65 protein-coding genes and 1 pseudogene (1 of these 66 cut by a window edge) are annotated in these 53,329 nt (G+C 58.2%); 10 read left to right on the top strand and 56 right to left on the bottom strand.

Going from position 1 to position 53,329, the window contains the following annotated elements; genetic code table 11:
- Together ACIQ39_RS01080 and petA are read right to left on the bottom strand one after the other, a co-directional pair.
- On the bottom strand, positions 1-252 hold the start of the coding sequence (locus ACIQ39_RS01080) for a cytochrome bc complex cytochrome b subunit (RefSeq protein ID WP_396432753.1). The gene continues 1,182 nt to the left of window position 1, outside the view; the window shows 252 of its 1,434 coding nt (coding positions 1-252); the start codon lies at positions 250-252; its stop codon lies off the left edge, out of view.
- A gap of 11 nt (positions 253-263) precedes the next feature.
- Entirely contained in the window at positions 264-860 is a 597-nt protein-coding gene (gene petA, locus ACIQ39_RS01075) for a ubiquinol-cytochrome c reductase iron-sulfur subunit (protein ID WP_396432752.1), read from the bottom strand.
- A 136-nt stretch (positions 861-996) separates the two neighbouring features.
- Here petA and mscL point away from each other — a divergent pair, with 136 nt between their 5' ends.
- A complete protein-coding gene (gene mscL, locus ACIQ39_RS01070) occupies positions 997-1,428 on the top strand; it encodes a large conductance mechanosensitive channel protein MscL (RefSeq protein WP_396432751.1) in 432 nt (143 codons plus the stop codon).
- A gap of 16 nt (positions 1,429-1,444) precedes the next feature.
- Here mscL and pdxA read toward each other — a convergent pair whose 3' ends face one another.
- Both pdxA and ACIQ39_RS01060 read right to left on the bottom strand, forming a co-directional pair.
- Positions 1,445-2,494: a 4-hydroxythreonine-4-phosphate dehydrogenase PdxA gene (gene pdxA, locus ACIQ39_RS01065; protein ID WP_396432750.1), complete on the bottom strand. Its 1,050-nt coding sequence runs from the start codon at positions 2,492-2,494 to the stop codon at positions 1,445-1,447.
- A gap of 18 nt (positions 2,495-2,512) precedes the next feature.
- Complete coding sequence (locus tag ACIQ39_RS01060) at positions 2,513-3,265, bottom strand: Nif3-like dinuclear metal center hexameric protein (RefSeq protein ID WP_396432749.1); 753 nt, start codon at positions 3,263-3,265, stop codon at positions 2,513-2,515.
- A gap of 147 nt (positions 3,266-3,412) precedes the next feature.
- Between ACIQ39_RS01060 and ACIQ39_RS01055 the strand changes: the two genes are divergently transcribed.
- Entirely contained in the window at positions 3,413-4,573 is a 1,161-nt protein-coding gene (locus tag ACIQ39_RS01055; protein WP_396432748.1) for a S1C family serine protease, read from the top strand.
- 189 nt (positions 4,574-4,762) lie between these two features.
- Here the strand turns inward: ACIQ39_RS01055 and tatC are convergent, their stop codons facing one another.
- The 12 genes from tatC to ACIQ39_RS00995 form a co-directional block, all read right to left on the bottom strand.
- A complete protein-coding gene (gene tatC / locus ACIQ39_RS01050) occupies positions 4,763-5,551 on the bottom strand; it encodes a twin-arginine translocase subunit TatC (protein ID WP_396432747.1) in 789 nt (262 codons plus the stop codon).
- A gap of 42 nt (positions 5,552-5,593) precedes the next feature.
- A complete protein-coding gene (gene tatB / locus ACIQ39_RS01045) occupies positions 5,594-6,061 on the bottom strand; it encodes a Sec-independent protein translocase protein TatB (protein ID WP_396432746.1) in 468 nt (155 codons plus the stop codon).
- Between the two features lie 27 nt (positions 6,062-6,088).
- Complete coding sequence (tatA, locus tag ACIQ39_RS01040) at positions 6,089-6,331, bottom strand: Sec-independent protein translocase subunit TatA (protein WP_396432745.1); 243 nt, start codon at positions 6,329-6,331, stop codon at positions 6,089-6,091.
- A 107-nt stretch (positions 6,332-6,438) separates the two neighbouring features.
- Complete coding sequence (locus tag ACIQ39_RS01035; RefSeq protein WP_396432744.1) at positions 6,439-6,795, bottom strand: histidine triad nucleotide-binding protein; 357 nt, start codon at positions 6,793-6,795, stop codon at positions 6,439-6,441.
- Between the two features lie 26 nt (positions 6,796-6,821).
- Complete coding sequence (locus ACIQ39_RS01030) at positions 6,822-7,184, bottom strand: DUF4870 family protein (protein WP_396432743.1); 363 nt, start codon at positions 7,182-7,184, stop codon at positions 6,822-6,824.
- A gap of 45 nt (positions 7,185-7,229) precedes the next feature.
- Positions 7,230-7,622 carry a phosphoribosyl-ATP diphosphatase gene (locus ACIQ39_RS01025; protein WP_396432742.1) on the bottom strand — a complete coding sequence of 131 codons (393 nt, stop codon included), beginning with the start codon at positions 7,620-7,622 and terminating at the stop codon, positions 7,230-7,232.
- A 5-nt stretch (positions 7,623-7,627) separates the two neighbouring features.
- Positions 7,628-8,017, bottom strand: a complete 390-nt coding sequence (hisI, locus tag ACIQ39_RS01020) for a phosphoribosyl-AMP cyclohydrolase (RefSeq protein WP_396432741.1) — start codon at positions 8,015-8,017, stop codon at positions 7,628-7,630.
- 53 nt (positions 8,018-8,070) lie between these two features.
- Entirely contained in the window at positions 8,071-8,397 is a 327-nt protein-coding gene (locus tag ACIQ39_RS01015) for a type II toxin-antitoxin system RelE/ParE family toxin (protein WP_396432740.1), read from the bottom strand.
- Entirely contained in the window at positions 8,394-8,663 is a 270-nt protein-coding gene (locus ACIQ39_RS01010) for a type II toxin-antitoxin system ParD family antitoxin (RefSeq protein WP_396432739.1), read from the bottom strand. The genes ACIQ39_RS01015 and ACIQ39_RS01010 overlap by 4 nt, the downstream gene beginning before the upstream one ends.
- 188 nt (positions 8,664-8,851) lie before the next feature.
- Positions 8,852-9,103 carry a DUF2442 domain-containing protein gene (locus ACIQ39_RS01005; RefSeq protein WP_396432738.1) on the bottom strand — a complete coding sequence of 84 codons (252 nt, stop codon included), beginning with the start codon at positions 9,101-9,103 and terminating at the stop codon, positions 8,852-8,854.
- On the bottom strand, positions 9,075-9,203 hold the full coding sequence (locus ACIQ39_RS01000; RefSeq protein ID WP_396432769.1) for a hypothetical protein: 129 nt from the start codon (positions 9,201-9,203) through the stop codon (positions 9,075-9,077). The genes ACIQ39_RS01005 and ACIQ39_RS01000 overlap by 29 nt, the downstream gene beginning before the upstream one ends.
- A 189-nt stretch (positions 9,204-9,392) precedes the next feature.
- Positions 9,393-9,605 carry a Txe/YoeB family addiction module toxin gene (locus ACIQ39_RS00995; protein ID WP_396432768.1) on the bottom strand — a complete coding sequence of 71 codons (213 nt, stop codon included), beginning with the start codon at positions 9,603-9,605 and terminating at the stop codon, positions 9,393-9,395.
- A 211-nt stretch (positions 9,606-9,816) separates the two neighbouring features.
- On the opposite strand from ACIQ39_RS00995, the gene ACIQ39_RS00990 reads away from it, so the two are divergent.
- The gene (locus ACIQ39_RS00990; protein WP_396432737.1) at positions 9,817-10,008 is read left to right on the top strand and encodes a hypothetical protein; all 192 of its coding nucleotides are present in this window, start codon (positions 9,817-9,819) and stop codon (positions 10,006-10,008) included.
- A gap of 159 nt (positions 10,009-10,167) precedes the next feature.
- Here ACIQ39_RS00990 and ACIQ39_RS00985 read toward each other — a convergent pair whose 3' ends face one another.
- The gene (locus tag ACIQ39_RS00985; RefSeq protein WP_396432736.1) at positions 10,168-10,662 is read right to left on the bottom strand and encodes a GNAT family N-acetyltransferase; all 495 of its coding nucleotides are present in this window, start codon (positions 10,660-10,662) and stop codon (positions 10,168-10,170) included.
- Complete coding sequence (locus ACIQ39_RS00980) at positions 10,659-10,931, bottom strand: DUF1778 domain-containing protein (RefSeq protein ID WP_396432735.1); 273 nt, start codon at positions 10,929-10,931, stop codon at positions 10,659-10,661. Before ACIQ39_RS00980 ends, ACIQ39_RS00985 begins: the two co-directional genes overlap by 4 nt.
- Positions 10,932-11,040: 109 nt before the next feature.
- Between ACIQ39_RS00980 and ACIQ39_RS00975 the strand changes: the two genes are divergently transcribed.
- Positions 11,041-11,268, top strand: coding sequence for a hypothetical protein (locus tag ACIQ39_RS00975; protein ID WP_396432734.1), 228 nt, complete (start codon positions 11,041-11,043; stop codon positions 11,266-11,268).
- Here the strand turns inward: ACIQ39_RS00975 and ACIQ39_RS00970 are convergent.
- The 4 genes from ACIQ39_RS00970 to ACIQ39_RS00955 form a co-directional block, all read right to left on the bottom strand.
- On the bottom strand, positions 11,247-11,642 hold the full coding sequence (locus tag ACIQ39_RS00970) for a hypothetical protein (protein ID WP_396432733.1): 396 nt from the start codon (positions 11,640-11,642) through the stop codon (positions 11,247-11,249). The two genes, ACIQ39_RS00975 and ACIQ39_RS00970, sit on opposite strands and share 22 nt — an antisense overlap.
- Before the next feature lie 960 nt (positions 11,643-12,602).
- The gene (locus ACIQ39_RS00965) at positions 12,603-12,989 is read right to left on the bottom strand and encodes a nuclear transport factor 2 family protein (protein WP_396432732.1); all 387 of its coding nucleotides are present in this window, start codon (positions 12,987-12,989) and stop codon (positions 12,603-12,605) included.
- Positions 12,990-13,087: 98 nt separating this feature from the next.
- Positions 13,088-13,402: a BrnA antitoxin family protein gene (locus ACIQ39_RS00960; RefSeq protein WP_396432731.1), complete on the bottom strand. Its 315-nt coding sequence runs from the start codon at positions 13,400-13,402 to the stop codon at positions 13,088-13,090.
- Positions 13,326-13,601, bottom strand: a complete 276-nt coding sequence (locus ACIQ39_RS00955) for a BrnT family toxin (RefSeq protein ID WP_396432730.1) — start codon at positions 13,599-13,601, stop codon at positions 13,326-13,328. The genes ACIQ39_RS00960 and ACIQ39_RS00955 overlap by 77 nt, the downstream gene beginning before the upstream one ends.
- A 201-nt stretch (positions 13,602-13,802) precedes the next feature.
- Between ACIQ39_RS00955 and ACIQ39_RS00950 the strand changes: the two are divergent.
- Positions 13,803-14,270: pseudogene (locus tag ACIQ39_RS00950) on the top strand (transposase); the annotation flags it as partial.
- Positions 14,271-14,539: 269 nt separating this feature from the next.
- Here the strand turns inward: ACIQ39_RS00950 and ACIQ39_RS00945 are convergent.
- Positions 14,540-15,046, bottom strand: a complete 507-nt coding sequence (locus tag ACIQ39_RS00945) for a DUF2846 domain-containing protein (protein ID WP_396432729.1) — start codon at positions 15,044-15,046, stop codon at positions 14,540-14,542.
- Between the two features lie 166 nt (positions 15,047-15,212).
- Between ACIQ39_RS00945 and ACIQ39_RS00940 the strand changes: the two genes are divergently transcribed.
- The gene (locus tag ACIQ39_RS00940; protein WP_396432728.1) at positions 15,213-16,220 is read left to right on the top strand and encodes an integron integrase; all 1,008 of its coding nucleotides are present in this window, start codon (positions 15,213-15,215) and stop codon (positions 16,218-16,220) included.
- Positions 16,221-16,237: 17 nt separating this feature from the next.
- On the opposite strand, the gene hisF is transcribed toward ACIQ39_RS00940, so the two are convergent.
- The 22 genes from hisF to ACIQ39_RS00830 all read right to left on the bottom strand — a co-directional run bounded on the left by hisF (position 16,238) and on the right by ACIQ39_RS00830 (position 37,656).
- Positions 16,238-17,038 (bottom strand): imidazole glycerol phosphate synthase subunit HisF, encoded by an 801-nt coding sequence (gene hisF / locus ACIQ39_RS00935; RefSeq protein ID WP_396432727.1) that lies wholly within the window; start codon positions 17,036-17,038, stop codon positions 16,238-16,240.
- Positions 17,039-17,041: 3 nt separating this feature from the next.
- Positions 17,042-17,251: a hypothetical protein gene (locus ACIQ39_RS00930; protein ID WP_396432726.1), complete on the bottom strand. Its 210-nt coding sequence runs from the start codon at positions 17,249-17,251 to the stop codon at positions 17,042-17,044.
- 40 nt (positions 17,252-17,291) lie between these two features.
- Complete coding sequence (locus ACIQ39_RS00925; protein WP_396432725.1) at positions 17,292-18,146, bottom strand: D-hexose-6-phosphate mutarotase; 855 nt, start codon at positions 18,144-18,146, stop codon at positions 17,292-17,294.
- 23 nt (positions 18,147-18,169) lie between these two features.
- Positions 18,170-18,910 carry a 1-(5-phosphoribosyl)-5-[(5-phosphoribosylamino)methylideneamino]imidazole-4-carboxamide isomerase gene (gene hisA, locus ACIQ39_RS00920; RefSeq protein ID WP_053172214.1) on the bottom strand — a complete coding sequence of 247 codons (741 nt, stop codon included), beginning with the start codon at positions 18,908-18,910 and terminating at the stop codon, positions 18,170-18,172.
- Positions 18,911-18,957: 47 nt separating this feature from the next.
- Positions 18,958-19,614 (bottom strand): imidazole glycerol phosphate synthase subunit HisH, encoded by a 657-nt coding sequence (hisH, locus tag ACIQ39_RS00915; protein WP_396432724.1) that lies wholly within the window; start codon positions 19,612-19,614, stop codon positions 18,958-18,960.
- Between the two features lies 1 nt (position 19,615).
- Positions 19,616-20,218 carry an imidazoleglycerol-phosphate dehydratase HisB gene (gene hisB, locus ACIQ39_RS00910; protein WP_396432723.1) on the bottom strand — a complete coding sequence of 201 codons (603 nt, stop codon included), beginning with the start codon at positions 20,216-20,218 and terminating at the stop codon, positions 19,616-19,618.
- Complete coding sequence (gene hisC, locus ACIQ39_RS00905; protein ID WP_396432722.1) at positions 20,215-21,300, bottom strand: histidinol-phosphate transaminase; 1,086 nt, start codon at positions 21,298-21,300, stop codon at positions 20,215-20,217. The genes hisB and hisC overlap by 4 nt, the downstream gene beginning before the upstream one ends.
- Positions 21,297-22,649 (bottom strand): histidinol dehydrogenase, encoded by a 1,353-nt coding sequence (gene hisD / locus ACIQ39_RS00900; protein WP_396432721.1) that lies wholly within the window; start codon positions 22,647-22,649, stop codon positions 21,297-21,299. Before hisD ends, hisC begins: the two co-directional genes overlap by 4 nt.
- A gap of 5 nt (positions 22,650-22,654) precedes the next feature.
- Positions 22,655-23,296, bottom strand: a complete 642-nt coding sequence (gene hisG, locus ACIQ39_RS00895; RefSeq protein WP_396432720.1) for an ATP phosphoribosyltransferase — start codon at positions 23,294-23,296, stop codon at positions 22,655-22,657.
- Between the two features lie 6 nt (positions 23,297-23,302).
- Positions 23,303-24,568 carry a UDP-N-acetylglucosamine 1-carboxyvinyltransferase gene (gene murA, locus ACIQ39_RS00890; protein WP_396432719.1) on the bottom strand — a complete coding sequence of 422 codons (1,266 nt, stop codon included), beginning with the start codon at positions 24,566-24,568 and terminating at the stop codon, positions 23,303-23,305.
- Between the two features lie 38 nt (positions 24,569-24,606).
- Positions 24,607-24,849 carry a BolA family protein gene (locus ACIQ39_RS00885; protein ID WP_396432718.1) on the bottom strand — a complete coding sequence of 81 codons (243 nt, stop codon included), beginning with the start codon at positions 24,847-24,849 and terminating at the stop codon, positions 24,607-24,609.
- 10 nt (positions 24,850-24,859) lie between these two features.
- Entirely contained in the window at positions 24,860-25,615 is a 756-nt protein-coding gene (locus ACIQ39_RS00880) for an ABC transporter permease (RefSeq protein ID WP_396432717.1), read from the bottom strand.
- The gene (locus ACIQ39_RS00875) at positions 25,612-26,547 is read right to left on the bottom strand and encodes an ABC transporter ATP-binding protein (protein ID WP_396432716.1); all 936 of its coding nucleotides are present in this window, start codon (positions 26,545-26,547) and stop codon (positions 25,612-25,614) included. Before ACIQ39_RS00875 ends, ACIQ39_RS00880 begins: the two co-directional genes overlap by 4 nt.
- Positions 26,548-26,631: 84 nt before the next feature.
- Complete coding sequence (locus ACIQ39_RS00870) at positions 26,632-26,907, bottom strand: lipid asymmetry maintenance protein MlaB (protein WP_396432715.1); 276 nt, start codon at positions 26,905-26,907, stop codon at positions 26,632-26,634.
- 11 nt (positions 26,908-26,918) lie between these two features.
- A complete protein-coding gene (locus ACIQ39_RS00865; protein ID WP_396432714.1) occupies positions 26,919-27,575 on the bottom strand; it encodes a phospholipid-binding protein MlaC in 657 nt (218 codons plus the stop codon).
- A gap of 52 nt (positions 27,576-27,627) precedes the next feature.
- Positions 27,628-28,365: a VacJ family lipoprotein gene (locus tag ACIQ39_RS00860; protein WP_396432713.1), complete on the bottom strand. Its 738-nt coding sequence runs from the start codon at positions 28,363-28,365 to the stop codon at positions 27,628-27,630.
- Entirely contained in the window at positions 28,362-28,841 is a 480-nt protein-coding gene (mlaD, locus tag ACIQ39_RS00855; protein WP_396432712.1) for an outer membrane lipid asymmetry maintenance protein MlaD, read from the bottom strand. Before mlaD ends, ACIQ39_RS00860 begins: the two co-directional genes overlap by 4 nt.
- 10 nt (positions 28,842-28,851) lie before the next feature.
- Positions 28,852-29,634 carry a lipid asymmetry maintenance ABC transporter permease subunit MlaE gene (gene mlaE, locus ACIQ39_RS00850; RefSeq protein ID WP_396432711.1) on the bottom strand — a complete coding sequence of 261 codons (783 nt, stop codon included), beginning with the start codon at positions 29,632-29,634 and terminating at the stop codon, positions 28,852-28,854.
- Positions 29,631-30,449, bottom strand: coding sequence for an ABC transporter ATP-binding protein (locus tag ACIQ39_RS00845; RefSeq protein ID WP_396432710.1), 819 nt, complete (start codon positions 30,447-30,449; stop codon positions 29,631-29,633). The genes mlaE and ACIQ39_RS00845 overlap by 4 nt, the downstream gene beginning before the upstream one ends.
- Positions 30,450-30,567: 118 nt before the next feature.
- Positions 30,568-32,064 carry a glutamate synthase subunit beta gene (locus ACIQ39_RS00840; protein ID WP_396432709.1) on the bottom strand — a complete coding sequence of 499 codons (1,497 nt, stop codon included), beginning with the start codon at positions 32,062-32,064 and terminating at the stop codon, positions 30,568-30,570.
- A gap of 30 nt (positions 32,065-32,094) precedes the next feature.
- Positions 32,095-36,828, bottom strand: a complete 4,734-nt coding sequence (locus ACIQ39_RS00835) for a glutamate synthase-related protein (RefSeq protein ID WP_396432708.1) — start codon at positions 36,826-36,828, stop codon at positions 32,095-32,097.
- 132 nt (positions 36,829-36,960) lie between these two features.
- Positions 36,961-37,656 carry a transposase gene (locus ACIQ39_RS00830; protein WP_396432707.1) on the bottom strand — a complete coding sequence of 232 codons (696 nt, stop codon included), beginning with the start codon at positions 37,654-37,656 and terminating at the stop codon, positions 36,961-36,963.
- 308 nt (positions 37,657-37,964) lie between these two features.
- Here ACIQ39_RS00830 and ACIQ39_RS00825 point away from each other — a divergent pair, with 308 nt between their 5' ends.
- The 4 genes from ACIQ39_RS00825 (at position 37,965) to ACIQ39_RS00810 (ending at position 42,203) form a co-directional block, all read left to right on the top strand.
- Positions 37,965-38,279, top strand: coding sequence for a hypothetical protein (locus ACIQ39_RS00825; RefSeq protein ID WP_396432706.1), 315 nt, complete (start codon positions 37,965-37,967; stop codon positions 38,277-38,279).
- Complete coding sequence (locus ACIQ39_RS00820) at positions 38,276-38,668, top strand: hypothetical protein (protein WP_396432705.1); 393 nt, start codon at positions 38,276-38,278, stop codon at positions 38,666-38,668. Before ACIQ39_RS00825 ends, ACIQ39_RS00820 begins: the two co-directional genes overlap by 4 nt.
- On the top strand, positions 38,661-39,488 hold the full coding sequence (locus tag ACIQ39_RS00815) for a substrate-binding periplasmic protein (protein WP_396432704.1): 828 nt from the start codon (positions 38,661-38,663) through the stop codon (positions 39,486-39,488). The genes ACIQ39_RS00820 and ACIQ39_RS00815 overlap by 8 nt, the downstream gene beginning before the upstream one ends.
- Before the next feature lie 141 nt (positions 39,489-39,629).
- Positions 39,630-42,203, top strand: coding sequence for a TonB-dependent receptor plug domain-containing protein (locus ACIQ39_RS00810; RefSeq protein ID WP_396432703.1), 2,574 nt, complete (start codon positions 39,630-39,632; stop codon positions 42,201-42,203).
- On the opposite strand, the gene ACIQ39_RS00805 is transcribed toward ACIQ39_RS00810, so the two are convergent.
- From ACIQ39_RS00805 to ACIQ39_RS00755, 11 genes are all read right to left on the bottom strand, one after another.
- Positions 42,200-43,105, bottom strand: a complete 906-nt coding sequence (locus tag ACIQ39_RS00805; RefSeq protein WP_396432702.1) for a class I SAM-dependent methyltransferase — start codon at positions 43,103-43,105, stop codon at positions 42,200-42,202. The two genes, ACIQ39_RS00810 and ACIQ39_RS00805, sit on opposite strands and share 4 nt — an antisense overlap.
- On the bottom strand, positions 43,098-44,291 hold the full coding sequence (locus tag ACIQ39_RS00800) for an ATP-binding protein (protein WP_396432701.1): 1,194 nt from the start codon (positions 44,289-44,291) through the stop codon (positions 43,098-43,100). The genes ACIQ39_RS00805 and ACIQ39_RS00800 overlap by 8 nt, the downstream gene beginning before the upstream one ends.
- Before the next feature lie 94 nt (positions 44,292-44,385).
- Positions 44,386-44,937, bottom strand: coding sequence for a DUF1415 domain-containing protein (locus ACIQ39_RS00795; RefSeq protein WP_396432700.1), 552 nt, complete (start codon positions 44,935-44,937; stop codon positions 44,386-44,388).
- Between the two features lie 35 nt (positions 44,938-44,972).
- A complete protein-coding gene (gene rhuM, locus ACIQ39_RS00790; protein WP_396432767.1) occupies positions 44,973-45,251 on the bottom strand; it encodes a RhuM family protein in 279 nt (92 codons plus the stop codon).
- A complete protein-coding gene (rhuM, locus tag ACIQ39_RS00785) occupies positions 45,194-45,394 on the bottom strand; it encodes a RhuM family protein (RefSeq protein ID WP_396432699.1) in 201 nt (66 codons plus the stop codon). The genes rhuM (ACIQ39_RS00790) and rhuM (ACIQ39_RS00785) overlap by 58 nt, the downstream gene beginning before the upstream one ends.
- Entirely contained in the window at positions 45,306-45,767 is a 462-nt protein-coding gene (locus ACIQ39_RS00780; protein WP_396432772.1) for a hypothetical protein, read from the bottom strand. The genes rhuM (ACIQ39_RS00785) and ACIQ39_RS00780 overlap by 89 nt, the downstream gene beginning before the upstream one ends.
- A complete protein-coding gene (locus tag ACIQ39_RS00775; RefSeq protein ID WP_396432698.1) occupies positions 45,764-46,858 on the bottom strand; it encodes a YhcG family protein in 1,095 nt (364 codons plus the stop codon). The genes ACIQ39_RS00780 and ACIQ39_RS00775 overlap by 4 nt, the downstream gene beginning before the upstream one ends.
- 10 nt (positions 46,859-46,868) lie before the next feature.
- Complete coding sequence (locus ACIQ39_RS00770; protein ID WP_396432697.1) at positions 46,869-48,161, bottom strand: restriction endonuclease subunit S; 1,293 nt, start codon at positions 48,159-48,161, stop codon at positions 46,869-46,871.
- Positions 48,155-49,576 (bottom strand): RNA-binding domain-containing protein, encoded by a 1,422-nt coding sequence (locus ACIQ39_RS00765; RefSeq protein WP_396432696.1) that lies wholly within the window; start codon positions 49,574-49,576, stop codon positions 48,155-48,157. The genes ACIQ39_RS00770 and ACIQ39_RS00765 overlap by 7 nt, the downstream gene beginning before the upstream one ends.
- Positions 49,569-51,203 (bottom strand): class I SAM-dependent DNA methyltransferase, encoded by a 1,635-nt coding sequence (locus ACIQ39_RS00760; RefSeq protein ID WP_396432695.1) that lies wholly within the window; start codon positions 51,201-51,203, stop codon positions 49,569-49,571. Before ACIQ39_RS00760 ends, ACIQ39_RS00765 begins: the two co-directional genes overlap by 8 nt.
- Positions 51,197-53,329: UvrB domain 3-containing protein (locus ACIQ39_RS00755; protein WP_396432694.1), on the bottom strand; the 2,133-nt coding region annotated here is incomplete at its 5' end. The genes ACIQ39_RS00760 and ACIQ39_RS00755, both read right to left, overlap by 7 nt.

Genomic DNA, 53,329 nt, shown 5'->3' with positions numbered 1-53,329 from the left:
CTCAACCGAGGCGAAAGCCAAATCGGCATCCGGCTTGTAGTGCATGGTCAAGAAAATGCCGGTCACAATCTGAATGACCAAAACCAACAGCGAGAGTGCGCCGAAAACATACCAAAAATTCAGATTTTTGGAAGCGTAATACTCAGAAAGGTGGTCTTTGTAGAGCTTGGATGCAGGAAAGCGGTTGTCTACCCAGTTGAGCAGCTTCTCGCCTGCAGGCGCGTTTGGAGAAATTTCTTTGAATTCAGCCATGTTGTTCTCCATCAGGCCTTTTTGTCTTCGCCAATGAGCAGCTTGGTATCCGACAGGTACATGTGAGGCGGCACTTCGAGGTTGTCGGGTGCTGGCTTGTTTTTGAACACGCGTCCAGCAAAGTCAAATGTAGACCCGTGGCATGCGCACAAAAAGCCTCCGTTCCAGTCGTCTGGCAGCGAAGGCTGAGGGCCGGGCGCAAACTTGTCAGCGGGCGAGCAACCCAAATGCGTACAAATGCCCACGGCCACCAAGATTTCGGGCTTGATCGAGCGATGGCTGTTCTTGGCGTATTCAGGCGTGGGGTAAGCGGTACGGTCCGAGGCTGGATCGGCCAGTTGTGCCTCGACTTTTTGGAGGGATTCGAGCTGCTCTGGCGAGCGCTTCATGATCCAAACGGGTTTGCCGCGCCATTCGACGGTGAGTTTTTCACCCGGGTTGAGGGCGGAGATGTCTACCTCAACAGCCGCACCCGCCGCTTTGGCACGTTCGGAAGGTTGAAAGCTGCTGACGAAGGGCACGGCCACAAAGCCAGCGCCTACAGCACCAGCGCAAGTGGAGGCGATAAGCCAAGTCCGCTTGCTGTTATCGACTGGGGTGTCACTCATGGGATTCCTCTAGCGAGACGTTATCAGGGTCAACCCGGGATTGTAGCGGAGTGAGTGAAGTCAAAGACTTACAAAACAATAAGCGTGGATTGGAATAGGTCACAATAGACATCTCTTTTATTAATGAGGCTCTAAGATGTCTTTTTCTCAAGAATTCAAATCTTTTGCACTGAAGGGCAATGTCATCGACTTGGCCGTGGGTGTGATCATTGGCGCGGCATTTGGCAAAATTGTCAGCTCATTGGTCGATGACCTCATCATGCCCGTGGTCAGTTTGGTCTTTGGTGGTCTTGATTTCGCCAACTATTACTGGGCTTTGTCAGGGCAAGCAGCGGGCTTGCCTTTGCTTGAGGCCAAAAAGCTGGGGGCAGTTTTTGCCTACGGCAACTTCATCACCGTGGCGATCAACTTCTTCATCTTGGCCTTCATGATTTTCATCATGGTGCGCCAAATCAACCGCCTCAAATCTGAACAAGTTGCCACACCGCCCGTTGAGGCCCCGGTGGTGACCCCTGAAGATGTGTTGCTGCTGCGCGAAATCCGCGACAGCCTCAAACCCAAGGCCTAAACTGGTCGAGCCAGCGCTAGGCGAGCATCTGGCGCGCCATGCGAATGGCTTGGATCATGCTGCTGGCGTCTGCTTGACCTTTGCCCGCCAAATCCATGGCGGTGCCATGGTCCGGGCTGGTCCTGACCAGCGGCAAACCCAAAGTGACATTCACGCCTTGCTCCACGCCAAGATACTTCACGGGAATCAAGCCTTGGTCGTGGTACATGGCGATCACCACATCAAACTCGCGCTCGCCATTGGCTCGCCTGCGCGCCCGCATGAACACGGTATCGGGTGCCAAAGGACCGTGGACATCAAGCCCCTCTTGACGCGCCACGGCCAAACACGGTTGCAACACATCGATTTCTTCGCGGCCAAACAGCCCCCCCTCACCTGCATGGGGGTTGACACCCGCCACAGCCATGCGCGGCCTGCGGCCCAACAGGCTTGACAACGCAGCATCGGTGATGCGCAATGTTTGCAACACGGCATCGAAGGTGATGGCATTCAAAGCGTCACGCAAAGACACATGGATGCTCACCAACACCGTGCGCAACTCGTCGTTGGCCAGCATCATGCGAACAGGCATGCGCTCGATCGGCACGCCAAGGTGCAGGGCTGCCTCGGCTTGTAACAACTCGGTATGTCCTGGGTATTGGTCATAGGGTGCGCCTGCAGCATGCAGCGCTTCCTTGTGTAACGGGGCCGTAACCAAAGCGGCCACCTCGCCACGCAAGGCCGCTCGAGTGGCCCACAGCACGGCCTCACCGGCCAAGCGCCCCGCGCGCGCGTCCACCTGCCCCCAAGGCAACACAGGTGCCACAGCCAGCACTTGAAGCACGGGTAAGCACCTGGGCGGCACACCAAGGGCTTGTGCTGGCGTGTCAATTTCACACACCGGAAAGCGTGGCCCAGACGACAACAAACCCATGGCACGGCGCATCACGCCCACATCGCCCGCGACAAAACAGCCCTGGCTTATTTCGGGGGCATCGCGCCATGCCCGGGCGATGATTTCTGGCCCAATCCCGCAGGGGTCGCCTAGCGTGATGGCGATGGGCAGATTCGTTGGCAGCTTATTCATCTTGGCACATCCACCCAGTCAAGCCGGGTTGTCGATTTCAATGAAACGGTGCGCAATACCCAAGGCCTTTGCAATGTGGCCCGCCACCGCTGGGGCGCCATAACGCTCTGAGGCGTGGTGCCCACAAGCCAAAAAGGCCACCCCTGTTTCACGTGCCAGATGGGCTTGGGGTTCCGAAATTTCACCCGTGATGAACACATCGGCACCGGCGGCAATGGCCGATTCGAAATAACTTTGCGCCCCACCCGTGCACCATGCCACCCGCCGCACCGGGCCCGGGGCCTGGGCAACGCATGTCACCGAGCGGCCCAGCACCCGGGCCACATGGTCGGCCAAAAACTGAGGGCTGGCCCAACTTTGCGCACCCGCACCGATAAAGCCCAAGTCCTGTTCGCCAAAGCGTCCGTCGGCGCGCAGCCCCAACAACCGGGCCAACTGGGCGTTGTTGCCCAGTTCGGGGTGCGCGTCCAAAGGCAGGTGGTACGCGAACAAATGCACGCCATGCGTTAACAGCAAGCGAATGCGCTCACGCATCCAGCCCGTGATGCGGCCATCTTGTCCACGCCAAAACAAACCGTGGTGCACAAAAATGGCATCGGCTTGGGCTTCAATGGCCGCTTCTATCAAAGCACGGCTGGCCGTGACACCGCTGACCAGCAACTTCACGGCACGATCACCCTCGACTTGCAGCCCATTGGGGCCGTAGTCACGAAATTTTTGGGGCTCAAGCAAGGCATCAAAGGCCTCGCCCAAGGTTTTGCCATCGGTCATGTTGCATCTCAAATGTGTTGGTCTGTCGATTGTGGCGCAGGTTGAAAATGGCCACGGGCATCTCGTCCCATGCACCTTGCCTCCAAATTGGGGCAATCCAATTCAAACGGCCATGCCTGGCTGCTGAATGGAGGACAATCAGACTCCATGAAACGTTATTGGCTTTTATTTTCTCAGTGGGTCACCGTGCTTTTCGCCGTGTGGTTTGTTGTGGCCACTTTGCAGCCCGAATGGTTGCGCGGCGCACAGCAACAAGCCAAGGGCATGACTTTGCTGCAAGCGCCTGCCGCCAACCATGGTGACCGTTCTGCTGGCAGCTTGAGCGCGCCCGCCCAAAGGGCCTCGCCAGCGGTGGTCAGCATCAACACCAGCAAAGGCACAGGCCGCAGGCCGCACGACCAAGACCCTTGGTTCCGTTTCTTTTACGGTGAGCAAGAAGAGCAAAACCCAGCAGGCTTAGGCAGCGGTGTGATTGTCAGCCCAGAGGGGCACATCCTGACCAATAACCACGTGATCGAAGACGCCGACGACATTGAGGTGGTGCTCAGCGATGGCCGCAAAGCATTGGCCAAAGTGATCGGGACCGACCCGGACACCGATCTGGCCCTGCTGCAAGTGCCTTTTGACAAACTGCCTGCAATCGTCTTGGGCCAATTGAACGACCTGCAAGTGGGCGATGTGGTTTTGGCCATTGGCAACCCTTTTGGCGTGGGTCAAACCGTGACATCAGGCATCGTCAGTGCTTTAGGCCGAAGCCAATTGGGCATCAACACATTTGAAAACTTCATCCAAACCGACGCCGCCATCAACCCTGGCAACTCTGGAGGCGCACTGGTTGACGTGAACGGGCACCTGATGGGCATCAACACCGCCATTTTTTCGCGCTCGGGCGGCAGCATGGGCATTGGGTTTGCTATCCCAATTTCGACAGCCCAACAAGTGATGCAAGATTTGCTTGAAAAAGGCAAGGTTGTTCGAGGTTGGATCGGGGTGGAACCCCAAAACCTTTCAGCCGAGTTGGCCGAGACCTTTCAACTCAAGCCGATAGGCAACGATATCAAAGCCTCTGGCGTGGTGATCACCGGTGTCTTACAAAATGGACCGGCGGCCAGAGCGGGCATTCGACCGGGGGATGTGATCACCCAGGTCGCCAAACAGCCGGTTGGCAATGTCTCCGATCTGCTCAACGAGGTGGCCAAGCTCAAACCCGGTCAACCAGCCGATGTGATGGTTTGGCGTCAGCAGGCTGAGTTGTCTTTGAGGTTGACCCCCGATGAAAGACCATTGCCTAAAAACAGGCAACGCTGACGCTCGCATCAAAGATTTGGCCCGCTGATGATGAAAAGTGAAAGCAGCACCCGCTGAAGTGGGCCGACGGCTGCAGCTGCAAACCTCGCGGGCTCAGGCCCGTCAATGGCTACACAAGCTGTTTTTCAAGCGTCTCTAAAGCTCGGTTCAGCGAGTTGCTGGTGTCAAGCACTTCATTGCAGCGCTCGATCAAGTGGTTTCAGACTCGGATTTTGGAGCTTGCGTGTTTTTGATGAAGATTTGCGCGGCCCAGATGCCCAATTCGTAGAGCAAGCACATGGGAATGGCCAAGGCCAACTGAGAAACCACATCGGGCGGCGTGACAATGGCGGCGATGACAAAAGCCAACACCACAAAATAGCCCCTGAAGTCTTTCAGCTTTTGAATGCTGACCACACCCATGCGGGCCAGCACCACCACGGCCACCGGCACCTCAAACGCCAGACCAAAAGCCAAAAACATGGACAAAACAAAGCTCAAATAGGCTTCGATGTCAGGCGCTGCGGTGATGCTTTTGGGTGCAAAGCTCTGAATGAAACTGAAAACTTGGCCAAACACAAAGAAATAACAAAAAGCCACGCCCACAAAAAACAGCAAGGTGCTGGACACCACCAAGGGCATGACCAATTTTTTCTCATGGTTGTACAGGCCTGGCGCAATGAAGGCCCACACTTGGTACAACACCACTGGCAGTGCGATAAGAAAGGCGCTCATCAACAAAATTTTGAGCGGCACCATGAAAGGCGAGATGACCGAGGTGGCGATCAAAGTGGCCCCTTTGGGCAAATGCACCACCAAGGGGGCCGCCAAAATGTCATACAAGTTGCCAGGCCCGGGGTAAATGGCCAAGGCCACAGCAGCCAGGGCCACTGCGGCAACGGCCCAAATCAATCGGTCACGCAACTCGATCAAATGCGCCACAAATGGCTGCTCTGAACCTTTGAGTTCGTCGTCGGGTTGGGAAGGGGTATCGGACATTTGGAGGTCGGTTGGACGGTGCGCACTGCAGGTGCGCCATCGTCACACAGAATTGAAGGGCTTGGGCCGGTAACGGGCCACGCGTGCGGCACCCGAAAGCGCTTTGGTGCGCACCCCGGAGCGGGCCTTGTACCACTGGGGCATGGCACCCCGCTTCAAACGCCAATTCTTCTCAGGATGTTTGTATACCGGAGCCAAAGGCTCGATGGAGGGCAGATCGCCCGTCAAACCCGCTGTGGTTTCTGCCCAGTCTTTTTCAAAATCAGAAGCCGTGGTTTGCACCGACTGCTCGACATCGCGCGCCGCCGACTCCATGGTTTCTTTCATTTTTTTGAGCTCTTCCAAGTCCATAGACCGATTGACCTCGGCCTTGACATCTGACACATAACGCTGCGCCTTGCCAAGCAAAGCACCCAGGGTTCGGGCCACCTTGGGCAGCTTCTCAGGGCCGATGACGATCAACGCCACCACCCCAATCAGGGCCATTTTTGAAAAACTCAGATCCAGCACGGTGTTGCGTTCAGTGGCTCGAAAAAATCAAGACTTGGTCTTGGCTTCGACGTCGATGGTGGTCTTCTCGGCCTGGACCGATGATGCGACCTGAGCCGCAGCCACAGGGGTCTCATCTTCGGCTTTGTTTGCGCCTTCTTTCATGCCATCCTTGAAACCTTTGACGGCACCGCCCAAGTCAGAACCCATGTTTTTGAGTTTTTTGGTGCCAAACACCATGACCACAATCAAAAGCACGATCAACCAATGCCAAATTGATAAAGCACCCATGAAAATCTCCTGTTAATCGACTGATTCTAAGGGGATCGTCACCCGACACTGGATCGGCCCTCATGGGAGAAGGATTTGGCAGAGAAACCCCCGGTTTTTAATCCCCATCAGGCCCGCAGCCAAGGTCGTGGGCCGCCCATGACGTGCATGTGCAAGTGGTGCACCTCTTGGCCACCCTCGGCACCGTTGTTGACCACGATCCGGAAACCGCCTTCGGGATAAGGCTTGCAACCCTCTTGCAAGGCCAGCTTGGGGGCCAACGTCATCATGTGCCCCAGCAAGGCCGTGTGCTCTGGCCCCAGCTGCGCCATGGACGGGATGTGCAGCTTCGGGATGATCAAAAAATGGATGGGCGCCCAAGGCGCAATGTCGTGAAAAGAGAACACGTGTTCGTCTTCGTACACCTTGCGAGAGGGAATCTTGCCCGCGATGATTTTGCAAAATAGGCAGTTGGCGTCGGTCATGGCTTGATTGGATTGAGAAAAAGAGTTCAGTCGGTCACCGGTCGCTGCCCGTTCAGGCGCACCATGCCCAGCACGATGCGGTACAAAAACCAGATGGAAATGCCCACCCAGGCCAGCCAGCCGGGGAAAAACATCAAGAGCCACAAAGGTGCTGTGATCAAGTACATCAAAGCGGCCCAAATCACAGTGCGGATGCGGTAGCTGAAATGCGTGGCTTCCCAGCCTGCGGTGTCGCCTTTTTTGACCAAATCGATGATCAGCGCCACCACCAGCAAGGCCGGGCCCATCTGGGCACCCGGAATCACGGCGCTGACTGCCACGATCAGGTGCAAGATGTAGCTGACCCAGCTGGTGGTGTGGGTGCTGTCATCGACGGGTTGGTCGTTCATGGTTTGTTCGCTCCAAGGTGAAATCTATTCGCCCAAGCGTGCAATCTATTCGCCCAAGCGCTCGCGCTCTTGCACTTTGCGCAGGGCTTTTTCTTCCAGGCCGCTCAGGCCTTCGCGGCGGGCCAACTCGTTGACCACGTCGGCGGGCGTCAGACCATAGTGCGCCAGCGCGATCATGCTGTGAAACCACAAATCGGCCACCTCGCACACCAGCTTGGACGCATCGCCGCCGTGCTCCACGTCTTTGGCAGCCATCACAGTTTCGGTGGCTTCTTCGCCGATTTTCTTCAAAAAAGCGTCCGGCCCCTTGTGCAGCAGGCGGGCCACATAGCTGGTCTCGGGGTCGCCACCGTTGGCCGCTTTGCGGCTTTCGATGATGGCGGCCAGACGCGCGAGCGTGTCTTCAGAGGACGGGGCCAAGGTGTCGGTAGAACTCATCGCGTTCACTTGTAAATGGTTTCAGGGTCCTTCAGGACCGGGTCCACAGCCTGCCAGCCGTCTGGCTGCAAGCTCTGGAAAAAGCAGCTGTGGCGACCCGTGTGGCAGGCAATGCCCGGCTCGTGCCCCAGCTGGGTGATTTTCAGCAAGACCACATCGTTGTCGCAATCGATGCGGATCTCGTGCACCGTCTGCACATGGCCCGACTCCTCGCCCTTGAACCACAGCTTGTTGCGCGAGCGGCTGAAATACACCGCCCGCTTGAGCTCGGCCGTCTTTTGCAGCGCCTCGCGGTTCATCCAGGCGAACATCATCACATCGCCGGTGTCTTTTTCTTGGGCGATCACAGGCACCAAGCCTTTGTCGTCCCATTTGATGTTGTCGAGCCAATTCATAGGGGGGTGATCTTAAGTGATTGACTGTGACGTTTTCATAAACCTGCAAACCCTCAATGGGGCACGCCATCGTCCGAATCGTCGGCCAGCAAAGACTCATAATCCTGCCCTCCGTAAAAGATGCCCAAGATGGATACCCACCCTGCATCTACTGCAAAAGCAATCACTGCGCGTTTTTTGTAGTGTGTGATGCGCAAACCAGTCCGCACATCGTCGCGTTTCATGCCGCGCTGAGGAAAAATGCTCAGGCTTTCGCAGTAGCTCACAATGGCTTCGGTGTAGCGCAAAGCAATACTAGGCGAGGCCTCGGATGCGATGTACTGGTAAAGGTCAGCAATTTGTTCCAAAGCCTCGGGCGAAAAGACAACCCGGTGTGTCATTGCAACTTGGTGTGCTCTTGTGCAAGGCGCTCACGCACCTGATCCACCGTGACAGCTCTCGTTGGATCAGCCTTGAGTGCATCGTAAGCCGCACCGACTTGATGCGTCAGCCAAGACTCAATGGCGCGGTCTCGGCTTAGAAGTGCGCGAAGACCTTCGCGAATGACTTCGCTTTCTGTCGCGTACTCGCCTGCACGCACTTTCCTCTTGATGGCATCGGCCATCTCATTGGGCAATGTGATGCTCAGTTGTTGAGTGGTTCGCATGACGGGCCTTTGAGTGAGTAGGATTGAATCTTATCAAAACAGCCATCACTTTGAATTCTTTGACCCAGCAACCAGCATGCCTCAGTAATGCAGCCTCAATTGGGCGATTTGCAGCTGATCCTCAGGCAAAAGTGATCTGACCATCACATCCTGCGTGAGGGGAACGGGTTTCGGCAACGGTTGCACAATCAGCTGCGCGACATGAGCGGAAAATCTTGGGGCCTGCGAATAGCGCTAACGGATAGGTCTATGTCCAGGCTCGGCCAATAAAGGTGATCTGGAGTAGGACGCTCAACGTGGGTGATTTGCGCCACCGTGGCTTGTTTAAACCAGGGGAATTGTTCATAGGACAACAGCAACTCCTCGTCGCCAAGGCGCATCCAGAAGCCATGGCGAGAGATGTTGGTGACCTCAGCCGCCAAAGTGATGGTTCCATGCATCTTCAATTTCCTTCATGTGTGCTTGAACAACGCCTTGCGCGTCAGTGATCTGGCGGGGTGACAGGCCCGTGGATGTCGCCAAGTGAACAACGGGGGTCAGCCAGAACTTGGCCTCTCCATCTGGATGTGCGACATGGAAGTGGATGCTTGGCTCTTATCAGGAGAAGAAGAACAACCGGTAAGGTCCATCGCGTACAACGGTAGGTGCCATCCTTCGACTCTAGCGGATTCGTCGGCAACATCCAAGCTGCTTCCACAAAATCCGGTGCGATTCATACCGTTGCGCCGCTTATTCATGGTGTGACCACATGCGAAGAACTTTGACGATTTTTTGCTCCTGGAGAACTTCGTACACAAGGCGATGCTGGATATTGATTCGCCATGAACAGGCGTCCGATAGATCGCCTACGGGCTTTTCATAAGGGGGTGGATTTTGAAATGGGTTTTCTTGGATGATGGCCAGCAGTTCTTGGGCTTTGCCCTTCAGCCCGCTGGCTGACAGTTTCTGCGCTTCTTTTTATGCGTGCTTGGCATCAAAAACTTTCCAGCTCACCCGTCGAGCGCCTTGGCGCATGTGTCCGGTGCTTGGGCCATGCCTTCTTTGGTCGACTCACGCATGCCTGGCACTTGGGGAGCGCCCAAGTGGCACGAGGGGCCCAGCTTATGTGGAATGTGGAACAACGCACTGCGCTGATCCATCGCATTCAGGACTGTTGTCTGAATTGGGCATTGTGCTGCCTCTGAAAGCTGCCACTGTGCGCTGCCATGCGCACATGCACCGCGAAGACTTGCCCGGCTGGTGCAACACCGACGCAGCCGATGCACTGAGCGAGTTGAGCCTCTGGGATGAACGTGTCAAGCAGTATGACCACCACATTGAGCAAGCCACCAAAGAAGATGTGTGATCACGCCAACTGATGCAGTTCGCAGGCATTGGCCCGACCACTGCCACTGCCACTGCCACTGCCACTGCCACTGCGGCCACAGTGGAGAAAGGCCGAGACTTTGCCGGCGGGCACCCATTCTGCGTCTGGCTAGGACTGGTGCCGGCCCTGTGGGGAAAATCAAGCCTTGACGCTGTTCAGGCGCAACATCAGCGTCATGGGGTGTGTTGGCGATTCCTGAAACCCGTAGTGCTTATAAAACGCTTTGGCCTGTTCGTGCAGCGCATGAACCAGCAAGGCGCGAACGCCGGTGTTTTGCGACACGGCAATGGCGCGATGGACCGCGTCCTGCAACAGTGCCGCTCCCAGTTGCATGCCTTGTGACCGACGATCCACCGCTAGCCTGCCCAGCACCATGACGGGAATCGGGTCGGGCATGTTGCGCCGCACCGAAGGGGTGGCCATCTGGTGCACGACCGCGCCAGCGGCCAAGGCATAAAAACCGCGCACCCGCTGTTCATCGTCAACGACCACAAAGGTCCTGCTGGCCCCGCTCAGATGGTTGTTCAGCGCCCGGCGTTTCAGCCACTCATCCAGCGCAGGCTCACCGCACTCGAAGTCGCCCAACAGGTGCGCAGCCGCCAGTGGCTGCGGGGCTGACAGGCTCAAGCTCATGTGGCTTGACTGTCCCACGGGGCCTTGACGGCCATCAGCCGCTCAAGACCCGCATTGGCACTGGGCGGCGCGTCGAGCAGGGCGGTGAACTGCTGGAACTTTTCCGCATCCAGTCCAAAAAACACTTGGTCGAGCAATACCGATTGCGCACGCTCACAAGCGGCTTCCAGCATGAAGTCAGAACGGTTCTTGCCCAGCAGGGTGGCGGCGTGATCAATGAGATCTCGCTGTTCCGGCAAGGCACGCAAATTGATGGCTGCGGCGCGCATGGTGACCTTTCGTGTGTATGCAGTGGCTACGAATGGCAGGCACGGGTGTAGCTGTTGTCAATACGTCGGCGGTATCTCATCCGCAAGCATCCAAGCTCAGTTGGAGGGCTTGGACGGCCTCAACAGCGAAGGCTCATTCGGGTTTCGCCTCGACGTGATGCCAGTTGACGTCAATCACAGAACAGCCCTGCAGCGTCAATTTATGAAGCAAGGTGCAGCAAAGTCATTGACACGTTCCGGCGGCGGCATTCTGATGCTGCTTGTCCGTGACCAGCAACTGGTTAAACCACGCCCGTCGCTTGCATCGCATCAAATTCACGGCGCAGTGTCCATGTGAAGCGCAAGCAGTCTGCAGGCGGATTCAGGTGCGCGAGCAATATGAAATTGCAACGCGCCGAGCCTCTCCGAGCGCGCGTTGATCCAGTAACCCTGGTATTTGTAAGATGGCGGCAAATCTTTCGATTGAATTGAAATGCGCTTGTGCTGAGCGAAGCGAGCAGTCGAAGCTGCTTTGATGTTCGTAATTTTTCCGAGGCTTTCTACCGTGCGCTGCAAAGGCTCAACAACCTCGGACTGGATTGTGAACAAGGCTGCCAGTTCCTCAGTCTTGCCTTCCGCAAGAAGACTCACGGCGTGCATGCCGCACGATTCTTCTGCGGCAGCACCAGACGCGGCGGCAACGAGAAAAATGGGCCAGAGTGCGTATCGCATATGCATAGATTCAATGCCGCAAAAAGTGGTTTCACACCTAGCGTTTATCCACCGCGCCAGCAAGGCCCGCCAGCGGCGATGACGTCATTCGCGGTTGATGAACCATGTTGAGCGAAACCGCATCAAAGGCGGTGGTGAGTCTTTCTTCAGAAAGGGGATTGATGCTTTCAACTCTCAAGTTCCAAGTTAGAGGCAGATTATGGTCTGTCTGGATACCTACAAAAGTCTCTTTGTGTCTGCATTTGAGAACTTTTTAGCAGTCATCACCGCATCTTACCCAGCGCATGAGCAGCGCCGCCTCCAGCAGGCCACCTGTTAAGACCATCGACTTTGCTGACCCTGTGCCTGGGTGCTCATGCAACGTCCCTCCAGTTTCGTCACTGGCAGGCTCACACCCAGCTTCACCGGGCTTCCTCCCTGCCAGCCCGGGTTGCCCCAGCATCTGACGCATGACTTTGCGGCTTTGCATGTCTTCAGTCACTCTCTAACGCCTGATTGACGTCAACCGTTTGGCCTTCGTGGATTTCTTTGTGCCACGTCGACCCCGTACGCCCACTGCTACGGTCTCTGCTGACTTCTCGCTTGCGGCTTGCACCGTCGGCCTTTCAGCCGTAGGGCGAGATCTCCCCGGGTAAGAACGCACACCTTCACCGCACAATCGCCGCATCTACGCCACTTCGCCTTGGTCACAAGAGCTTTGCAAATTGGCGCTTGCTCGCCCTGCTTGGCAGCGCCTTCTATGCGATTTTTGTTCATCGACTCGCGGTTTACGCGCCACGCTTGCCTTCCCACACTCGGTCACCCTCATGCAGTTGCGCAACACTCAAGCTCGCTGTGACCAGCTCGCGGCGGGACTTGCACCCACAGGTGTGCGCCCATGCCGGGCGCACGCCAACAAACGGACAGAAAAGCGGCTACGTGCGACCTGTCCTTACTCGTTAGGCGCTTCTGCGTGCACGCTCATTCCATTGCCTCTACGAGGTGCGCCCTATTGGCTGGAGGCGCATAAGGCTCGGGCCAAAACTCGACAAGCCGTGTGACTTTGCCTTGCTGGACGGTAAAGAAGGTGATGGCCCTGGCCTTTTGAACTCCGTCTGTGACTTCGACCTCGGACACGGCCTCCGACTCTGAGCCTACAAGCCGATTGACTGTGAACTTCCAGTGGCCATGCGCCGGGTACTCCTGGTTCATTTGTGCGAACCGTTCGGCACCGCGAATGCGTTCCTTCGATTGAGGCCATTCGAGTACAAAGTTGGGGGCCAGGACAGCACTGACTGCTTGGAAGTCATTGCTCGCCATAAGGCGCCAAAACTCTTTTGCAACTTCAACTGCGGTGGATTGCGGCATGGGGTGGTTTTGGTATCGCATAAAGTTGGCGCTGTCCGGCACGCAACAAGCGCCGCGCAGGGGCAAGCTGCTGCTGCGTGTACGTGACGAGCAGCCTGTTAAACCGAAGCGTCACGGAAGGCCCTCAGAACTGTATTAATGCGCGTCTGATAGCCCGCTCCTTGAGCCTTGAACCATTCGAGCACATCTTGATCCACGCGCAGCGAAATGGATGCTTTGGCAGGTAGCGGCTTCAAACCCTTGCGAACCAAACCGCGAACAATGTGCTTTACGTTCGCCTCTGGGTGCTCGGGGGCCGGCTTTTGTTCGCCCGCACCGGACTTCAGGCGCGCCCAATCAGTTTTGGATTTCATCGAAGTAGATTTGCGACTCGCGCTTGGTTGCTTTTCGGAAAGAGATGACGCGGATTTCATGTTCATTCTCCGTATGTACGACTGAAACAGTGATGCCAGCGAGCAAGCCCAGCGTAACGAAGCGTTGCTCGCCGTAGGAAAAACGGTCATCCTCGAACGTAAATGTCACGCCTTCAAAAACGCTCGCGGCATCCAGGAAGTCAAGCCCATGGGCTTTGATGTTCGCTGCACGCTTCGTTTCAGACCAAGTGAACTCCATGCGGCAAGTGTATATACAAAACGTATTGGCAACAACCAATATTTCTTCTGCGGTTTAGCGTTGGCACTCAGCGGGCTACGAAGCCGTTCGATGGAGCAACGGGTTAGCGAGCGTGTCATGTGCGCTCGCTTTTTATTGGGTCGAAATGATCTTGCCATGTCCACAATCGCAGCCTGACGTCATCGGGGAGGAACCGCAGTGTGGGTGGTCGATTGCAAGAGTGTGGGCAGTGGTCACAAGGCCATCATCTACTTGGGCCGCTATTTGTACCGGGGCGTCATTCAGGAGAAGGACATCTTGCGCTGCGACGGCAACAACGTCACCTACCGTTGGCGCGACAGCAAAACCAAACGCCTGACCACGCGCACCGTGAGTGGCGCGCAGTTTCTGCGTCTGGTGATGCAGCATGTTTTGCCCAAAGGCTTTAGAAGGGCGCGCAACTTTGGTTTCTTGCATCCGAACAGCAAAAGGCTGATCGCCTTGCTGAAGTTGCTGGTGTTCAAGCGCCCAAGTGGCACCGCAACCCCATCAGCGACATCTCAGACCACGCCTCGTGCGCAATGGAAGTGCGCGTGCTGCGCCGGTGCCATGAGGGTGCTGCGCCGCCGAATCTTGCCATCGACCAATGCGCCGCCACCGCAACACAGTCAGGCCACCACGAAGCAGTAACAATCCCGATCTCAGCTTGAGGATTGCGCAACAGTGCCCCAAAAGCACTGAGCATGTGCGCGACCAAAAACAGCCACACAGGGCCCAAAAGTGCCGCAATGGCACAAGGCGCAACGCCGTCAGATCGCTTGAGCCATGTGAATGCTCAATCGCACAGGCAAGACAAAAAAGATGTTTTCTGTAGGGCTCAAACCACCGCCCAGAACCGGGCTCGTCCAACAAACGGATCAGGTCGCGGCTTCGCGCGACCTATCCTTACTCGTTAGGCCTCATTCGACGACGCTAAGGACGGGCTTAATGTAACGACAACAGGCAATCAATTGTGCTTGCCCTGTCTCTTGTGGAAGCACGATGAGCCCGCTCCTCCGAACAATAGAGCCGCCCGACAGGAACCCGCCCGAGACAATTCCAACATCTCCGAGGGCGCGGACAAAGTAAGACTTACCGGCTTCTAGGGCTAACGTCGTGGATGCATCTGGCCATTGCTTGCTTCCGAAGAGTTCAGTCGGCCACTCCGCATATACCGTGTGAGTGCCCGCACGAACGTACGCCCATGTATAGGCCTGTTCGGTGGCGGCGAACAACGGCTTTCCCGCGATGCTCAACTTAATTTCTCTTGAGAATGGGGGCGCACTCAGCCGAAAAACGTACACGGTGGCAAAGCCCTCAGGCGCCGCAGGAGCGGCTGAAAACTTCGGAGCGTCCGCAGGGGCAGTTGCGCAACCCGTGATGACAGAGAGTGCGATCAGTGCAGCGGTGAAGAAACTGAGCTTCATTGAAGTAGGAAACATTTGATATGAGGCCTAACGTGATGTAGACCGCAAAACCCGGTGGATACATCCAGGCACAGTCGATACATCTTTTGGATGAAATGGCCGCAAGCCGCTTGCGCCTTGGCTTACAGGTTCGTATACTGTGGTTTTGTACAGGTATAAATTTGCCATGAAACCCGGTGCCCCTTCCTTGCAGTCCACCCGCTTGCTTGATCAGGTGCGCGAGCGGGTTCGGTATATGCACTATAGCCTCAAAACCGAGAAAGCTTACCTTTATTGGATTCGTTTTTTTATCCGCTGGAGCGCCACGCAGTCAGGCGGCATGCGTCACCCGCGCGAGTTGGGTGTGGCCGATGTCGAAGCTTTTTTGTCCATGCTGGCCAATGAGCGCAAGGTGTCGGCCTCCACTCACAACCAAGCGCTCAGTGCTCTGCTGTTTTTGTACCGGGAGGTGCTGGGCATTGATTTACCTTGGCTCAATAACATTGGTCGACCTCAGCAGACCAAGCGCATTCCGTCGGTGCTGACCAAAGACGAAGTGGCTGGTCTTTTGGCACAGATGGACGGCGTGACTGCGCTGCTGGCTCGGCTGCTGTACGGCACGGGCATGCGGCTGATGGAGGGGATGCGCTTGCGGATAAAAGACGTGGATTTTGAGCGTCAGGCCATCATCGTGCGCGAGGCCAAAGGGTCCAAAGACCGCGTGGTGATGCTGCCCCGCTCGCTGGCACCGGCCTTGCGTTTGCAAATGTTGGCGGCACGGGCGCAGTGGGAGGCTGATCGGCAAGTGCAACGGGGTGGTGTGGATGTGCCCCACGCTTTGGCTAGCAAATACCCCAAGGTAGGTGATACGTGGGGCTGGTTTTGGATGTTTCCTTCGCCCACGCTGTCGGTTGACCCTCGCAGTGGCGTGGAGCGCCGCCACCACTTGTTTGAAGAGCGCTTGCAACGCGCCTTAAAAAAGGCCGTTGCGGCTGCGGGCATTGTCAAACCCGTATCCGTTCACACGCTGCGCCACTCGTTTGCCACGCATTTGCTGCAGTCGGGCACCGACATTCGCACGGTGCAAGAGTTGCTGGGTCATTCTGACGTCTCGACAACGATGATTTACACCCATGTGCTGAAGGTGGCCGCGGGTGGCACAGCCAGCCCTTTGGATGCTTTGCTCAGCGTCTAGGCCGATTCGTCAACTCGTCAAATCCGCACCGGAATCCCCCGCTCCCGCATCCGCGCTTTGGCCTGTTGCACGGTGTATTCACCGTAATGAAAGATGCTGGCCGCCAAAACCGCATCCGCACCGCCGATGCTCACGCCATCGGCCAAGTGGTCGAGGTTGCCCACGCCGCCAGACGCAATCACGGGCACGCTCACAGCGTCGCTCACAGCGCGGGTCAGTGGCAGGTCAAAGCCGCTTTTGGTGCCGTCGCGGTCCATGCTGGTGAGCAGGATTTCGCCTGCACCATACTCGGCCATTTGGCTGGCCCAAGCCACCGCGTCCAGGCCCACGTTTTTGCGGCCGCCGTGGCTGTAAACGTCCCAGCCGGGGCCTAGGGCCAAACCGTTGGTGCCGATGCGCTGCTCGTCTTCGGGTGTGCGGCGCTTGGCGTCAATCGCCACCACGATGCACTGCGCGCCGTATTTGGCCGAGGCGTCGCGGATGACTTGCGGGTTGGCAATCGCGGCAGAGTTGAAGCTTGTTTTGTCTGCGCCTGCGTTGAGCAATCGGCGCACGTCTTCCACCGTGCGCACACCGCCGCCCACGGTGAGCGGGATGAACACCTGGCTGGCCACGGCTTCGATGATGTGCAAGATCACGTCGCGCCCGTCGCTGGTGGCGGTGATGTCCAAAAACGTGAGTTCGTCTGCGCCTTGCTCGTTGTAGCGGGCGGCGATTTCGACCGGGTCGCCGGCGTCGCGCAGTTCGACAAAGTTGACGCCCTTGACCACACGACCACCGGTCACGTCAAGGCAGGGGATGATGCGTTTGGCGAGCATGTTTCAGTGACCCTCTTGTGGTGCGATGGAGACGGTATTGGGCTTGATGTCGCTTTGTGTGGCCGTGATGTACAGATGCTCCAGAACGCCATTGCGCTCGACCACCAAAGCGGTTTGGGTTTGCGCAGCCGTTCGCCGGGCTTGATTGGCCGCTCTGGCCATGGCAGCCACCGATCCTCTTAAACTGCTGCTGCGCGCTTGTTCAATCGACATGATCTGACTCATTTTTTTACCCAATCCAAAGTTGCTTGCATCATGCACACAAAGCCAAGCGCTGCCAGCCTTCCCATCGTCCGCCCGCAGGCAAGGTGATGGGATCGTACACTTGCGCCGCTTCGACGCACAGCATGTGTCGCCAGCCACCCTCGGGCATGTCGGCCAAGCGCTTGCACAGGTCTTGCGCGGGGTTCCAAACCACGGTGTGGGCCCAACTGGGGCTTTGGCTGATGTGCAGGGTCTGGTTGAGCGTCATGGGCTGTGGCCCGGCTTCGTACACACGGTCAAATTCGGCGGCAAAGCGCAGTGTGTCGTCGGCTTGCGCGTGGGTGTCGGTGATTGAATCCCACTCGGGTTGACCGCCCAGGCCTTGCAGCGTGGCCTGCGTCACGTCGGGCACGGCCAAATAGGTGTGCAGCGCCCCCGAAAACGCCAGCGGCTGAGTGTCGGTGTTGTGCACGTTCAGGCTGATGCGCAGGGTGCCGGGGCGCAGGGTGATGTGCAGTTGCAGTGCAAAGGCCTGCGGCCACCATTTGCGGGTGCGGGCGTTGTCTTGCAGATGCAAACATAGCTGGGCACTGTCGGCCGACAGCACAGGCGCATCGGCCTGCCAAGCCAGGTTGCGGGCAAAGCCGTGTTTGGGCAGGCGATCGGCCATCGGGCCGCGTTGGTTGAACTGCGGAAAGCACACCGGCACGCCGCCCCGGATAGCGGTTTGGCCGTCCATGACGCTTTGGGGGCTGAGGTACAGGCGCTCTTGGCCGCCCGACACCCAAGACAGCACATGCGCGCCGTGCAGGGCGACCAACAGGCGGTCGCCTTGCGGCAAACGCAGTTCACAAGCGGGCAGGCCTGCGAACTCGGTGTCGCGACAAGTGGCCTGAAGGCTCATGTGGAATGGGGATGGAGATCGTGTCAACCGTTGAGTTCGTCGGCGCGTTGCTGCGCCAGCGCGAAGTCCAGGTCGCCCGAATACACCGCACGGCCACAGATCACGCCTTCGACCCCTTCATCCTCCACTGCGCACAGTTGCTCGATGTCGGCCATGTTGGACAGGCCGCCCGAGGCAATGACGGGGATCGTCAAGGCTTGGGCCAGCTTGACGGTGGCGTCGATGTTGATGCCGCTGAGCATCCCGTCGCGGCCAATGTCGGTGTAAATGATGGATTCGACGCCCCAGTCTTCAAACTTCTTGGCCAAGTCCACCACTTCGTGGCCGGTGAGTTTGCTCCAGCCGTCGGTGGCGACTTTGCCGTCTTTGGCGTCCAGCCCGACGATGATGTGGCCGCCAAAGGCGGTGCAGGCGTCTTTCAAAAAGCCAGGGTTCTTGACGGCGGCGGTGCCGATGATGACGTAGCGCAGGCCGCTGTCGATGTATTTTTCAATCGTGTCCAGGTCGCGGATGCCGCCGCCCAGCTGCACCGGGATGTCGTCGCCCACGGCTTTCAAGATGGACTTGATGGCCGAGAAGTTTTGCGGCTTGCCCGCGAACGCGCCGTTCAAATCCACCAGGTGCAGGCGGCGTGCGCCTTTTTCGAGCCAGGTGCGGGCCATGGCGGCGGGGTCTTCACCAAAGGTCGTGGCTTGGTCCATATCGCCCTGTTTGAGGCGAACGCAGTGGCCGTCTTTGAGGTCAATGGCGGGGATCAGAATCATGGCGGGCTCAAAAGCAGTGGAGAGAAAGAAGCGGCAGTGAAAACTTCTCAAGGCTGCCAGTGGAGGAAATTGCGAAACAAGGCCAAGCCTTGGTCCGCGCTTTTTTCGGGGTGAAACTGGGTGGCAAAAATATTGTCACGGGCGATGGCACAGGCAAAGCGGCCACCGTAATCGGTTTCGGCCGCGCTGTGCTCAGCCTGGGCCACGCGGGCATAAAAGCTGTGCACAAAATAGTACCAGTTGCCGTCTGCGATGCCATGCCACAAAGCGTGCGGCTTGGCGGCTTGCCAGACCTGGTTCCAGCCCATTTGCGGGACTTTGTAGCGGGTGCCATCGGGCTGCGTTTGCCCCGCCAGCTCAAACTTGACCACGCGGCCGGGAATCAGGCCCAGGCCGGGCGTGTCGCCCTCGGCGCTGTGGTCCAGCAGCATTTGCATGCCCACACACACGCCAAACAGGGGCTTGGCTGCGGCGGCTTCGAGCACGGCATCGAGCAGGCCCGAGTCGCGCAGCTCGCGCATGCAGTCGGGCATGGCGCCCTGCCCCGGCAAGACCACGCGGTGCGCGTTGCGCACCACTTGCGGGTCTGAGGTCACGGTCACTTCGGCATGGTCCACGCTGGAAGCCGCATGGATGACGGCCTGCGCCACGCTGCGCAGGTTGCCCATGCCGTAATCCACCACAGCAACGCGGTTGACGCTCATGTCAGAGTGAACCCTTCGTAGAGGGGATGACACCCGCCGAGCGGGGATCAAGTTCGAGCGCCGCACGCACGGCGCGGGCAAAGGCCTTGAAGATGGTTTCGCACTGGTGGTGGGCGTTGTGGCCCTTGAGGTTGTCGATGTGCAAGGTGCACAGGGCATGGTTCACAAAGCCTTGGAAGAACTCGTAAATCAACTGCGTGTCGAGCGCGCCCAAGGAGCCCGAGGTGAATTTCACATCCATGTGCAAACCGGGGCGGCCCGAAAAGTCCACCACCACGCGGCTCAAGGCTTCGTCCAGCGGCACATAAGCATGGCCATAACGGCGAATGCCTTTTTTGTCGCCCATGGCCTGCGCAAAGGCTTGGCCCAGGGTGATGCCAATGTCTTCGACCGTGTGGTGGCCGTCGATGTGCAGGTCGCCTTCGCAGGCGATGTCCAGGTCAATCAAACCATGGCGGGCGATTTGGTCGAGCATGTGGTCCAGAAAACCAATGCCGCTGGCCAGCTTGGCCTGACCTGTGCCGTCCAGGTTGATGGCCACGCGGATGTTCGTCTCAGCCGTCTTGCGGGTCACATTGGCTGTACGGTCAGCGGTGCGGTTCATAGAGAGACTTTCAAGGCGGCAAGGAGTTGGTCGTTTTCTGCGGCGGTGCCCACCGTCAGGCGCAGGCAGTTGGCCAGCAATGGGTGCATTTTAGAAATGTTCTTGATCAGCACACCGTGGGCCTTCAGGCCGTCAAAAGTTTTGGCCGCATCGGGCACGCGGGCCAGGATCATGTTGGCTTCGCTGGGGAATGGGCGCACGCCGGGCAAGGCAGCCAGCTCACTCAGCAAACGGGTACGCTGCTCGCGCAGGTCTTGGGCCTGCGCAGCAAACACCTGGGCATGCGCCAGCGCAAACAAGGCGCACTCGGCATTGAGCACACTGATGTTGTAAGGCGGGCGCACTTTGTCGATCTCAGCCACCAAGGCCTTGGGGCCAATCATGTAGCCCAGACGCACACCGGCCAAACCAAACTTGGACAGCGTGCGCATGAGCAAGACATGCGAGTGGCGCGTGATGCGGCCTGCGTAGCTGCGGCTGGCAAAGGGCTGGTAGGCCTCGTCCATCACCACCAAGCCGCCTTGCGCGCCCTGGGCCAACACGATCTTCTCGATCGTGTCGTCGTTCCACAGGTTGCCGGTGGGGTTGTTGGGGTAAGCCAAGTAGACGATGGCCGGCTTGTGCTGATTAATGGCGGCCAGCATGGCGGCTTCGTCCAGCTCAAAGTCGGCCGTGAGCGGCACACCATGAAAGGCCAGGCCTTGCAGCTGGGCGCTCATGGCGTACATGACAAAGCCCGGCAAAGGCGACAGGATACTGGCCCCGGGCACATCGCACGCCATGGCCAGCAAAGAGATCAACTCGTCTGAGCCGTTGCCCAGCATGATGTCAAAGCCTTCGGGCATGCCTGCATAGCTGGCCAGGGCGTGGCGCAGCTCGTTGACCCGTTCGCCGGGGTAGCGGTTGAGCGCCAAGGCGCCCAGGCGCTCGCCCAAAGCCTTTTGCAAATCAGCCGGCAGTCTGTGCGGGTTCTCCATCGCGTCGAGCTTGACCATGCCCGCCGAATCCTGGATGGCATAGGCGTGCATGGACTGCACGTCTTGGCGGATGCGTTGCATGAGTTGGGGGCTGACAGTGCTCATTTCGGGTCTCGCATCGGGGGCACAGGGTTCAAACGGAGTTCGGCGGCGCGGGCGTGGGCTTGCAGGCCTTCGCCGTAGGCCAGCTCGGCGGCAATGCGGCCGAGCGTCTGGGCACCGACTTGGCTGACCTCAATCAAGCTGCTGCGTTTTTGAAAGTCGTACACGCCCAGCGGCGACGAGAAACGCGCCGTGCCGCTGGTGGGCAAGACGTGGTTGGGGCCTGCGCAGTAGTCACCCAACGACTCACTGGTGAACGCGCCCAAAAAGATGGCCCCCGCGTGGCGCAGCAGCGGCTCCCAGCGGTGCGGCTCACGGCTTGACACCTCCAGGTGCTCGGGCGCGATGCGGTTGCTGATGGCGCAGGCCTCTTCCATGCTGCGCGTCAAGATCAAAGCGCCCCTGTCGTTGAGCGACTTGGCGATGATTTCGCGCCTCGGCATGGAGGGCAGCAGGCGATCAATGGCGGCTTGCACTTGGGCGATGTAATCGGCATCGGGGCACAGCAAAATGCTTTGCGCCAGTTCGTCGTGCTCGGCCTGTGAAAAAAGGTCCATCGCCACCCAGTCGGCCGGGGTGGTGCCGTCGGCCAAGACCAAAATTTCGCTGGGGCCTGCGATCATGTCGATGCCCACGGTGCCAAACACGCGCTTTTTGGCGCTGGCCACATAGGCGTTGCCCGGGCCGGTGATCTTGTCCACTTTGGGGATGGTGGCCGTGCCATAGGCCAGCGCCGCCACAGCTTGCGCGCCGCCCACCGTGAAGGCGCGGCTCACGCCCGCCACACAGGCAGCGGCCAGCACCAGCGGGTTGCGCACGCCATTCGGCGTGGGCACCACCATGATGATCTCTTGCACACCGGCCACGTGAGCGGGAATCGCGTTCATCAACACCGACGAGGGGTAAGCGGCTTTGCCGCCGGGCACGTAAATGCCCACGCGGTCCAGCGGCGTGACTTTTTGGCCGAGCAGCGTGCCGTCTTCGTCGCGGTAGCTCCAACTTTCGCCTGAGGCTTTCTTTTGCGCTTCGTGGTATTGGCGCACACGGCTTGCTGCGGCTTGCAAGGCTTCGCGCTGCACGGCGGGCAGGCCGCCCAATGCCGCTTTCAGTTCGGCTTGGGTGATCTCCAGCGCCTTCACATCCAACGCTTGCAGGCCGTCAAAACGCTGGGTGTACTCCAGCACCGCCGCGTCGCCACGCTGCTGCACATCGGCCAGGATGTCGGCCACCCGCTGCTCGATGGCGGCGTCGGTGTCGGCTGACCAATGCAGACGGGCCGCAAAGGCCGCTTCAAAACCGGCGTCTGCCGTGTTCAGTTGCAAGGGTTTGGCTTGCAGGCCCAACGAGTCCATGTTGTTCAGCCTTTCTTCACCGCACCGGCAAAGGCGTCGATGATGGCGCGAATCGGTGCTTGTTTGAGTTTGAGGGCGGCTTGGTTCACCACCAAGCGCGAGCTGATGTCCATGATGCGTTCGACTTCAACCAGGTGGTTGGCCTTGAGGGTGTTGCCGGTCGAGACCAAATCCACAATCGCATCGGCCAAACCTGTGAGCGGGGCCAACTCCATGCTGCCGTAGAGTTTGATCAGGTCCACGTGCACGCCCTTGGTGGCAAAGAAGTCACGCGCAATCGCTGTGAATTTGGTGGCCACTTTCAAGCGCGAGCCCGAGCGCACCGCGCGGGCGTAATCAAAGTCGGCGCGCACCGCCACGCTCATGCGGCATTTGGCGATGTTCAGGTCCAGCGGCTGGTACAGGCCTTGGCCGCCATGCTCGATCAAGGTGTCCAGGCCCGTCACGCCCAAGTCTGCGCCGCCGTACTCCACATAGGTGGGCACGTCGCTGGCGCGCACCAGCACCACGCGCACATGGGGTTGGTTGGTGGGCAAGATCAGCTTGCGCGATTTTTCGGGGTCTTCCAGCACCTCGATGCCCGCAGCACTGAGCAGGGGCAGGGTTTCGTCAAAAATGCGTCCTTTGGACAGGGCCAGTGTGATCATGTCATTTCACTTCACGCGTTCGATGTCGGCCCCCAGGCCGCGCAGTTTGAGTTCCATGCGGTCGTAGCCCCGGTCCAGGTGGTAAATGCGCTCGATGGTGGTTTCACCCTCGGCCACTAAGCCGGCAATCACCAAGCTGGCCGAGGCCCGCAAATCGGTGGCCATCACCGTGGCACCGGAGAGTTTTTCGACACCCTCGATCACCGAGACTTTGCCGTCGATCTGGATGTGCGCACCCAGGCGCACCAGCTCATTGACGTGCATGAAGCGGTTTTCAAAAATGGTTTCGGTCACTTTGCTGGCCCCGTGCGAGATGCAGTTGAGCGCCATGAACTGCGCCTGCATGTCGGTCGGAAAGCCCGGGTATTCGGTGGTGCGAAAACTCTGCGCCTTCAGGCGACCAAGGGATGCGATGCGAATGAAACCCTCACCGGCTTCGATGGTGGCACCGGCATCGCGCAGTTTTTCGATGACCACTTCGAGGTGGTCGGCACGGCCATGGCGCAACACCACGTCACCACCCGTGGCCGCCACCGCGCACAAAAAGGTGCCCGCCTCGATGCGGTCGGCCACCACTTGGTGCTGCGCGCCGTGCAAACGCTCCACACCCTGAATGCGGATGCGGCGTGTGCCGTGGCCTTCGATCTTTGCACCCATTTGGATCAGCATCTCGGCCAGGTCAGGAATTTCGGGCTCTTGCGCGGCGTTTTCCAGCACCGTCTCGCCCTCGGCCAAGGCGGCGGCCATCATGAGGTTTTCGGTGCCCGTGACGGTGACCATGTCGGTGGTGATGTGCGCGCCCTTCAGCCGTGTGCGACCGGCGGGCAAGCTGGCCAGCATGTAGCCGTGCTCCACCGTGATCACCGCGCCCATGGCCTGCAAGCCTTTGATGTGCTGGTCCACCGGGCGCGAGCCAATGGCGCAGCCACCGGGCAGCGAGACCTTGGCGTGGCCAAAGCGCGCCAACAAGGGGCCCAGCGCCAGCACCGAGGCGCGCATGGTTTTGACCAGCTCGTAGGGCGCTTCGGGGTTGTTCAAGGCCCCCGCATCCAGGGTGACGCGGCCGTCTTCGTGGTGCTCAGCCGTCACGCCCATGTTGCGGATCAGCTTGAGCATGGTCGAGACGTCTTGCAGGCGCGGCACATTGGCCAGCGTGACGGGCTCGGCGCTGAGCAAGGCGGCGCACAGCTCAGGCAAGGCGGCATTTTTGGCCCCCGACACGTCCAGCGTGCCTTGCAAGCGGCGACCGCCGCGAATGATCAGTTTGTCCATGGGTCAGTTTGGTGCGTTGCGGCCAGAAGGCCTTCGGATCATGGGGCTTGCGCGGCCCACTCGGCGGGCGTGTAGGTTTTTATCGACAAAGCGTGCACCTCGTCGGTGTGCATTTTTTGGCCCAGTGTGGCGTACACGCGCTGGTGGCGTGCAATCGGCCGCAGGCCCGCAAAGGCTTCGGACACGACCACGGCGCTCCAATGGCGGCCATCGCCCTCGACCGTGAGGTGGGTGCAGGCAAGGCCTGCAGCGATCATGTTTTGAAGTTGTTGTGCGTTCATGAGGTTTCTCTCAGCTCCGTATTTTGTAGCCGATGCGCAAAAGCTGAAGGGTCAGGCCGCTGATGACCGCCAGGGCGGTGCCCACCACCGCCAGGCTGAGCCAAGGCGAGACATCACTTTGGCCAAAAAAGCCGTAACGAAAACCGTCAATCATGTAGAAAAACGGGTTCAAGTGGCTGAGTTTTTGCCAAAACGGCGGCAAGGAATGGATGGAATAAAACACACCCGATAAAAACGTCATGGGCATGATGATGAAGTTCTGAAAGGCCGCCATTTGGTCAAACTTTTCGGCCCACAGCCCGGCGATCACGCCCAAGGCACCCATCATGGCAGCCCCCATGAAGGCAAAGGCCAAAATCCACAGCGGGTTGACGAAGGTGATGTTGACCATCCAGCCGGTGATGACAAACACGCCCACACCCACCGCCAAACCGCGCACCACCGACGAGCCCACATAGGCCACAAACCAGCTGCGGTGCGACAGGGGCGTGAGCAACAAAAACACCAAACTGCCCATGATTTTGCTTTGCACCAAGCTCGACGAGCTGTTGGCAAACGCGTTTTGCAGCACGCCCATCATGATCAGGCCCGGCAGCAAAAACGAGGTGTAGGCCACGTTGTCGTAGACCTTGACGTGGTCTTCCAGCACGTGGCCGAAAATCAGCATGTACAACACCGAGGTCAGCACCGGTGCGGCCACGGTTTGAAAACCGACTTTCCAAAAGCGCAGCACTTCTTTGTACAGCAGGGTTTGCCAGCCCGTCATGCCAGCGCTCCAGAGGCCAATTGTTTGCGGTTCATGACTTCCAAGAACACGTCTTCCAGATCGGCCTGGCGAATCTCCACGCCTTCGGCCACCAAACCGGCGGTGCGGATGGCGGCCAGGTGGCTTTCGATCTCCACCGCGTTGTGCACCGGCAACTGCACGATGCGCCCCGTGACGCGGGCCATGGCCGCCAAGGCGGGCGGCAAATCGCCGTCGAGCTTGAAGCGCAGCACCTGGCTGGTGGCCGAGCGCAGCAAATCGGAGGTGCGCTCCAGCGCCAGCAACTGGCCACGCTTGAGCATGGCAATGCGCCCGCACAGGGCCTCGGCCTCTTCGAGGTAATGGGTGGTGAGCAAAACAGTGTGGCCTAGCTTGTTGAGTTTGACGATGAAGGCCCACAGGGTTTGGCGCAGTTCGACATCGACGCCAGCGGTGGGCTCGTCGAGCACGATGACGCGCGGCTTGTGCACCAAGGCCTGGGCCACCAGCACACGCCGCTTCATGCCGCCCGAGAGTTGGCGCATGTTGGCGCCTGCCTTGTCGCTCAGCCCCAGGCTGTCCAGCAGCTCGTCGATCCAAGCCTCGTTGTTTTTGACGCCGAAATAGCCCGACTGGATGCGCAGCGATTCGCGCACAGTGAAAAAAGGGTCAAACACCAGCTCTTGCGGCACCACGCCCAACAAGCGGCGCGCGGCGGCGTAATCGGTTTGCACGTCGTGGCCATGCACCAGCACGCGGCCAGTGGTGGGGCGGCACAGGCCCGCCAAATTGCTGATCAGGGTGGTTTTGCCCGCGCCGTTGGGGCCCAGCAGACCGAAAAACTCGCCCTCTTGTACGTCAAAACTGACCTGGTCGAGTGCATGACACGTGGCCATTCCCGCCTGTTTGGCCAGGTAGCTTTTGGAAACAGATTGGAAGGAGAGCGCAGACATTTAGAGGGCTTATTTTAGGTGCTGGCCTGCAGACTCCGGCAAGCACCAGGGGGATCGGTGAGAAATGGGCTCAGTTGCGCCGATTCAAGCCTCTTCCAACAGTCCAAGGACCCCGTACAAATTGGCCAACTCACGCAAACGGGGCGTCATGCCCTCAACCTGCAAAGTGCTGCCTTTTTGCGACAAAACCCGGCGCAAGCCCAGCAACACGGCCAAGGCAGAGGAATCAAATTCGCGCAGCGAAGATGCGTCCAGCAACACCGCCTTGGGCAGCGCTGCTGGCAGCAAAGACAGCCACTGCGACAAGCAGCCATCGGCTTGACCGTGCAACAAGCTTGCAGGCATCTTCAGTGGGTTCATGTCAAGCGCTCTCAAGACGCTTTGGCGTTGGACTTGTTGCGTGCGGTCAAACTGGCGATCAGCGCATCAATGCCCCCGGCGTTGATCTCCTTGGTGAACTGGTTGCGGTAGTTTTCGATCAGCCACACGCCCAGCACATTCATGTCAAAAATCAACCAGCCCGCCCCTTGACCGGGTGTTTTTTCAAGGCGGTAATCGAACTGGACTGGGTCACCTCTGCCGCGCAACTCGGTGTTGACAACCACGTTTTTGTCTTCTTGGCCCGCCCGCAAGGGCTTGACCACCACTTGCTGGTCGTTGATCTGGCTGAGTGCCCCCGAATAGGTGCGCACGAGCAAAATCTTGAACTCGTCTTGCAGGCGTTTTTGCTGCTCAGGCGTGGCTTTGCGCCAAGCCGGGCCGGTGGCCAAGGCGGTCATGCGGCGAAAGTTCACATGCGGCATCAACTGCGTGTCCACCAACTGCATGATTTTGGGAATATCACCGCCACGCAAAGCTTTGTCTGCCTTGATGGTGTTGAGCGTTTCATTCGTGATGCGCTGGATGAATGCCTCTGGTGCTTCGTCGGCGGCATTGGCCCAGCCCGAAGCCCCCAAGAGGCCCGCAGCACATGCCGCCACAAGCAGATGGCGGCGACTCCAAAAATAGGGGGTAGAGGTTTTGATCATCAATTCACTGTAGGGGTTATGGCCAAAGAATGTGTGAACAACTGTAATGGGCTTACTTGGCTTCGGACTCGGCTTCGTCGTAGTCAAAATTTGACGGCGGATTGCCATCGTAAATGTCATTGCGGCGCTTTTGCAAATAGGCGTCCCGCACGAAAGAATAAGGGTCCAGCGACGCGGCCATCACCACATCCACGGTTTGCAGCAAACCCGATCGGATGTCCAAGACGCGGGTCACCACCACGGTGTTGCGCACGGCTTGGTCAGGGAGTTCGCGCGCTGCGTCAGCCCGCATGTCCACCGGCAAAGCCAATGTGTCGCGCAAACTGGACGGGCCCAACAAGGGCAGCACCACATACGGCCCAGGCTGAACACCCCAGTGACCGAGGGTTTGACCGAAATCTTCCTTGCGTTTTTCAAGGCGCATTTCGGTGGCCACATCCAGCAAGCCGCCTAGGCCCAAAAAGGTGTTCACATTGATGCGCATGAAAGTTTCGACAGTCGCCTGCCCCTTGAACTGCAGGGCGCTGTTGGCCATGGTCCAAACATCGGCCAAATTGCCCAAGAAGTTGCCCACACCCGTGCGCACAAAACTGGGCAACACACCCGCATAAAGTTGTGCGGCAGGTTTGATGGCCGCCTTGTCCACCGCATCGTTGAACTGGAACACGCTGCGGTTCATGGACTCCCAAGGGTCACGCGCATCGGCGCTTTTGACCGTGGCGCAAGCTTGCAATGCCAGCACACAAGCCAGCACGGTCAGAGAGGCCCTGCGTTGCATCCAATCGATCATGGTTTTTGACTTTCAGCTGGGGGTTTTTCGGCCTGGCTGAACAGGAATTGGCTGATCAGGTTCTCCAGGATGACGGCCGATTGGGTCGAACCAATGCGGTCTCCGGCGGCCAAGTTTTTCTCATCGGCACCGGGCGACACATCCAAGTATTGCTCGCCCAGCAAACCGCTGGTCAGGATCTTGAGCGAACTGTCTTGCGGAAAGGCGTGCTGGGTCTGCATGCCGAGTGTGACCTGGGCTTGGAAGGATTGGCCATCAAATTCGATCTTTTTGACACGCCCCACCACCACCCCAGCGCTCTTGACCGCAGCGCCTGGCTTGAGCCCGCCGATGTTGTCAAACTTGGCCGTCACCTCGTAGTCGTTGCTGAAGCTCCAAGTCAGCAAATTGGCCGCCTTGAGTGCCAAAAAAAGCACGGCCACAGCGCCGAGCATCACAAACAAACCCACCCAAACATCATTTTTTGAACTTTGCATGCCGTCCTCCTCAAATGCTGAACATCATTGCGGTGAGGATGAAATCCAAACCTAAAACCGACAAGGAAGACACCACCACACTGCGTGTGGTGGCGCTGGCCACACCTTCGGGTGTGGGCTTGGCCACATAGCCTTGCAGCAAGGCGATGAAGGTCACGGCCACAGCAAACACCACACTTTTGATGATGCCATTGCCCACGTCCTTGAACACATCAACGCCGCCTTGCATTTGACTCCAAAAAGCACCCGAGTCGACCCCGATCAGCAAGACGCCCACCACATAGCCCCCCAAAATGCCCACCGCACTGAACACCGCGGCCAGCACCGGCAAGGCAATGATGCCGCCCCAAAAACGCGGCGCCAAAATGCGTTGCACCGGATCCACGGCCATCATCTCCAAGGCGGTGAGCTGCTCACCCGCACGCATGAGACCAATCTCAGCGGTAAGCGATGCCCCGGCGCGCCCGGCAAACAACAAGGCCCCCACCACGGGGCCCAATTCGCGCACCAAGCTGAGCGCAACCAGCAAACCCAGCGCCTCGGCTGAACCATAGCGTTGCAGCGTGTAGTAGCCCTGCAAGCCCAGCACAAAGCCCACAAACAAGCCCGACACCGTGATGATGGCCAGCGAATAATTGCCCAAAAAATGCACCTGATCGCGCACCAGAGCAAAGCGCTTGAGTGTGGGGCCCGTCATGCCCAGCAGCTTGAAAAACAAGCGTGCGGCAAAGCCCCAATCGACCAACATCTGGCGCGTCGAAGCACCCACGGCGGCCAGCAAGGGGGTGATCATGCCGTTCTCCGGTCATAGTCTTGTGCCGCTGTGGGGGCCGGGTAATGAAATGGCACGGGACCATCGCTCAGGGCGTGCACAAACTGGTGAATGAGCGGGTCGGTGCTGACACGCAACTGGGCCGGCGTGCCTTGTGCGGCCACGCCGCCATGCGCCAAGATGACCACATGGTCGGCGATCTCAAAGGTTTCGGTCACATCGTGCGAGACCACGATGCTGGTGATGCCCAGGCTGTCGTTCAGGCGGCGAATCAACCGGGCCGCCGTGCCCAGCGAAATCGGGTCCAGGCCAGCGAAGGGCTCGTCGTACATGATGAGATGCGGGTCGAGCGCGATGGCGCGGGCCAGCGCCACGCGGCGACTCATGCCACCCGAAATTTCAGAGGGTTTCAAATCTCGCGCCCCGCGCAAACCCACGGCGTCGAGTTTCATGAGCACGATGTCACGGACCAGGTCTTCTGACAGCCCGGTGTGCTCTCGCAAGGGAAAAGCCACGTTGTCGAACACACTCATGTCGGTGAACAGCGCGCCAAACTGGAACAGCATGCCCATGCGGCGACGTGCAGCATACAGCTCGGTTTGGCGCATGGGCGTGATGTCTTGGCCATCAAAAAACACGTGTCCCGCGCTGGCACGAATTTGGCCGCCAATCAGGCGCAGCACCGTGGTTTTACCGCCCCCCGAGATGCCCATCAATGCGGTGACTTGGCCGCGCGGCACTTTGAAGCTGAGGTTCTTCAAGATCACGCGCTCGCCATAACCGAAGGTCAGGTCGCGCAATTCAACAAAAGGAGGGGGTGAGTCGGTTGTATTCATGAAAAACAAAAGCCGGGATGTCCGGCTTTTGTGATCTTAAGACATAAAAGTAAATGATTTGTAAATCCGGCAAACACCTGTATTTTACCCAAGCACCCCTTGGCTCAGTGGGGCTGGCTCAGCGGGGCAGGTCACTGGCCCCCATCAAGAACTCATCCACCGATCGCGCCGCCTGCCGGCCTTCGCGAATGGCCCACACCACCAGCGACTGACCACGGCGCATGTCGCCCGCCGCAAACACCTTGGGCACATTGGTGGCATAGCCGCCGGTGAAGTCGGTGCTGGCCTTGGCGTTGCCACGGGCGTCTTTGTCGATGCCAAAGGCGTCGAGCACCGTGGCCACCGGGTTGGTGAAACCCATGGCCAGCAGCACCATGTCGGCTTTGTGATGCTTCTCGGTGCCGGCCACTTCAACCATCTTGCCGTCTTTGAATTCGACATGCACCGTGGTCAATCCAGTGACTTTGCCCTTTTCACCGATGAAGGCTTTGGTGGAAATGGCGAACTCGCGTTGCAACAGGCCTTTTTCGGCACTTTCTTCGTGGCTGGAGCTGGTGCGCAGCTTCATGGGCCAATAGGGCCAGACCATGGCCTTGTTTTCTTTTTCGGGTGGCTCGGGCATGACCTCGAACTGGGTCACGCTCACAGCGCCGTGGCGTGTGCTGGTGCCCACGCAGTCGCTGCCGGTGTCGCCCCCGCCAATCACGATGACGTTTTTGCCGTCTGCACGCAGCTGCCCTTTGAGCTTGTCGCCCGCATTCACCTTGTTTTGCTGGGGCAAGAACTCCATCGCGAAATGGATGCCATCCAGGTCGCGGCCGGGCACGGGCAAATCACGCGACTGCTCGGAGCCCCCGGTCAGCAGCACCGCGTCAAAGTCTTTTTGGAGTTGCTCGGCGCTGATGGTTTCCTTGGCCCAGTTGGTGATTTTGGAATCCTTGGGCCACCCCTCAAGCGAAGTTGGGCCCACCAGCACGCTGGTGCGGATCTTCACGCCTTCGGCTTCGAGCTGCTGGACGCGGCGGTCGATGTGGGTCTTTTCCATCTTGAAGTCAGGGATGCCGTAGCGCAGCAAGCCGCCCACGCGGTCGTTCTTTTCGAACAAGCTCACGTTGTGGCCGGCGCGCGCCAGTTGCTGGGCTGCGGCCAAACCGGCAGGGCCTGCACCGATGATGGCCACGGTTTTGCCGGTCTTGACTTTGGCAGGGCGCGGCGTGACCCAGCCCTCGGCCCAAGCGCGGTCGATGATGGCGTGCTCGATCGACTTGATGCCCACGGCGTCGTCGTTGAAGTTGACCACGCAGGCCGCTTCGCAAGGCGCGGGGCAGATGCGGCCGGTGAACTCGGGGAAGTTGTTGGTGCTGTGCAGCACCTCGATCGCGTTTTTCCAGTCGCCTTCAAACACCAGGTTGTTGAAGTCCGGGATGATGTTGTTGACCGGGCAGCCGCTGTTGCAAAACGGGGTGCCGCAGTCCATGCAACGCGCCGCTTGGGTTTTGGACTGCGCTTCGGTCAAGCCGATGACGAACTCGCCGTAGTTCTTGAGGCGCTCGGTGACGGGCTTGTAGCCCTCTTCAATGCGCTCAAATTCCATGAAGCCGGTGATTTTTCCCATGATGTTTCCTCAAACTTTTTGACGTGGGGCTCAAGCGGCGACAGGCTTGGCCACTTTGGCCGCGTTCGCCGCGTTCGCCGCTTTGCGTGCGTTGATCTCGCCCAGGGCGCGCTTGTATTCGTTGGGGAAGACCTTGACGAACTTGGCACGGGCTGTGGCCCAGTGGTCCAGCAATTCACGGGCGCGTTGGCTGCCGGTCCACTTGTGGTGGTCTTCCAGCAGTTTCTTGAGCTGCGCTTCGTCGGCTTGGTCGCGGTGCCAGACCTTGCGGTCCACTTGCGCTTCTTGCTCGGCAGACGTGAGCACTTTGTCCATGCTGACCATGGCGGTGTTGCAGCGTGAAGCAAACTCGCCATCTTCGTCGTACACATAAGCGATGCCACCACTCATGCCCGCGCCGAAGTTGCGGCCGGTCATGCCCAACACCGCCACCGTACCGCCGGTCATGTACTCGCAGCCGTGGTCGCCTGTGCCTTCGACCACCGCTGTGGCGCCGGACAAGCGCACCGCAAAGCGTTCGCCGGCCACGCCGGCAAAGAAGGCCTCACCCGTGGTCGCGCCGTACATGACGGTGTTGCCCACGATGATGTTTTGCGAGGCCACGCCGCGGAACTCCAAACTGGGGCGCACCACGATGCGGCCGCCCGACAAACCTTTGCCGGTGTAGTCGTTGGCCTCACCAATCAAATACAGCGTGATGCCCTTGGCCAGGAACGCACCAAAGGACTGACCACCCGTGCCTTCCAATTGAATGCGCAGGGTGTCGTCGGGCAAGCCTTCGGGATGCACCTGGGTCACCGCACCCGACAACATGGCACCGACCGAGCGGTTCACGTTGCGGGCCACTTCCATGAACTGCACTTTTTCGCCCTTGTCGATGGCGGCGCGGCTCTTGGCGATCAGCACATTGTCCAGGGCTTTTTCCAAGCCGTGGTCTTGCGTGTCCACATGCCGCACAGCCACGGTCGAGGCCACTTGCGGCACCGCCAACAGGCGCGCAAAGTCCAGGCCCCGGGCTTTCCAGTGCGCCACACCGCTCTTCATGTCGAGCAGGTCGGCGCGGCCCACCAGGTCGTCGAACTTGGCAATGCCCAACTGAGCCATGATCTGGCGCACTTCTTCGGCGATGAAGAAGAAGTAATTCACGACATGCTCGGGCTTGCCGGTGAATTTGGCACGCAAAGCAGGGTCTTGCGTGGCCACGCCCACAGGGCAGGTGTTGAGGTGGCATTTGCGCATCATGATGCAGCCCTCGACCACCAGCGGCGCGGTGGCAAAGCCGAACTCGTCAGCGCCGAGCAATGCGCCAATGGCCACGTCGCGGCCGGTCTTCATCTGGCCGTCGGCCTGCACGCGGATGCGGCCGCGCAAGCCGTTGAGCACCAAGGTCTGCTGGGTTTCGGCCAGGCCGATTTCCCAAGGTGAGCCTGCGTGTTTGACCGACGACCAGGGCGATGCACCTGTGCCGCCGTCGTGACCCGCGATCACCACATGGTCGGCCTTGCACTTGGCCACACCGGCAGCAATCGTTCCGACGCCGATCTCGGACACCAATTTCACGCTGATGTCGCTGTGTGGGGCGACGTTTTTCAGGTCGTGGATCAGCTGGGCCAAATCCTCAATCGAATAAATGTCGTGGTGCGGCGGTGGCGAGATCAAGCCCACACCGGGCACCGAGTGGCGCAGCTTGCCGATGTACTCAGACACCTTGCCGCCGGGAAGTTGCCCGCCCTCGCCGGGCTTGGCACCTTGGGCCATCTTGATTTGGATCTGGTCGGCACTCGAGAGGTATTCGGCGGTGACACCAAAGCGGCCTGAAGCGACTTGCTTGATGCGCGAGCGCAGACTGTCACCGGCCGCCAAGGGCATGTCGACTTCGACGTTTTCTTCACCGATCACGCTCTTGAGCGTATCGCCCAACTTGATCGGGATGCCTTTGAGTTCGTTGCGGTAGCGGTTGGCGTCTTCACCGCCTTCGCCGGTGTTGCTTTTGCCGCCAATGCGGTTCATGGCCACGGCCAAAGTGGCGTGGGCCTCGGTGGAAATCGAGCCCAGCGACATCGCGCCGGTGGCAAAACGCTTGACGATCTCGGCGGCAGGCTCTACCTGGTCCAGCGGGATGGCTTTGGACGGGTCGATCTTGAACTCGAACAGGCCGCGCAGCGTCATGTGGCGCTTGCTTTGGTCGTTGATGATCTGCGCGTACTCTTTGTAGGTGCTGAAGTTGTTGGCCCGGGTGGCGTGTTGCAGCTTGGCAATCGCGTCCGGCGTCCACATGTGCTCTTCGCCCCGGGCGCGCCAGGCGTACTCGCCGCCCGCGTCCAGCATGGTGGCCAAGATCGGGTCGTCGCTGAAGGCGGCGGTGTGCATGCGAAAAGCTTCTTCGGCGATCTCGAACACGCCAATGCCGCCCACGCGGCTGGCGGTGCCGGTGAAGTACTTGTTGATGGTCTCGCTGTTGATGCCGATGGCCTCGAACAGTTGGGCGCCGCAGTAAGACATGTAGGTGGACACACCCATTTTGGACATGATCTTGGACAAGCCCTTGCCAATCGCCTTGACGTAGTTGTAGAGGGCTTTTTCAGCCGACAAATCACCGGGCAGCTCTTTGTGCAGCGCGGCCAAGGTTTCCATGGCCAGGTAAGGGTGCACGGCTTCGGCGCCGTAGCCGGCGAGCACCGCAAAGTGGTGCACTTCGCGGGCGGTGCCCGTCTCGACCACCAAGCCGGCGGTGGTGCGCAGGCCTGCGGTGACCAGGTGCTGGTGGATGGCCGACAAGGCCAGCAAGGCGGGCACCGCCACTTGGGTGGCACTCACGCCCCGGTCGCTGATGATCAAGATGTTGTGCCCACCTTTGATGGCGTCTACCGCTTCTGCGCACAATGAGGCCAGCTTGGCCTCCACGCCTTCGCGGCCCCACAACAAGGGGTATGTGATGTCCAGTGTGGCGCTCTTGAACTTGCCCTGGGTGGCCTGGTCAATGTGGCGCAGCTTGGCCATGTCGGCGAAGTCCAGAATCGGCTGGCTGACTTCGAGGCGCATCGGCGGGTTGACTTGGTTGATGTCCAAAAGGTTGGGCTTGGGGCCGATGAAGGACACCAGCGACATCACGATGGCTTCTCGGATCGGGTCGATGGGCGGGTTGGTCACCTGCGCGAACAACTGCTTGAAGTAGTTGTACAGCGGCTTGTTTTTGTCAGACAGCACGGCCAGCGGACTGTCGTTGCCCATGGAGCCAATGGCCTCTTCACCGGCCGAGGCCATCGGGGCCAACAAGAACTTGATGTCTTCTTGGGTGGTGCCAAAGGCTTGCTGCAGGTCGAGCAAGGGCACCTCAGAGGCGGGGGCCAGGGCGGCATCGGCCACATCGTCGAGCTTGATGCGCAGGTTCTCAATCCACTGCTTGTAGGGCTTGGCGCTGGCCAGACCGGCCTTCAACTCCTCGTCGTTGATCATGCGGCCTTGTTCCAGATCGATCAGGAACATCTTGCCCGGCTGCAGACGCCATTTGCGCACGATCTTGCTCTCGGGGATCGGCAGCACGCCGGTCTCTGAACCCATGATGACCATGTCGTCGTCGGTGATGATGTAGCGCGAGGGGCGCAGGCCATTGCGGTCCAGCGTGGCGCCGATCTGGCGACCGTCGGTGAACACGATCGAGGCCGGGCCGTCCCATGGCTCCAACATCGCAGCGTGGTATTCGTAAAAGGCCTTGCGGCGCTCGTCCATGGTGGTGTGCTGTTCCCAAGGCTCGGGGATCATCATCATCACGGCCTGGCTGATGGGGTAACCCGCCATCGTCAGCAGCTCCAAGCAATTGTCAAAGGTGGCGGTGTCGGACTGCCCGGCAAAGCTGATGGGATAGAGCTTTTGCAGGTCGGCGGCCAGCACGGGCGAAGACATCACGCCTTCGCGGGCCTTCATCCAGTTGTAGTTGCCCTTGACGGTGTTGATCTCGCCGTTGTGCGCCACATAGCGGTAGGGGTGGGCCAGTGGCCACTCAGGGAAGGTGTTGGTGGAAAAGCGCTGGTGCACCAGGCCCAAGGCCGAGACGCAGCGCTCGTCTTGCAGGTCCAGGAAATAAGTACCGACCTGATCGGCCAGCAGCAAGCCCTTGTAGACCGCAGTGCGGCTGGACATGCTGGGGATGTAGTACTCGTTGCTGTGCGTCAGGCGCAGGTTCTGAATGGCGGCGCTGGCGGTCTTGCGAATCACGTAGAGCTTGCGCTCCAAGGCATCTTGCACGATCACATCGGCACCCCGGCCAATAAAAATCTGGCGCATGACCGGCTCTTTTTTGCGCACCGTAGGCGACATGGGCATGTCACGGTTGACCGGCACATCGCGCCAGCCCAGCAGCACCTGGCCTTCGGCCTTGACGGCGCGCTCCAGCGCTTGCTCGCAAGCCATGCGCGAGGCGTGCTCCTTGGGCAAAAACACCATGCCCACCCCATATTCACCAAATGGCGGCAGGGCCACGCCGATGGAACCGTCGGGGGCCGTACCAGCCCGGGCCATCTCTTCGCGGTACAGCGCGTCGGGCAGCTGAATCAAAATACCGGCCCCGTCGCCCATCAGCGCGTCGGCACCCACCGCGCCCCGGTGGTCCAGGTTTTGCAAAATCTTGAGCGCCTGCGTCACGATGGCGTGGGTCTTGTGCCCCTTGATGTGGGCCACAAAGCCCACGCCACAGGCATCGTGCTCGTTGGCCGGGTCGTACAAACCGGTCGATTGGAAATGTTCTTTTGCACTGGCCGAAGTCATGGGCACTCCTAAGGGTTTTTACGCAGAGGGCAGAGTGTAGTGCACAGCAGCAACTGTGCCAATCTTTTTAATTGGGGTCAGATCCCAATTAAATTTGTTTTTTGCTTGGCTTTGATTTAATTGGGGACAGATTCAATCGGCCGCTTTTTTGACGGGTCGTCCGGCCTTGCCCGGCACCAAGCGGCGCGGCGTGGTGTGCTGCAATTGACCTAAAAAGTCGCTCGAACCCAGGGCCCATCCAGACAAAGCGCTTTGGGTGAGTTGCGCCTTTTCGCGCAGCGACAAGCCTGTTTGCACCAACTCAGCATAGGCCGCCTCACGCGCAAACGGCGTGTTGCCCAAACCCCAAAAAAGGGCATGCGGCGTCAACCATGGGCTACTCTCCTGCCCAATACAGTGCCTGTAGCTGGACCATGGGTGATCACCAGCCTGGGCCACCATGCCAGCGCGAACCGGATTCAGGTCGATGTAGACCATGCAGGCCAAAAGATAGCGTTCACTCTCAATCAGGTTGCTGCGGTAGCGCCCTTCCCACAAGGTGCCGGTGCGTTGGTGGCGCAAATTGAAGTAACGCACGTAGGCGCGGCCCACCGCTTGCATCATCTGCGGCAAAGCCTGATCGGTCGATGGCGTGAGCAGCAGATGGAAGTGGTTGTCCATGATCACGTAAGCGTGGATGGCCACTTGGAAGGTCTGTGCGTGTTCTTGCCACAAGGCCAACAAACGCCGCCGGTCGGCATCGTCACGCACGATGGCTTGGCGGTCATTGCCGCGCTGGATGACGTGGTGCGGGTAAGCGGCAACGGTGAGGCGGGGTTGGCGGGCCATGGTGACTTTCCAGCGGGGATGCTCAGTTTAATTGGGATCTGACCCCAATTAAATAACCAATTAAACCCAGGGGCTCGCATGCGTTCACACATTTGCCCTGTTCGATGCCAAAAATGATTTCGGATTTGTTTTGGTGCGTTGATCGGTCAGGAAGAAATAAAAATTAATTTCTTTTTACGAACTATTTATACTCCACGCTTAATGCAAAAAGGTGCCGAATTTCTGCTGCCCCCCTCGGACAAGGACCTTGAAACGTGAGCTATCAGTGCCGCATGGTCGGCAAACCCCCGCGAGTGAAAACACGCCGCATGAAAATAGGCTTTTGTGTCTTGGCCATGTGCTGGGCGTGGCCTGCGGCAGCAGACCCTTTGCTTGACTTCAGTGTGTTCAGCCCCCCAGACTATGCGCAGCGTCGCTTACCCGAACCGACCGTCAGCTGGCTGGTTCACCCGCAAGCGAGTGAGCGCTGCCAATCGGCCGAACCCAAAGACGGTTTCGTCAGGCGCGAGGAAGGTTGTGTTTACTGGCAGCTGTCCACGTCTCAGTGCACCATCGTGACCACCGGTCAGACCACCCACTCCTTGCTGGGGCATTTGTTTATCCACTGCTTGCAGGGGAAATGATGGGGCCTCAAACCTCCTCAAGAACCCGCCCTTTTCAGCGCAAGTGGCTGCACTGGGTTTGGCTTTTGAGCGGCTGGTTGCTGCTCGCCAGTTGCGACACCACCACCTTGATGAGCCCGCCCTTGGTGGACAAACAGCGCTTTAGCCCTTTGCCCGAGTCGCAGCGGGTGATTGTGAAGCCCAAAGTCAAGTACTTGGTGCGCCAAGACGGGTATGAGTTTTGTGCCCGCATCACCGGTATTCCTATGAGTTTGGGCACACGGGTGATGGCTTGCGCTTTTTGGAATGTCAGGCGCAATGAATGCACCATCGTGACGCCGCTGAAAACCGGCTACAACTACGTTGGTCACGAACTGCGGCACTGCTTTGAAGGCGCATTTCATGACTGAGGGTGGCTTGGCTGTGGCGCGTGGTTTGCGCCGCCGGCAAATTTTGTCTGTCCCATGGGGCCTGCTGGGCGCTGCATTGACTTGGCCTTCTTTGGCTCAAAGCACAAGGGCTCAGCCGGGCACATTGCGCTTAGGAGTGCTCCAACAATACAAGCCATTCAGTTTCACCGAGGGCCTTTTGCAAGGCTTTGATGTCGATGTGGCACGCCGCATCGCCATGATTTTGCGGGCTGAATTGGTGATCGAAGCAGGCAGTTTCTCGGACCTTCAAAAAAAACTTGCAGGCGGTGGCCTTGACGCCATCGCCAACCAATTGATCAAGTCACCAGAGAACCGTGGGCAATTTGACTTTGTGCGCGCTTACGCCTTCAACCAGTTGGTGTGTGTTCAACACGAGAGCGATGAGCGCGACTTTCTGAGCCTTGATGACTTGTTAGGTAAGAAGCTGGGCGTGCTGTCGAACACCGGTGTAGAGGTGCAAGCGCGCGGGGCCTTGGGCCCAGCCGTGCGGGGTTTTAAATCGATTGATCTGGCTTTTCTGGCGCTGGCTCAGCAAAAAATCGATGCAGTGTTGGAAGAGAGTTTGATTGCCGACTTTTACATCCAGCGCGACCAATTGCCCATCAAGGTGACCGCGCCCTTCGCCGCCCCCTTGACCGCGGGTTGGGCGGTACACAAAGGCAATTTACCCATGGCGCAACTGCTCTCTGGTGCGGTTCAAAGCATGCTCGCTGACGGTTCATTCAAGGCCATATCCCAGCGTTGGTTCGGCTACGATGTGAGCAAGCCCAGCGTGAGCCACAGGGCACCCCTGCGATGAACGCGCACCCTTTGCCTGTCCGCACTTTGGACTTTGAGAGCCACACATGGCGCGCCCCACAGCGCCTGTCACCCTTTAGACCGGGTGCCATGCACCTTGAGAGCCTGCCCGAAATGGGCCTCTTTGCCATGAAAGATCACCATGCCACTGCGCCATCGCCCAGAACCGATTGACCGCTGCCGTCAGGGGGTTTCAAGCTGCGCGCTGGTACTGGCGCTGCTCCCGCCGTTGGCGTGTGCGGCGAGCGCCTCGAAGGCCTTGGCAGGCGAGGCCCAAGCCGCTGATGAGGCTTTGGGCGGCGCTTCGGATTATCGGCAATTTGGCGGCATCGAAATCACCGGGTCGGCCATCCTGAACCCGCGCTCGCGCGAAGCACTCCCCGTCACGGTCTTGAGCCGCCGCGACATTGAACTCAGTGGCGCGCGCAATTTGGCAGAGCTGCTGCATGGGCAGTCGGTGATGCTGGGTTTTGGCGAGTCGGGGGGACTTAATTGGTCAGGTCTGGGAGGGCAGGTCAGCGCTGCGATTCACGGCTACGAAGCTGGCACCTTGGTGCTGCTCAATGGGCAACGCTTGGCACCCTTTCCGGCACAACGGGTCGACAAAGATGTTTCCTTGGCAGAAATCAGCCAGATCCCACTGAACGCGGTGGAGCGCATTGATATTTTGGTCGATGGTGCTTCTGCCCGCTACGGCAGTGACGCGATTGCCGGAGTGGTCAACATCATCACCCGTCACCACACGCGGCAAGCTGACATCAGCGTGCACCACACCCAAGCCGATGGCCGCGGTGGTGCCATGAGCGATGTGCAGTTCAGCTGGGGCCGGGGTCGCTTGGAAAGCGAAGGTCAAGCCTTTCAAATCCATGCCAGTGTGAGCGAGCACGCCATGCAATTGGCCCGTGATCGCCGCGCCACAGACACCGCCCCACAGCTGGTGGGCACCGATGCCCAAGGCCAGGCTCAGTATGTGTTGCCTTTTTCATTGCCCGGCCCAAGCATCGCGCCCGGCTCGGCCTGCCCTGAGGCTTATTTCCCATCGCCGCCGACCATCCCGGTCGAGGCGACCCGTGCGTGCCGCTACGACCTGAGCCAATGGCTGTCGGTCTACCCCAGTGAACAAAGGCGCTCGCTGTTTGCCAGTTACGAGCGCGCGCTGAACAAAGACCACGTCGTGTTCATTGACCAACTGCTGCACCAAGAGGCGCAGGCGTTTAAAGTCGGAGCACCTTGGGCCGCTCACGGTTTCAATTGGGCAGCATGGGCACCTGCCATGCTGCCCACGGGCTCGCCAGAAAGGACCCGCGACAAGAGCAACTGGCGCAGCAATTTGGGTTTGCGGGGCCAATGGGCCGGCACCGAATACAGGCTGGGCCTGGTCTTGGGCCAAGCCAGCATGGAAGAGCGCGCTTGGCAGCCCGATCTGAGCACGCTGCCCAGCAGCCCCCCAGCCACAGCGGCCCCACTGCAGGCGCAAGGCCTTGCATTGGACCGCTCCAGCACCCAATTGGCAGCATTGCAGGCGCAGCTGTCAGGCCAATGGGCCGACTGGCCTGCGGGCACACCCCGCTGGGGGGCCGGTTGGTCGGTGCAACAAGAACGCCACCAGTACCGCAACCTGGCCAGGAATGCCATAGCCGACGATGCGGTCGATGTCCAGCGCCAGCAATGGGCTGTTTTTTCTGAGTTGAACCTGCCCCTGAGGGAAAGAACCGAGGCCAATGTCTCTTTCAGGTTTGACGACTTGGGCATCAGTGGCAACGCTTGGACTGGCAAAGTGGGCTTGAAACAGCGCGTGGGCCTCAAGGGCTTTTTGCGTGGCTCTTTGGGCACAGGTTTTCGCGCACCCAGCCCCATGCAAAGCCTGCCGCTGGCATGGACCACTTTGAGCAGAATCGATCCTGTCAATTGCGCTGCCAATCCGGGCAGCGTTTGCTCGCGCTATGTGGCTGTGGGCAACCCTGCACTCCAAGCCGAGCGCTCCCGCCAATTTTGGCTGGGTTACCACAACGAGCCCTCGCCCCGGTGGTCCTTTGGCGTGGACTATTGGCGCTTTACGGTGAGCGATATTTTCGGCGCCTTGAGCAGAGACGATATTCTCAACAACCCCGAGTTCAAGGCCCTTTATTACCAAGAATCATCGCCAGGTGTACCGGCCCAGTACACCGGTTTAAACCAGAACCTGGGCCAACTCCAGCGCAGTGGGCTTGACTACCGCCTGCAGCACAGACTGCCCACCGATTGGGGTCGCGTTCGGGTTTCGCTGCATGGCACGCGCTACCTCCACGCCCAACGCAGCACCTACCCTGGACGCCCTGCCGTGTCCGAGCTGGGCCAATACCTTGACCAGACCCAAAGCTTCATTCCCAAAAATCAACTGAATTTGACGGCGTCCTTGGAACGCGATCAACACGCCTACAGCCTGGTATTTCGCCACATCACAGGGCACAGCGAGACGGCCATGCTTTTGCTGAACCATGAGGAGTCGAGGTATCCGGTGCGTCGCTACGTCAACAGCAATTGGCGCATCGATTTCAATGGCCGCTACCAAGCCAGCAGCAAACTCACCTGGCTTTTTGGGGTGGACAATTTGCTGGACCGAGACCCCTCACCCACTTACCAACACCCGAATGCGGGCAGCTTGCCCGTTGCGGACACGCGCTACGGCGACTACCGGGGTCGACGGTTGAAAGTCGGCCTGAAACTGGGCATTTAGCGCTCGTCTTGCCCGGGCGCATCGCCCAAAAAAACACCCGCAAAGCGCGCCTGCATGCACTGGGTCACGCCAAACTCACGGAGCAACGCCAACAGGCGCTCGCCCGCTGCACGCTTTTTCTGGCCGGTGTACTTGGCCAAGATCAGCTCGTTTTTCATGCTGTGTTCCCAGCCCACCAACTCGGTCACGGTCACTTGGTAGCCCTGAGACTCCAAGTACAGACAGCGCAGCACATTGGTCAGTTGGCTGCCCATTTCACGGGTGTGCAAGGGGTGACGCCAGAGTTCTGCCAATGGCGTGCGCTGCAAATTCAGCGCCTTGTTACGGTTGAGCGCGCGGGCCAACTCGGCCTGGCAGCAAGGCACCAGCACCATGCATTGGGCTTTTTTTTGCAGGCCAAAGGCGATGGCGTCGTCAGTGGCGCTGTCGCAGGCATGCAAGGCTGTGACCACATCGATCTGCGCAGGCAGCGCCTCGCTGTGCGCCGACTCGGCCGCGCTCAGGTTGAGGAACTGCATGCGCCCAAAGCCCAGCCGCTGGGCCAAGGCTTGGGATGAGGCTACCAGTTCGCTGCGGGTCTCGATGCCGTAGATCGTGCCCTGGTCCAAGGCCTTGAAAAACAGGTCGTAAATGATGAAGCCCAGATAGGACTTGCCCGCGCCATGGTCGGCCAAGGTGGGGCCGGTGTCGCTGGCAGGCAATTCTTTGAGCAATTTCTCAACGAACTGGTACAGGTGGTAGACCTGTTTGAGCTTGCGCCTCGAGTCCTGGTTGAGCTTGCCCTCGCGGGTCAGGATGTGCAGTTCTTTGAGCAATTCGATGGACTGGCCGGGGCGCAGATCCAGGTCCAGCGGCTTGGGCGTTGCAGCCGTTTTGTGCGCGCTCATGGATTGTTTAGCCATTGTTTTGATCCTGTTCGGTCACCCATCGGACGGCCGTCAACACGTCGACCACCTCGATGTGTTCTTGCATGGGGTAGGTTTGTTCAACGGGTGCCACCAACAGCTTGCGCACCGCCCCCAAATCGACGGCCGCCTGGTGGAAGCCTCTGGACACGGTGGGCGCACTGGATCGCTTGATCTCGATGGCCCAAGTTTTTTGGTGGCGAAATGTCAGCACCAAGTCAAGCTCAGCGCCATTGCTGGTGCGGTAGAAACTGGCTTGGGCGTTGGGGGCTGCGTTCACCAACTGCTCCACCACAAAGCCCTCCCAACTCGATCCGGCCACAGGGTGGCCGAGCACGGCGTCCAGATTCGACAAACCCAACAGGGCATGGACCAAACCGCTGTCACGCACATACACCTTGGGCGAGCGAATCAAGCGCTTGCCCACGTTGCCATGCCAAGCGGGCAAGCGCCGCACCAGCATCAAGTCGCACAACAAGTCGATGTAGCGGCTCACGGTCTGACCACTGATGGCCAAGGCCGAAGCCAACTTGGATTGGTCCAGCAGTTCACCCTGATGGTGCGCCAGCATGGTCCACAAACGCCGCAAGGTGGTGGCGGGGATGCGCGGACCCAGCGCCGGGATGTCTTTCTCCAAATAGGTGCTGATGAACACCTCCCGCCACGTCATGCTGTCGGCGTCGGATGACGCCAGCCACGACAAGGGAAAGCCCCCACGCAGCCACAAAGCGTTCAAGTCGGCCGCGCTGGCCTGGGTGGCGAAAACCTCTGCAGCCTGCAGCGCAGGCAACTCGACATAAGCCACCCGCCCGGCCAGGCTTTCGCTGGACTGCTGCAACAACACCCCGGTGGCCGAGCCCAACAGCAAAAACTGCCCGCTGGCTTGGTTCATGCGACGGCGCTGGTCGATCACCCCACGCAAAATACCAAACAACTCGGGCATGCGCTGCACCTCGTCCAGAATCACCAACTGCTGTGCGTGGGCCATCAAAAAGGCTTCGGGGTCGTCCAGCTGTCTCTGCGCCGAGGGCAGCTCCAGGTCCAGATACAAGGCGGTGGGGTGCAGCGCCTTTTGCGCAAAGGCCAAAGTGGTTTTGCCCGCCTGGCGCGGCCCGAGCAAACCCACTGCAGGAAATTGCTGCAGCAGGCGAAGGAGTTTCTGCTGGGGCTGTCGGGGGTACATCCATGTATTTTATCCAATCAATGGAATAAATACATGGTTAATTCAATTAAATGACCCATAAACCTGTTTTCAGTTGAGGGCGCCCCTCAACGCCTCAGTGCGGTCCCACATCCAGCTTTTTCCAGCCCTCAGCCCCCAGCTTGTCCAGGGTCTCGATGTTGGTCTCGTAAATCATCTCGGCTTTAGGGAAAGCCTCCACCGCCCGGTCGATGCTGTCCTCGCGCAGCAGGTGCAGCGTGGGGTAAGGCGAGCGGTTGGTGAAATTGCCGATGTCGTCCGGCTCGGTGCCTTCGAACTGGAACTGCGGATGAAAACTCGCGACCTGAAACACGCCTTCCATGTCCAGCTCTTGCAGAACGGCATCGGCCTCGTCCAGAAAATCGTTGAACGCCAAAAAATCTTGCAGCATCTGCGGCACGACCAAGAGCACGGTCTCGCGCTCTTGGGCAGACGTGTCGGCCAAGGCCTGCAGCTGTTCGATCAGCTCGTCACGCAAGCCTTCGAGGCCTTTGGCCTCGCTCAACACGTAATGGATCTGGCCCTTGACATGCGGGGCTTTGGCAAAGGGGCACAGGTTCAAACCGATGACAGCGCGTTCAAGCCAGCGCACGGTATCGGCGATTTCGGGGGAAGTCATGTCGGTCATGGGCGAGATTGTGCCTGCTGGCACAGTAGCCAAATTCAGTCAGTGCCGTCGGCTTCCGAACCGTCCTGCCCGATCTGCCTGACCAAGCGGTCAAAGTCGCTTTCAAACAAACGGTCCTGCACGATGCGGTATTTCTCAAACTCGCTTTCGTCATGCGCCTTGGCGATTTCCGACGTCACCTTGCCAGCATCCTGGAGCACTTCGCCATCAGTCGCCTCTATGAAGCGGTTGAGTCGGGTTTCCCAATCCTGCATGGTCATGGGTATTTTGCGTTGAGCCATGTCTTCGGCCACATCCAGATAGGCGTTGACCAGGCGCAGAGCTGCGCCATTTCCGACTCGCTCAGGTCGTTCTTGGCCACCACCACATCAAATTTCTGAATCTTGCCCAGCGGCGCATCCTTCCACGAGGTCAGCCCCATCTGGTCCTTGCTCGCATTGGCACGGTGGTAGACCACTTCGGCAGCAGTCTGCCCATGAATGGCCCAATGCAGCTTGTTTTGTGATGGCGCTCAAGTGGTAGTGCTGTGTGTCATAGCTCTTGCCATCGGCGGCAGTTATTCGAAATTTTCGAATAACTGAAGACTCTTGCAACTCATTGTCAGAAAACACCTTTTTGAGGTGATAGTTGATCGTTTGGGTTTCTACGTCGTACAGCTGTCCCATCATTTTCTGAGTCAACCAGATGCTCTCATCGGCGTAAATGGCCTCCACACCGCCCTGCCCACTGGCCGCAACAAAGGTCAGATATTCCGCTGCAGAGGAACGGACGAGAGAGACTTCGGTCTTTTTGCGCCCGGGTTTGCCGTGGCTGGAAAATCGCTCGCTCATGCGTCCCCCTCCAATTCGCGTTCGATTTCTTCGATGGTCGGCAGGCTGCTTTCCAGACTCTCGGGCAGTGCTCGGGTGAGCTCGAAACTGGAAACACCTATGGGCTTGTCCATGCCGCGCAGCGCATATTCCGCCAGCACTCGGTTGGGTTGCTGGCAAAGAATCAGCCCGATGGTGGGTCTGTCGCTTTCATGGCGCAGTCGATCATCCACCACGCTGCAATAGAAATTCATCTTTCCCGCATATTCAGGCTTGAAATCACCGCGCTTGAGGTCAATCACCACATAGCAACGCAGCTTCAAGTGATAAAAAAGCAGGTCGACATAAAAATCCTGATCGCCGACATCAAGATGGTATTGCCGTCCGACGAAGGCAAAACCCTGCCCCAGCTCAAGCAAAAACTTTTCCAGATGCGCAATGAGGCCAGTTTCGAGTTCGCGCTCATGAAAGCCCGATGCCAGCGTCAGAAAGTCAAACAGATAGGGGTCTTTCAGGGTTTGCTGTACCAGATCTGAATCGGGCAACGGAATCCGACTGGCAAAGTTGGTGGTGGCACGCCCTTGGCGTAGATGGGCGGCAACCTCGATCTGCATGAGCAAAATACTGCGACTCCAGCCATTGGCCAGGCAGGCCTGCATGTACCAAAGGCGGGCAGCCAGGTCCTTGACCTTGGTCATGAGCTCGGTGTGGTGCCCCCAGGGTACGGACTGAATCAGGTCAATGGGGAAAAGTGCCGCAACCCGTGGCACTTTTTCCCCGGACTCAATTTGTGCCACAGCTTGTGGCACAAATTCAAGGTGCGGATATTCCCGGTAAAAAGCCAGCATTCGCTTGATGTTGCGCTCGGAAAAGCCCTTTTCCTCCGGCAATTCGTTGTGTAAATCACGCGCCAAACGCGGAATCACCCCAGCCCCCCAGCCTTCTTGCTGCTGGCGAGCGTGTATGAGCAAGCCGATGTCCCAATACAGACGAATGAGCTCGGCATTGACAGCCAGCATCGCCCGCGTTTGCCCATGGCGCACGCGTTGCTTGATGTCACTGAGCAGAACTGCGTAATCGGCAGAGACAAGAGAGGCAGGTTGGTTGGTCATGGTTTCTCCCTTATGCCACCGTCACCTGGCCGTTCATCAGCAGAGGCAGCAGCCAGTCTCTCAATAATGCAAGCTCATCATTTTCTTTCAGGCGCTTTTGCTTCATGTCTTCAATTGGGCAAACAAAATCAAAAAACCCTTGCGCCAAATGTTGTGATGGCATGCACACCACATACTTTGTTGTGAAAGCTTCAAACAAAAGATTCTTTATGCCACTTGTCTTACCCTCCCAACCGAATAAGACCTTGTTTTCGTAAGCTGACTTCCACAAATACGCGAAGTTGAATGCATAAGGGCTATTTTTCAACGATATGGCTTTGCAAAAATTCGAACAGATCACTGGCCGGGAAAACCGCTTGATTGACTCGGAAGTCATCAATGCAAGCCGACCTGTTGATTGGGTGGGACTGCCACCTGAGATCTCGATAACCAAGTCAAAAGGTGCGAGGATTTTTCCTTTGTTTTTTTCGAGGATGAAACGAGTGGGTGCGGCGACAGCACCCTTGCCGTTTAGCCCGTTGATATCTGTTCCTCGAATGCAATCCACGCTTAATGTGTAGTTGCCTTCGGCCATGTCCTTTCCCCAGTCCCCGGTTTTATCCTTGGCAATCCAATCTGATAGTGCTCCAACAACCCACCCCTGCGGAATTTCACGCCCCAGCATGTCGTTGTAGACCATCTTGCCGCCGGACGATTTATAGGGTTTGCCGTTGGCATCGGGAAATTCGAACTGCACAAACCAGTAGTCGTACAGCGCCTTGGCCATTGCCTCCAGCTCGGCGTTGATGCGGTTGTTGCAGTCAATTTTGGCATCGAGGGCAGATAGAACGGCTGCGACTTTCCTTTGGTCTTTCAGCTCTTGGGGAAGACGGATAACAAAATTTTTGATGTCCTCCGAATTCAAGTTCTTTCGAACACCAGAGGAAAGACTCCTAAGTTCGTTGTACTGGGTTTTCAGGAAATAGTAAACATACTCAAAATCAGCCAGCTCCGGATCAAGTTCGATGTTGCAGCACGCTTGATTCGTCGCCATTTCGCTCTTGATGATTGACACATTCCCGCGCGTCTTTCCCTCCCCATACATGGCGATGGTTAAGGTGTTTGGCCGACATATCTTGATGCTGGTTTTTTTGAGCGCGATCTTGGATATTTTCTCGGTTGTGCTGTAAATGAACTTCTCACCAAGCTGTTCAGTTTTTAACCAAGGAATCGTACCGGCCAACCAAAACTCGGGGTTGCTCCGCAATGGTGTCAGTCCGCTTGAGACACGCTTCGCAAGAGACGAGATTGACTTACTCAGCATTTTTCACCCCGACCAGCCGTATCTTGTTTCCCAGATGTATCCATCCACTGCAACCCCGCCTGCGTCAGCCGGTATTTTTGCAGGCGGCTTTGGGGTTTATCGGGCAGGGTTCTTTCAATCCAATGGGCTTCCAGCAGCACGTTGACTGCGCGGTTCAGTGCGCCAGTGACCGACTTAAGGCCCAATTGGCTTGAGAGTTCGGACTTGGATAAAGCGGCGTCGCGAAGAAGTGGCAGAATTTTTTGCGATAACGACTCTGCCCCTGACTCTGCCCCTGACTCTGCCCCTGACTCTGCCACTTCGGGGATAAGCGCCAGGGCTTCAGACGCCATCGGAAAACGCAGTTCAAAAAAGTGCTCGCTAATGTGCACGATGTGGCTGTCATAGGCGCTCAAGATGCGCCGCATGCCCGAGCCCAGGTGCTCGACCAGTTCCATGTCGCGAAACACCCGCATCAGTTCACGGTTGCGTGGCATGGATCGGCCACTCAGGCATTCCTCCAGACTCAACCCGCTCAATAGCCCGCCATAAGAGGTGATGCTGAGGCGATCGGCGTAAATCTCAACCAGCGGTGGCACCTCGGCCGTGTAGTCGTTGTGGATGATCGCGTTGATCAGCGCTTCGCGCAGGGCACGAGCGTTGAACAAGCGGCGTTGCTCTCGCTCTGCCGCGCCAGTGATGCGCGTCAGGGTGCGGTTTTCGATTTCGAGCTTGTCGAGCACACGGTGCGTCGCCTTGAGCAGTGAGCAGTAGCCGTATTCCTGGTTTTCTATCAGGTCGCACTTGTCGGTGCCTGCATATTTGGCGACCTTGATGGAAATGCTGTTGGTATCCGCCAGCAAGTAGGCGGCGTAATTCAGGCGTTCGCTGTCGGGTACGTAAAGATCGAGGTTGTGCAAAAAGGTGTCGTTGATCTCGAAGCCTTTTTCCTGGTAATAAATCTTCAACTGCTGGAACGTGAGTTTGAGCGTGGTCGGCGCGGGGATGTTGCGCAACGAGTGGCGAACCCGCCCGGCGTAGAGCTGGTCAATCATGCCCGTGGTCATGGGCTGCACGCCGCTGCCTACCCGGGTGAAACATCCTGCAGGTGATTGACCGTAGCGTTTGAGGTAATAGGGTTTTTCGGTGCCGCGTGTCACCACCACATGAATGATGGTCTTGCCCTCGTGCTCCTGCGCATACACGTCGTACAACCCCAAGCAGGAGGGCAAGATATTGTTCCGGATGCGGTCAGAAATCGCCAGCATCTGGGCATCCACATCGCTGACGCCCAGCACTTCACCGTCGTCATCCACGCCGATGTACAGATCGCCGCCCTTGGCTGAATTGAGAAAAGCCACCACTTCTTTTTCCAGCGCATCGTTGAGCTGGCGTTTGAATTCGGTGGTGCTGTTCTCTTGGCCAAACTTACTCATAGCGCAAGCCCGCTAACTGTTTTTTGATTTCTTGCTCAAGCCCCGAAGATTCCTCAAACAGAGCGTCCAGCCTTGTGGTGAATCCTTGGAGTTTTTCGTCAAACTGCGCGGGTGTCAGGTCGGTGTATTCAATCTTGACGTCGAAATATTGTCCGGCACTCAAGCTGTAATTCTTGGCGGCAATTTGCGCGTAACTCACCACCACCGAAAAATCTTCCACAGCCTGTTTGGTGTTGAAGGTGGCGATGATGCGGTCTTCTTCAGCCTCAGACAGTAGGGTTTTCTGGTTCTTTCCGTCTTTGACCTTGGTGCCCAAGTTCGATGCGTCGATCAGCACCACATCACCCTTGTTGCTGGCATCAATGAACAGGATGGACACGTTGGTGCCAGTTGTCGCAAAAATATTGCTGGGCATGGAAACAACACCCGCCAACATTTTGTTGTCCACCAAATATTGGCGAATACCTTTGTCGATGCCGCTTTGCGCAGTAATGAAGCCAGTGGGTACCACCACGGCCGCTTTGCCGCCGTCTTTGAGCGAATAAATGATGTGCTGCAAGAAGAGCTGGTAAATGGCCATCTTGTCGAAGGCCTGTTTGGGAATGTTGGGTACCCCGGCAAAGAACCGCTCGTGGTGCTCTTTGGTGTCCAGCTCGTTTCTAAAGTCACTGAAATCCATCTTGAAGGGCGGATTGCTAACGATGAAATCAAACTTCTTGAGAACTTTGCCCTCCCGGTGGTACGGGTGGAGCATGGTGTTGCCCTGAATGATGTTGGGGATGGAGTGAACCAAGTTGTTCAAGATCAAATTCAGCCGCAGCAAGCTGGAGGACTTTTGCGAGATGTCTTGCGAATAGATGCTGCAGCGCTGTTCACCAATGGCATGTGCGATGTTCATCAACAACGTACCTGACCCCCCTGAGGGGTCGTAGCAACTGACATTGCTGACTTGGCCGCGCACTGCAAGGGGGACCAGGATGGCGGCCATGATCTTGGCTACGGCGTGCGGGGTGTAGTACTCGGCATATTTGCCACCGCTATCTTTGTTGTAGTCCTTGATCAGGTATTCAAACAGCGCGGCAAAGAAATCGTATTTCTCGTTGAAGATGCGCTCAAAACTGAAGTCACCCAACTTGTTGATGATGGCCCGACAAAAGTCGTCGCGCTTGGACGGGTCGGTGATGAATTCGCTGACCCGATCAAACAAGGTGATCTTGGCACCGCCGTCGGTCTTGACGGCGAAGATGTCGTTGTTGCTGATGGCGATGTCGCGCAGGGTGTCATCAAACAGTTTGGCGAAATCGGGTGCATTCTGGCGACCAAACAAGTGGGCGATGAAGTGCTCCGGTTTGAGGCGTGCCGTGTTCGGCCCCATTTGCATTTGCATCATGTCCAGGTCGTCGGCGCTCATGTCCGCGATGGCAGCTTCCCAGCGCTCGGCCTTGACCAGCTCTGGCCGGATTTTTTTGGCCTCAAAGGCGAACTTGTCGTTCAGGAATTTGTAGAGAAAAACCTGGGTGATGATCTTGAATTCGTTGCCGTCGTTGCCCAATCCATAAGCGGCACAAATGGCCTTGAGGCTGTCGATCAGTTCACGGGTGCGTTGCTCAAATTGCAGGGTTACCAAGGGTTTGCTCCAGTACTTGGGCTGCTACCCATGCGGGCACCAGCAGAAAATTCATTCATGTATTCGGCCACCACCAAGTGGTTGATGGTGCGGGTGGCGTCTGGGGTGAGTTTGATGCGCTGGCGGGTGTAGAACTCACCAATCACGATGGGTTGCATCATGCGTTCGAAATAACTCTCGTTGTTCAAAAGCTGCGTGTTTTGCAGCACCTGCTCGTCGGCCTGCGCTTTGACGCCTGCCAACGCATCAAACAATTTGCGCTCAGTCTGCGTGCCCTCTGGGGTGAGTGGGCCACGCTCTTGCAGGCGCTTGTGGATACGGGTGTATTTGGTATCGCCTCGGTATTTGCCGCGCAACTGGTTGTTTTGGCGATTCAGCTCTTTGACCTTGTCATGGATGGCGTTGAGCGCCCCGATATTGGCTGTCATCTCTTCTTGGCTAACTTCGCTGAGTTTCTTTTTCTTGAACAGGCGTTCAAGCTCTTCGCGCAGGGTGATGAATTTGGGATCAACCTGATCAAAGTTGTCTGCCAGCGCTTCGCGAGTCTGCCGAAGGGTGTTTTTCAACTTGTCGGCCAGTACCAGCTCTTCTTCCCGGATCTTGGCAAATTTAAAGATCACCTCTTCCAGCGCGACGTTGAGCAGTTGCCCCGTGTCGGACGCGGATTCGATGGTGTCTTTCAGGTTGAGCAGGTCCAGGTGATTAGAGGTTTCGCGGTACAGCTGTCCCAGCTTGTGGAAATCCAACTGCTGCAACAGACCGTATTCACCTTGCAGGCGAATCAGGTTGTAGAGGTTGCGGGCATCGCCCAGTGCCTTTTTAAGCGCCAGCACCGTGGCACGGTCTTGAATTTGGCTGAGCTGTCTGGAAAATTCTTCGGCGTTTTCGATGTTGAAGCTGAACAAGATGTCCTTGATGGCTTCGATTTCCTGCGTGATCTCTGCGGAAGATTTGAACAGGTTCGAATAGTGCTCGATCTCGTCGCCCAGCTCGGATTGCAACTCGTCAAAATAGTCTTTGTTGGTCTTGTCGAACTCCTTGCGGATGTCAGCAAAGTCGACCACATAGCCGTATCGAAAATCCTTGTAGGTGCGGTTGACTCGGGTGAGCGCCTGCAACAGGTTATGGGCCTTGATGATGCGACCGAGATAGAGCTTTTTTAGTCGCTTGGCATCAAAGCCCGTGAGCAGCATGTTGTAGACAAACAGGAGGTCGATCTTGCCTGCCTTGAAGTCTTCGACCCAATCCTTGCGATCGTCTTTGCTGCCCACATCGTGCAGGATCAGCGCGGCAGTTTTGGCACGGTTTTGCAGCAGCGTACGGGCAGCGTAGCTGTCAGGTAGGCCTGCGGCGATGATCGCTTGAGCAGAGTCCTGCGCGGTGAGAGCAGGTAATGGTTGTGGCGCGTACACCGCTGTGAAGATACGGAACATCTCACGCGCTTGCTCGGCGCTGTCGCAGATCACCATCCCGCCGATGCTGGCATCGCCCAATGCACTGCGACTTTTCTCGAAGTCTCGAACGATGTAATCGAGCATGGGCTCAACAAATTTGGGATGCGAATAGATGAGCTTGCGGTCAATGTCGCCCTGCTGCAGCTTGACAGTGGCGAGTGCCTCTTGCAGAGAGAGCTTGTAATTGGTGGCGATTTCTTCGCGGATCAGGCGCAGGGTATAGCCGTCAGCAATGGATGCGTTGTAGTAGTACTTGTGAATGTAGTCACCGAACAGGGCACGCGAGTTGTAGTCATCTCCCAAAAGCGGCGTACCGGTGAGACCGATTTTGATGGCGCTGCGGTCAGACTGGCTGAGGTTGGCCAGAAAACTGCCCTGCGGGTTGTAGCTTCGGTGCACTTCGTCCAGAAAATAGACGCGCTGGATACTGAAGTCGTAATCTTCGGCGCGAACCACATCCGGATCATCTTGAAACTTCTGGATGTTGACCACGGTGATTTCAGGCTTGCCGCTGTGGTTGTGCAGTACTTGCGTGGATTTGATGTCGCGGGCAAAGGCATCGCGGCTGTCAATGGTGTGCACCACCAATCCGCGACAGGCAAATTCTCGCTGTGCCTGAATGAGCAAATCCAGCCGGTCGACGATGAAATAGAACTTAGGGATGACGCCTTT

Source organism: Limnohabitans sp. (assembly GCF_044361645.1).
Taxonomy (GTDB): Bacteria; Pseudomonadota; Gammaproteobacteria; order Burkholderiales; family Burkholderiaceae_C; genus Limnohabitans_A.
This window is presented reverse-complemented; position numbering and strand designations above follow the sequence as displayed.

Bases quoted from the DNA above. Each gene is read 5' to 3' on its own strand.
- ACIQ39_RS00835 (WP_396432708.1), bottom strand. From the start codon at position 36,828: ATGACTTCGGCCAGTGCAAAAGAACATTTCCAATCGACCGGTTTGTAC.
- ACIQ39_RS01035 (WP_396432744.1), bottom strand. From the start codon at position 6,795: ATGACCGACGCCAACTGCCTATTTTGCAAAATCATCGCGGGCAAGATT.
- ACIQ39_RS00815 (WP_396432704.1), top strand. From the start codon at position 38,661: ATGACTGAGGGTGGCTTGGCTGTGGCGCGTGGTTTGCGCCGCCGGCAA.
- ACIQ39_RS00985 (WP_396432736.1), bottom strand. From the start codon at position 10,662: ATGAGCTTGAGCCTGTCAGCCCCGCAGCCACTGGCGGCTGCGCACCTG.
- tatC (WP_396432747.1), bottom strand. From the start codon at position 5,551: ATGTCCGATACCCCTTCCCAACCCGACGACGAACTCAAAGGTTCAGAG.
- ACIQ39_RS00980 (WP_396432735.1), bottom strand. From the start codon at position 10,931: ATGCGCGCCGCAGCCATCAATTTGCGTGCCTTGCCGGAACAGCGAGAT.
- ACIQ39_RS01060 (WP_396432749.1), bottom strand. From the start codon at position 3,265: ATGACCGATGGCAAAACCTTGGGCGAGGCCTTTGATGCCTTGCTTGAG.
- ACIQ39_RS00955 (WP_396432730.1), bottom strand. From the start codon at position 13,601: ATGGAGTTCACTTGGTCTGAAACGAAGCGTGCAGCGAACATCAAAGCC.
- ACIQ39_RS00805 (WP_396432702.1), bottom strand. From the start codon at position 43,105: ATGGCTAAACAATCCATGAGCGCGCACAAAACGGCTGCAACGCCCAAG.
- ACIQ39_RS00925 (WP_396432725.1), bottom strand. From the start codon at position 18,146: ATGAGCCTTCAGGCCACTTGTCGCGACACCGAGTTCGCAGGCCTGCCC.
- ACIQ39_RS00845 (WP_396432710.1), bottom strand. From the start codon at position 30,449: ATGAATACAACCGACTCACCCCCTCCTTTTGTTGAATTGCGCGACCTG.
- ACIQ39_RS00765 (WP_396432696.1), bottom strand. From the start codon at position 49,576: ATGAGTAAGTTTGGCCAAGAGAACAGCACCACCGAATTCAAACGCCAG.
- ACIQ39_RS00795 (WP_396432700.1), bottom strand. From the start codon at position 44,937: ATGACCGACATGACTTCCCCCGAAATCGCCGATACCGTGCGCTGGCTT.
- ACIQ39_RS00800 (WP_396432701.1), bottom strand. From the start codon at position 44,291: ATGTACCCCCGACAGCCCCAGCAGAAACTCCTTCGCCTGCTGCAGCAA.
- ACIQ39_RS00965 (WP_396432732.1), bottom strand. From the start codon at position 12,989: ATGCCGCAATCCACCGCAGTTGAAGTTGCAAAAGAGTTTTGGCGCCTT.
- tatA (WP_396432745.1), bottom strand. From the start codon at position 6,331: ATGGGTGCTTTATCAATTTGGCATTGGTTGATCGTGCTTTTGATTGTG.
- ACIQ39_RS01005 (WP_396432738.1), bottom strand. From the start codon at position 9,103: ATGCATGGAACCATCACTTTGGCGGCTGAGGTCACCAACATCTCTCGC.
- ACIQ39_RS01010 (WP_396432739.1), bottom strand. From the start codon at position 8,663: ATGCGAACCACTCAACAACTGAGCATCACATTGCCCAATGAGATGGCC.
- murA (WP_396432719.1), bottom strand. From the start codon at position 24,568: ATGGACAAACTGATCATTCGCGGCGGTCGCCGCTTGCAAGGCACGCTG.
- ACIQ39_RS00860 (WP_396432713.1), bottom strand. From the start codon at position 28,365: ATGATCGATTGGATGCAACGCAGGGCCTCTCTGACCGTGCTGGCTTGT.
- ACIQ39_RS00810 (WP_396432703.1), top strand. From the start codon at position 39,630: ATGCCACTGCGCCATCGCCCAGAACCGATTGACCGCTGCCGTCAGGGG.
- ACIQ39_RS00830 (WP_396432707.1), bottom strand. From the start codon at position 37,656: ATGGCCCGCCAACCCCGCCTCACCGTTGCCGCTTACCCGCACCACGTC.
- mlaD (WP_396432712.1), bottom strand. From the start codon at position 28,841: ATGCAAAGTTCAAAAAATGATGTTTGGGTGGGTTTGTTTGTGATGCTC.
- ACIQ39_RS00870 (WP_396432715.1), bottom strand. From the start codon at position 26,907: ATGAACCCACTGAAGATGCCTGCAAGCTTGTTGCACGGTCAAGCCGAT.
- petA (WP_396432752.1), bottom strand. From the start codon at position 860: ATGAGTGACACCCCAGTCGATAACAGCAAGCGGACTTGGCTTATCGCC.
- hisH (WP_396432724.1), bottom strand. From the start codon at position 19,614: ATGAGCGTCAACCGCGTTGCTGTGGTGGATTACGGCATGGGCAACCTG.
- ACIQ39_RS00875 (WP_396432716.1), bottom strand. From the start codon at position 26,547: ATGTCTGCGCTCTCCTTCCAATCTGTTTCCAAAAGCTACCTGGCCAAA.
- ACIQ39_RS00940 (WP_396432728.1), top strand. From the start codon at position 15,213: ATGAAACCCGGTGCCCCTTCCTTGCAGTCCACCCGCTTGCTTGATCAG.
- hisF (WP_396432727.1), bottom strand. From the start codon at position 17,038: ATGCTCGCCAAACGCATCATCCCCTGCCTTGACGTGACCGGTGGTCGT.
- ACIQ39_RS00865 (WP_396432714.1), bottom strand. From the start codon at position 27,575: ATGATCAAAACCTCTACCCCCTATTTTTGGAGTCGCCGCCATCTGCTT.
- ACIQ39_RS00775 (WP_396432698.1), bottom strand. From the start codon at position 46,858: ATGACCAACCAACCTGCCTCTCTTGTCTCTGCCGATTACGCAGTTCTG.
- ACIQ39_RS00960 (WP_396432731.1), bottom strand. From the start codon at position 13,402: ATGAAATCCGCGTCATCTCTTTCCGAAAAGCAACCAAGCGCGAGTCGC.
- hisC (WP_396432722.1), bottom strand. From the start codon at position 21,300: ATGAGCACTGTCAGCCCCCAACTCATGCAACGCATCCGCCAAGACGTG.
- ACIQ39_RS01030 (WP_396432743.1), bottom strand. From the start codon at position 7,184: ATGAACGACCAACCCGTCGATGACAGCACCCACACCACCAGCTGGGTC.
- ACIQ39_RS00885 (WP_396432718.1), bottom strand. From the start codon at position 24,849: ATGAACGCACAACAACTTCAAAACATGATCGCTGCAGGCCTTGCCTGC.
- hisI (WP_396432741.1), bottom strand. From the start codon at position 8,017: ATGAATTGGCTCGACAACATCAAATGGGACGACAAAGGCTTGGTGCCT.
- ACIQ39_RS00930 (WP_396432726.1), bottom strand. From the start codon at position 17,251: ATGTCGATTGAACAAGCGCGCAGCAGCAGTTTAAGAGGATCGGTGGCT.
- hisA (WP_053172214.1), bottom strand. From the start codon at position 18,910: ATGATTCTGATCCCCGCCATTGACCTCAAAGACGGCCACTGCGTTCGC.
- ACIQ39_RS00780 (WP_396432772.1), bottom strand. From the start codon at position 45,767: ATGAGCGAGCGATTTTCCAGCCACGGCAAACCCGGGCGCAAAAAGACC.
- ACIQ39_RS00820 (WP_396432705.1), top strand. From the start codon at position 38,276: ATGATGGGGCCTCAAACCTCCTCAAGAACCCGCCCTTTTCAGCGCAAG.
- hisB (WP_396432723.1), bottom strand. From the start codon at position 20,218: ATGAACCGCACCGCTGACCGTACAGCCAATGTGACCCGCAAGACGGCT.
- ACIQ39_RS01025 (WP_396432742.1), bottom strand. From the start codon at position 7,622: ATGAGTTCTACCGACACCTTGGCCCCGTCCTCTGAAGACACGCTCGCG.
- pdxA (WP_396432750.1), bottom strand. From the start codon at position 2,494: ATGAATAAGCTGCCAACGAATCTGCCCATCGCCATCACGCTAGGCGAC.
- ACIQ39_RS00770 (WP_396432697.1), bottom strand. From the start codon at position 48,161: ATGCTGAGTAAGTCAATCTCGTCTCTTGCGAAGCGTGTCTCAAGCGGA.
- ACIQ39_RS00880 (WP_396432717.1), bottom strand. From the start codon at position 25,615: ATGACGGGCTGGCAAACCCTGCTGTACAAAGAAGTGCTGCGCTTTTGG.
- ACIQ39_RS01055 (WP_396432748.1), top strand. From the start codon at position 3,413: ATGAAACGTTATTGGCTTTTATTTTCTCAGTGGGTCACCGTGCTTTTC.
- ACIQ39_RS00945 (WP_396432729.1), bottom strand. From the start codon at position 15,046: ATGAAGCTCAGTTTCTTCACCGCTGCACTGATCGCACTCTCTGTCATC.
- ACIQ39_RS00825 (WP_396432706.1), top strand. From the start codon at position 37,965: ATGAAAATAGGCTTTTGTGTCTTGGCCATGTGCTGGGCGTGGCCTGCG.
- mlaE (WP_396432711.1), bottom strand. From the start codon at position 29,634: ATGATCACCCCCTTGCTGGCCGCCGTGGGTGCTTCGACGCGCCAGATG.
- hisG (WP_396432720.1), bottom strand. From the start codon at position 23,296: ATGATCACACTGGCCCTGTCCAAAGGACGCATTTTTGACGAAACCCTG.
- mscL (WP_396432751.1), top strand. From the start codon at position 997: ATGTCTTTTTCTCAAGAATTCAAATCTTTTGCACTGAAGGGCAATGTC.
- hisD (WP_396432721.1), bottom strand. From the start codon at position 22,649: ATGGACTCGTTGGGCCTGCAAGCCAAACCCTTGCAACTGAACACGGCA.
- ACIQ39_RS00970 (WP_396432733.1), bottom strand. From the start codon at position 11,642: ATGCGATACGCACTCTGGCCCATTTTTCTCGTTGCCGCCGCGTCTGGT.
- ACIQ39_RS00840 (WP_396432709.1), bottom strand. From the start codon at position 32,064: ATGGGAAAAATCACCGGCTTCATGGAATTTGAGCGCATTGAAGAGGGC.
- ACIQ39_RS01015 (WP_396432740.1), bottom strand. From the start codon at position 8,397: ATGACACACCGGGTTGTCTTTTCGCCCGAGGCTTTGGAACAAATTGCT.